Source organism: Flagellimonas amoyensis, from assembly GCF_003058265.1.
In the GTDB taxonomy this organism is placed as follows: domain Bacteria; phylum Bacteroidota; class Bacteroidia; order Flavobacteriales; family Flavobacteriaceae; genus Flagellimonas; species Flagellimonas amoyensis.
The window spans coordinates 115343-173013 of sequence record NZ_QBUK01000001.1 but is presented as its reverse complement, the minus strand read 5'-3'; the positions used below and the strand labels follow the sequence as shown (position 1 = coordinate 173013).

General features: G+C 46.6%; 59 protein-coding genes (1 of these 59 cut by a window edge). 43 read left to right on the top strand and 16 right to left on the bottom strand.

The annotated features are described in order from the left end of the window. From recO to DB398_RS00710, 3 genes are all read right to left on the bottom strand, one after another. On the bottom strand, window positions 1-600 hold the 5' portion of the coding sequence (recO, locus tag DB398_RS00720; protein ID WP_108422484.1) for a DNA repair protein RecO. Its footprint begins 120 nt before the window's first position; the window shows 600 of its 720 coding nt (coding positions 1-600); its start codon is at window positions 598-600; its stop codon lies off the left edge, out of view. An 88-nt stretch (window positions 601-688) separates the two neighbouring features. Continuing rightward, a complete protein-coding gene (gene gdhA / locus DB398_RS00715) occupies window positions 689-2032 on the bottom strand; it encodes an NADP-specific glutamate dehydrogenase (protein ID WP_108422483.1) in 1344 nt (447 codons plus the stop codon). A 128-nt stretch (window positions 2033-2160) separates the two neighbouring features. Next, a complete protein-coding gene (locus DB398_RS00710; RefSeq protein ID WP_108422482.1) occupies window positions 2161-3309 on the bottom strand; it encodes a cystathionine gamma-synthase in 1149 nt (382 codons plus the stop codon). Between the two features lie 85 nt (window positions 3310-3394). On the opposite strand from DB398_RS00710, the gene DB398_RS00705 reads away from it, so the two are divergent. Continuing rightward, on the top strand, window positions 3395-4138 hold the full coding sequence (locus DB398_RS00705; RefSeq protein WP_108422481.1) for a DUF3298 and DUF4163 domain-containing protein: 744 nt from the start codon (window positions 3395-3397) through the stop codon (window positions 4136-4138). Here DB398_RS00705 and DB398_RS00700 read toward each other — a convergent pair. Next, window positions 4135-4602: a DinB family protein gene (locus DB398_RS00700; protein WP_108422480.1), complete on the bottom strand. Its 468-nt coding sequence runs from the start codon at window positions 4600-4602 to the stop codon at window positions 4135-4137. The genes DB398_RS00705 and DB398_RS00700 overlap by 4 nt on opposite strands. Before the next feature lie 193 nt (window positions 4603-4795). Here DB398_RS00700 and DB398_RS00695 point away from each other — a divergent pair, with 193 nt between their 5' ends. The 3 genes from DB398_RS00695 to DB398_RS00685 all read left to right on the top strand — a co-directional run bounded on the left by DB398_RS00695 (window position 4796) and on the right by DB398_RS00685 (window position 6821). After that, a complete protein-coding gene (locus tag DB398_RS00695) occupies window positions 4796-5149 on the top strand; it encodes an arsenate reductase family protein (protein WP_108422810.1) in 354 nt (117 codons plus the stop codon). Continuing rightward, window positions 5146-6039: a DMT family transporter gene (locus DB398_RS00690; protein ID WP_108422479.1), complete on the top strand. Its 894-nt coding sequence runs from the start codon at window positions 5146-5148 to the stop codon at window positions 6037-6039. Before DB398_RS00695 ends, DB398_RS00690 begins: the two co-directional genes overlap by 4 nt. Window positions 6040-6152: 113 nt before the next feature. Continuing rightward, window positions 6153-6821, top strand: coding sequence for an SMI1/KNR4 family protein (locus tag DB398_RS00685; RefSeq protein WP_108422478.1), 669 nt, complete (start codon window positions 6153-6155; stop codon window positions 6819-6821). Window positions 6822-6837: 16 nt separating this feature from the next. Here DB398_RS00685 and DB398_RS00680 read toward each other — a convergent pair whose 3' ends face one another. Further along, window positions 6838-7314 (bottom strand): acyl-CoA thioesterase, encoded by a 477-nt coding sequence (locus DB398_RS00680; protein ID WP_108422477.1) that lies wholly within the window; start codon window positions 7312-7314, stop codon window positions 6838-6840. Between the two features lie 116 nt (window positions 7315-7430). Here DB398_RS00680 and DB398_RS00675 point away from each other — a divergent pair, with 116 nt between their 5' ends. The 8 genes from DB398_RS00675 to DB398_RS00640 all read left to right on the top strand — a co-directional run bounded on the left by DB398_RS00675 (window position 7431) and on the right by DB398_RS00640 (window position 13260). Next, window positions 7431-8408: an NAD(P)H-dependent flavin oxidoreductase gene (locus tag DB398_RS00675; protein ID WP_108422476.1), complete on the top strand. Its 978-nt coding sequence runs from the start codon at window positions 7431-7433 to the stop codon at window positions 8406-8408. A gap of 17 nt (window positions 8409-8425) precedes the next feature. Further along, on the top strand, window positions 8426-9400 hold the full coding sequence (locus DB398_RS00670) for a YheT family hydrolase (protein ID WP_108422475.1): 975 nt from the start codon (window positions 8426-8428) through the stop codon (window positions 9398-9400). Window positions 9401-9504: 104 nt separating this feature from the next. Then, window positions 9505-9984 (top strand): c-type cytochrome, encoded by a 480-nt coding sequence (locus DB398_RS00665; protein WP_108422474.1) that lies wholly within the window; start codon window positions 9505-9507, stop codon window positions 9982-9984. Window positions 9985-10065: 81 nt separating this feature from the next. After that, window positions 10066-10773, top strand: a complete 708-nt coding sequence (locus DB398_RS00660; protein WP_108422473.1) for a membrane or secreted protein — start codon at window positions 10066-10068, stop codon at window positions 10771-10773. 84 nt (window positions 10774-10857) lie between these two features. Next, window positions 10858-11280 (top strand): META domain-containing protein, encoded by a 423-nt coding sequence (locus DB398_RS00655; RefSeq protein ID WP_108422472.1) that lies wholly within the window; start codon window positions 10858-10860, stop codon window positions 11278-11280. Then, window positions 11277-12089 (top strand): META domain-containing protein, encoded by an 813-nt coding sequence (locus DB398_RS00650; RefSeq protein ID WP_108422471.1) that lies wholly within the window; start codon window positions 11277-11279, stop codon window positions 12087-12089. Before DB398_RS00655 ends, DB398_RS00650 begins: the two co-directional genes overlap by 4 nt. A gap of 2 nt (window positions 12090-12091) precedes the next feature. Next, window positions 12092-12568 carry a hypothetical protein gene (locus tag DB398_RS00645; protein ID WP_108422470.1) on the top strand — a complete coding sequence of 159 codons (477 nt, stop codon included), beginning with the start codon at window positions 12092-12094 and terminating at the stop codon, window positions 12566-12568. A 104-nt stretch (window positions 12569-12672) separates the two neighbouring features. After that, window positions 12673-13260, top strand: coding sequence for an SMI1/KNR4 family protein (locus DB398_RS00640; RefSeq protein WP_108422469.1), 588 nt, complete (start codon window positions 12673-12675; stop codon window positions 13258-13260). 53 nt (window positions 13261-13313) lie between these two features. Here the strand turns inward: DB398_RS00640 and DB398_RS00635 are convergent, their stop codons facing one another. Continuing rightward, on the bottom strand, window positions 13314-14279 hold the full coding sequence (locus tag DB398_RS00635) for an IS110 family RNA-guided transposase (RefSeq protein WP_108422468.1): 966 nt from the start codon (window positions 14277-14279) through the stop codon (window positions 13314-13316). 340 nt (window positions 14280-14619) lie between these two features. On the opposite strand from DB398_RS00635, the gene DB398_RS00630 reads away from it, so the two are divergent. From DB398_RS00630 to DB398_RS00610, 5 genes are all read left to right on the top strand, one after another. After that, window positions 14620-15285 (top strand): hypothetical protein, encoded by a 666-nt coding sequence (locus DB398_RS00630; protein WP_159076276.1) that lies wholly within the window; start codon window positions 14620-14622, stop codon window positions 15283-15285. Between the two features lie 175 nt (window positions 15286-15460). Beyond that, on the top strand, window positions 15461-16096 hold the full coding sequence (locus DB398_RS00625) for a hypothetical protein (RefSeq protein WP_159076275.1): 636 nt from the start codon (window positions 15461-15463) through the stop codon (window positions 16094-16096). 113 nt (window positions 16097-16209) lie between these two features. Continuing rightward, complete coding sequence (locus DB398_RS00620) at window positions 16210-17397, top strand: alpha/beta hydrolase-fold protein (RefSeq protein ID WP_234415971.1); 1188 nt, start codon at window positions 16210-16212, stop codon at window positions 17395-17397. Window positions 17398-17509: 112 nt separating this feature from the next. Continuing rightward, window positions 17510-18223, top strand: a complete 714-nt coding sequence (locus DB398_RS00615) for a class I SAM-dependent methyltransferase (RefSeq protein WP_108422465.1) — start codon at window positions 17510-17512, stop codon at window positions 18221-18223. A 63-nt stretch (window positions 18224-18286) separates the two neighbouring features. After that, window positions 18287-18889 (top strand): DinB family protein, encoded by a 603-nt coding sequence (locus DB398_RS00610; protein WP_108422464.1) that lies wholly within the window; start codon window positions 18287-18289, stop codon window positions 18887-18889. Window positions 18890-18893: 4 nt separating this feature from the next. On the opposite strand, the gene DB398_RS00605 is transcribed toward DB398_RS00610, so the two are convergent. After that, window positions 18894-20417: a SulP family inorganic anion transporter gene (locus DB398_RS00605; RefSeq protein ID WP_108422463.1), complete on the bottom strand. Its 1524-nt coding sequence runs from the start codon at window positions 20415-20417 to the stop codon at window positions 18894-18896. A 250-nt stretch (window positions 20418-20667) separates the two neighbouring features. Then, window positions 20668-21585 carry a nicotinic acid mononucleotide adenyltransferase gene (locus DB398_RS00600; RefSeq protein WP_108422462.1) on the bottom strand — a complete coding sequence of 306 codons (918 nt, stop codon included), beginning with the start codon at window positions 21583-21585 and terminating at the stop codon, window positions 20668-20670. 125 nt (window positions 21586-21710) lie between these two features. Here DB398_RS00600 and DB398_RS00595 point away from each other — a divergent pair, with 125 nt between their 5' ends. Further along, window positions 21711-22712: an NAD(P)H-dependent glycerol-3-phosphate dehydrogenase gene (locus DB398_RS00595; protein ID WP_108422461.1), complete on the top strand. Its 1002-nt coding sequence runs from the start codon at window positions 21711-21713 to the stop codon at window positions 22710-22712. Here the strand turns inward: DB398_RS00595 and DB398_RS00590 are convergent. Genes DB398_RS00590 through DB398_RS00580 form a run of 3 tightly spaced genes read right to left on the bottom strand, consistent with a single transcriptional unit; the run spans window position 22709 to window position 25050 of the window. Then, the gene (locus tag DB398_RS00590) at window positions 22709-24376 is read right to left on the bottom strand and encodes a glycerol-3-phosphate dehydrogenase/oxidase (RefSeq protein ID WP_108422460.1); all 1668 of its coding nucleotides are present in this window, start codon (window positions 24374-24376) and stop codon (window positions 22709-22711) included. The genes DB398_RS00595 and DB398_RS00590 overlap by 4 nt on opposite strands. Window positions 24377-24381: 5 nt before the next feature. Beyond that, window positions 24382-24690 carry an antibiotic biosynthesis monooxygenase family protein gene (locus DB398_RS00585; RefSeq protein WP_108422459.1) on the bottom strand — a complete coding sequence of 103 codons (309 nt, stop codon included), beginning with the start codon at window positions 24688-24690 and terminating at the stop codon, window positions 24382-24384. A gap of 3 nt (window positions 24691-24693) precedes the next feature. Further along, complete coding sequence (locus DB398_RS00580) at window positions 24694-25050, bottom strand: hypothetical protein (RefSeq protein WP_108422458.1); 357 nt, start codon at window positions 25048-25050, stop codon at window positions 24694-24696. Window positions 25051-25109: 59 nt separating this feature from the next. Between DB398_RS00580 and DB398_RS00575 the strand changes: the two genes are divergently transcribed. From DB398_RS00575 to DB398_RS00550, 6 genes are all read left to right on the top strand, one after another. Next, the gene (locus tag DB398_RS00575; RefSeq protein ID WP_108422808.1) at window positions 25110-25640 is read left to right on the top strand and encodes a CvpA family protein; all 531 of its coding nucleotides are present in this window, start codon (window positions 25110-25112) and stop codon (window positions 25638-25640) included. A 185-nt stretch (window positions 25641-25825) separates the two neighbouring features. Beyond that, window positions 25826-26335 carry a CAP domain-containing protein gene (locus DB398_RS00570; RefSeq protein WP_108422457.1) on the top strand — a complete coding sequence of 170 codons (510 nt, stop codon included), beginning with the start codon at window positions 25826-25828 and terminating at the stop codon, window positions 26333-26335. Window positions 26336-26441: 106 nt separating this feature from the next. Then, the gene (locus DB398_RS00565; RefSeq protein ID WP_108422456.1) at window positions 26442-26984 is read left to right on the top strand and encodes a 3-hydroxyanthranilate 3,4-dioxygenase; all 543 of its coding nucleotides are present in this window, start codon (window positions 26442-26444) and stop codon (window positions 26982-26984) included. Beyond that, the gene (locus tag DB398_RS00560; RefSeq protein ID WP_417935537.1) at window positions 26981-27355 is read left to right on the top strand and encodes a DUF1304 domain-containing protein; all 375 of its coding nucleotides are present in this window, start codon (window positions 26981-26983) and stop codon (window positions 27353-27355) included. The genes DB398_RS00565 and DB398_RS00560 overlap by 4 nt, the downstream gene beginning before the upstream one ends. Before the next feature lie 74 nt (window positions 27356-27429). Next, window positions 27430-28983: an L-piperidine-6-carboxylate dehydrogenase gene (gene amaB, locus DB398_RS00555; RefSeq protein ID WP_108422455.1), complete on the top strand. Its 1554-nt coding sequence runs from the start codon at window positions 27430-27432 to the stop codon at window positions 28981-28983. A gap of 355 nt (window positions 28984-29338) precedes the next feature. Further along, a complete protein-coding gene (locus DB398_RS00550; protein WP_199913335.1) occupies window positions 29339-29896 on the top strand; it encodes a hypothetical protein in 558 nt (185 codons plus the stop codon). Window positions 29897-29914: 18 nt separating this feature from the next. Here the strand turns inward: DB398_RS00550 and DB398_RS00545 are convergent, their stop codons facing one another. Both DB398_RS00545 and DB398_RS00540 read right to left on the bottom strand, forming a co-directional pair. Next, entirely contained in the window at window positions 29915-30910 is a 996-nt protein-coding gene (locus DB398_RS00545) for an acyl-ACP desaturase (protein WP_108422454.1), read from the bottom strand. A gap of 54 nt (window positions 30911-30964) precedes the next feature. Next, the gene (locus tag DB398_RS00540; protein ID WP_108422453.1) at window positions 30965-31690 is read right to left on the bottom strand and encodes a metallophosphoesterase; all 726 of its coding nucleotides are present in this window, start codon (window positions 31688-31690) and stop codon (window positions 30965-30967) included. A gap of 155 nt (window positions 31691-31845) precedes the next feature. Between DB398_RS00540 and DB398_RS00535 the strand changes: the two genes are divergently transcribed. Further along, complete coding sequence (locus tag DB398_RS00535; protein WP_108422452.1) at window positions 31846-32790, top strand: carbohydrate kinase family protein; 945 nt, start codon at window positions 31846-31848, stop codon at window positions 32788-32790. After that, on the top strand, window positions 32791-34719 hold the full coding sequence (locus tag DB398_RS00530; protein ID WP_108422451.1) for an alpha-amylase family protein: 1929 nt from the start codon (window positions 32791-32793) through the stop codon (window positions 34717-34719). It abuts the gene before it with no gap. Here the strand turns inward: DB398_RS00530 and DB398_RS00525 are convergent. From DB398_RS00525 to DB398_RS00515, 3 genes are read right to left on the bottom strand one after another with little or no spacing between them, the layout of a single operon-like run. After that, the gene (locus DB398_RS00525; RefSeq protein ID WP_108422450.1) at window positions 34716-35852 is read right to left on the bottom strand and encodes an ATP-binding protein; all 1137 of its coding nucleotides are present in this window, start codon (window positions 35850-35852) and stop codon (window positions 34716-34718) included. The genes DB398_RS00530 and DB398_RS00525 overlap by 4 nt on opposite strands. After that, the gene (locus tag DB398_RS00520; RefSeq protein WP_108422449.1) at window positions 35849-36604 is read right to left on the bottom strand and encodes an SDR family NAD(P)-dependent oxidoreductase; all 756 of its coding nucleotides are present in this window, start codon (window positions 36602-36604) and stop codon (window positions 35849-35851) included. Before DB398_RS00520 ends, DB398_RS00525 begins: the two co-directional genes overlap by 4 nt. A 12-nt stretch (window positions 36605-36616) precedes the next feature. Beyond that, entirely contained in the window at window positions 36617-37489 is an 873-nt protein-coding gene (locus DB398_RS00515) for an aldo/keto reductase (protein WP_108422448.1), read from the bottom strand. A gap of 158 nt (window positions 37490-37647) precedes the next feature. Here DB398_RS00515 and DB398_RS00510 point away from each other — a divergent pair, with 158 nt between their 5' ends. From DB398_RS00510 to DB398_RS00430, 17 genes are all read left to right on the top strand, one after another. Beyond that, window positions 37648-38649: an AAA family ATPase gene (locus tag DB398_RS00510; protein ID WP_108422447.1), complete on the top strand. Its 1002-nt coding sequence runs from the start codon at window positions 37648-37650 to the stop codon at window positions 38647-38649. Between the two features lie 70 nt (window positions 38650-38719). After that, complete coding sequence (locus tag DB398_RS00505; protein ID WP_108422446.1) at window positions 38720-39586, top strand: DUF58 domain-containing protein; 867 nt, start codon at window positions 38720-38722, stop codon at window positions 39584-39586. Beyond that, a complete protein-coding gene (locus DB398_RS00500) occupies window positions 39586-41247 on the top strand; it encodes a BatD family protein (protein WP_108422445.1) in 1662 nt (553 codons plus the stop codon). The genes DB398_RS00505 and DB398_RS00500 overlap by 1 nt, the downstream gene beginning before the upstream one ends. After that, window positions 41248-42246: a vWA domain-containing protein gene (locus DB398_RS00495; protein WP_108422444.1), complete on the top strand. Its 999-nt coding sequence runs from the start codon at window positions 41248-41250 to the stop codon at window positions 42244-42246. Between the two features lie 3 nt (window positions 42247-42249). Next, a complete protein-coding gene (locus tag DB398_RS00490; protein WP_108422443.1) occupies window positions 42250-43296 on the top strand; it encodes a VWA domain-containing protein in 1047 nt (348 codons plus the stop codon). Next, complete coding sequence (locus tag DB398_RS00485) at window positions 43289-44176, top strand: tetratricopeptide repeat protein (protein WP_108422442.1); 888 nt, start codon at window positions 43289-43291, stop codon at window positions 44174-44176. Before DB398_RS00490 ends, DB398_RS00485 begins: the two co-directional genes overlap by 8 nt. Then, window positions 44176-45963, top strand: a complete 1788-nt coding sequence (locus DB398_RS00480) for a BatD family protein (RefSeq protein WP_108422441.1) — start codon at window positions 44176-44178, stop codon at window positions 45961-45963. Before DB398_RS00485 ends, DB398_RS00480 begins: the two co-directional genes overlap by 1 nt. A gap of 2 nt (window positions 45964-45965) precedes the next feature. Then, the gene (locus DB398_RS00475) at window positions 45966-46724 is read left to right on the top strand and encodes a tetratricopeptide repeat protein (RefSeq protein ID WP_199913334.1); all 759 of its coding nucleotides are present in this window, start codon (window positions 45966-45968) and stop codon (window positions 46722-46724) included. A 57-nt stretch (window positions 46725-46781) separates the two neighbouring features. Next, a complete protein-coding gene (locus tag DB398_RS00470; RefSeq protein ID WP_159076274.1) occupies window positions 46782-47093 on the top strand; it encodes a hypothetical protein in 312 nt (103 codons plus the stop codon). A gap of 78 nt (window positions 47094-47171) precedes the next feature. Then, the gene (locus tag DB398_RS00465; protein ID WP_108422438.1) at window positions 47172-48755 is read left to right on the top strand and encodes a SulP family inorganic anion transporter; all 1584 of its coding nucleotides are present in this window, start codon (window positions 47172-47174) and stop codon (window positions 48753-48755) included. A gap of 9 nt (window positions 48756-48764) precedes the next feature. Beyond that, window positions 48765-49391, top strand: a complete 627-nt coding sequence (locus DB398_RS00460) for a carbonic anhydrase family protein (protein ID WP_108422437.1) — start codon at window positions 48765-48767, stop codon at window positions 49389-49391. 145 nt (window positions 49392-49536) lie between these two features. Next, window positions 49537-50556 carry a phenylalanine--tRNA ligase subunit alpha gene (pheS, locus tag DB398_RS00455; protein WP_108422436.1) on the top strand — a complete coding sequence of 340 codons (1020 nt, stop codon included), beginning with the start codon at window positions 49537-49539 and terminating at the stop codon, window positions 50554-50556. A 301-nt stretch (window positions 50557-50857) separates the two neighbouring features. Then, entirely contained in the window at window positions 50858-51334 is a 477-nt protein-coding gene (locus tag DB398_RS00450; protein ID WP_108422435.1) for a GbsR/MarR family transcriptional regulator, read from the top strand. A 46-nt stretch (window positions 51335-51380) separates the two neighbouring features. Next, window positions 51381-52445 carry an efflux RND transporter periplasmic adaptor subunit gene (locus tag DB398_RS00445; RefSeq protein ID WP_108422434.1) on the top strand — a complete coding sequence of 355 codons (1065 nt, stop codon included), beginning with the start codon at window positions 51381-51383 and terminating at the stop codon, window positions 52443-52445. A 33-nt stretch (window positions 52446-52478) separates the two neighbouring features. Continuing rightward, window positions 52479-55613: an efflux RND transporter permease subunit gene (locus DB398_RS00440; protein WP_108422433.1), complete on the top strand. Its 3135-nt coding sequence runs from the start codon at window positions 52479-52481 to the stop codon at window positions 55611-55613. Window positions 55614-55629: 16 nt separating this feature from the next. Next, a complete protein-coding gene (locus tag DB398_RS00435) occupies window positions 55630-57030 on the top strand; it encodes an efflux transporter outer membrane subunit (RefSeq protein WP_108422805.1) in 1401 nt (466 codons plus the stop codon). A gap of 12 nt (window positions 57031-57042) precedes the next feature. After that, on the top strand, window positions 57043-57648 hold the full coding sequence (locus DB398_RS00430; protein ID WP_108422432.1) for a TetR/AcrR family transcriptional regulator: 606 nt from the start codon (window positions 57043-57045) through the stop codon (window positions 57646-57648). Window positions 57649-57671: the final 23 nt, after the last annotated feature.

Genomic DNA, 57671 nt, shown 5'->3' with positions numbered 1-57671 from the left:
TATCGTCTGAAGTGCATCAAAATCCATGCCCAAAAATTTCTTAAAACTGACAATATTTTCACTCTGTATCAATGGATTAAGTGATGGTGATTCGCAAAATTCCCCTTCTTGAAGGTCAAAGAAAGGAGCTTCCTCTAGGAAAGTGTCCGGGTAGAAGCCCAAATATTTGGTAAGGTTCAATAAAAAGAGGATATGGAAATTGGGCGAAAGGGCGTTTTCATCCAACCATAGCAGGGCATGCTCCAAGTAGTTGAACAGTCCTTGATCCTGCTCTTGTTCATGGATGCTGCTTCCCAACATTTCCGCGAGGAAAAGCACCACACTGTTCTTTAGGATGTCCGTGTGGAGGGTACGGTAAGGTGTCGCCACCTTGACTTCCCGGATGCCTTCCAAAGTGCCCTTGTTCCTATGGCTGGCCACTACTTCCAATTGCATCAAAGGAAGAAAATAGGCAGGCTTCAGTTTCCCCTTTCCCGAGGAAAATACCCCTTTCAGCAAATAGGATTTCAAACCATCGGATTCGGTAAATGCCCTGACAATGAGACTGGTGTCTCCATATTTCAACGAGGAAAGAACGATTGCCTTTGTGGTGATTTGCATGGGCCAAAAAAGAAGCAGTTACCAGAAGTGTAAAAATAAGCACTCCTTCCGGTAACTGCCAACCAAAAACTATTTTCGATCAAAGGGCCTAAATGACCCCTTGGGCCAACATGGCATCTGCAACCTTTACGAAACCGGCAATATTGGCTCCTTTTACATAGTTGCAGTACCCGCCGTCTTCTTTTCCATATTCGATACAGGCATCGTGAATATCGGACATGATCCCTTTCAATCGTTGGTCCACCTCTTCACGCGTCCAACTGATTCTAAGTGAGTTCTGGGACATCTCCAGACCTGAAGTGGCCACACCTCCTGCATTGGAGGCCTTACCCGGTGCAAACAATATCTTGGCATCGTGGAACGCATGGATGGCTTCCGGGGTGGAAGGCATATTGGCTCCTTCGGCCACGGCGATACAGCCGTTTTTGATCAATTGGGCGGCATCGTCACCGTTCAACTCGTTCTGGGTGGCGCAGGGCAATGCAATATCACACGTCACTTTCCATGGGGTCTCCCCTTTGTGGAATTCTGCCGAAGGATACTTGGCAACATAGTCCGAGATTCTTCCCCGGCGATTGTTCTTCAAATCCATCACATAGGCGAGTTTTTCCTCGTTTATTCCGTCCTTGTCGTAGATGTACCCAGCTGAATCTGAAAGGGTCAACACTTTTCCTCCCATCTGAAGGACTTTTTCAGCAGCATATTGCGCCACGTTCCCTGAACCTGATATCACTACTTTCTTGCCTTCAAAAGATTTGCCTTGGGTCTTGAGCATGCTATCGGCAAAGTACACGGTACCATATCCGGTCGCTTCGGGACGGATCAGCGATCCTCCCCATGAAAGTCCCTTACCGGTCAACACGCCCGTAAACTCGTTGCGTATTTTTTTGTACATCCCAAAAAGGAACCCTATCTCGCGGGCACCCACCCCGATGTCTCCTGCGGGAACGTCCGTGTTGGGACCAATGTGTCGGCAAAGCTCTGTCATGAAGGCGTGGCAAAAGCGCATTACCTCATCGTCCGACTTACCTTTGGGGTCAAAATCGGAACCTCCCTTTCCTCCGCCCATGGGCAAAGTGGTAAGACTGTTTTTGAATACTTGTTCAAATGCCAAGAATTTCAGTACGCTGGCATTTACTGTGGGGTGAAATCGGAGTCCTCCTTTGTAGGGGCCTATGGCCGAGTTCATTTGAATGCGGTATCCGCGGTTCACATGGATCTCTCCTTCGTCATCGACCCATGCCACACGGAACGAGATCAATCGTTCTGGCTCGACCATTCTCAGGAGGATGTTCTTTCCATTATAGATGTCGTGCTTGGCAATATAGGGTATTACCGTTTCCGCCACCTCTTGTACCGCTTGTATGAATTCAGGTTCATGGCCGTTCCTGGCCTTGACCTCATCCATAAATGCTTTTATTTTTGCTTCCATAAACGGATTAAGATTAATTGTCCCCTCGACTTAGCTTAGGGTTATTTTTATTGAATTATGAATTTGAGGGCAAAATTATACTATTTCAATATTTCAAATGTCTGTTTTCTGTAAATTTTTCAAAAACATTATGATAAGGCCTGCTCCAAATCGGCTTTCAGATCTTCCACGTCCTCAATGCCCACACTGAGCCTGATCAGCGCATCGACCACCCCGCTTTTCTCCCTCTCTTCCTTGGGGATACTGGCATGGGTCATACTGGCAGGGTGTCCCGCCAAACTTTCCACTCCTCCCAGCGATTCAGCAAGGGTAAATAGGTTCAGTTTTTCCACAATTTTTATGGCATCGTCATAATTCCCTTTGGGCACAAAGGATATCATTCCTCCAAAACCCTTCATCTGCGCCTTGGCCACCTTGTGGTTGGGATGCGTCTCGAAACCAGGCCAATAGACCTTTTCAATCTTCGGATGGGCTTGTAGATATTTGGCGATGGCCTCCCCGTTTTCACAATGCCGTTGCATGCGCACATGCAATGTCTTTATGCCCCGAAGGGTCAAAAAACTGTCCATGGGGCCGCACACGGCTCCACTGGCATTCTGGATAAAATACAGCCGATCGGCAAGCGATTTGTCCTTGACCACCAATCCACCGACCACCACATCACTGTGGCCGCCCAGGTATTTTGTGGCCGAATGCATCACAATATCGGCCCCAAGATCCAACGGTTGTTGCAGATAGGGGGTGGCAAACGTATTATCGACCGCCAACAGAAGGCCATGCTTTTGGGTAAGCGCGGAAACTGCCTTGATGTCGATAATGTTCATCATGGGATTGGTAGGAGTTTCCACCCAGACCATTTTGGTGTTCGGGTTGATGTACGACTCTATTGCTTCCATATTGTCCATCCCTACAAAGTGGAAACGAATCCCATACTTTTCAAACACTTTTTTGAAAAGTCGGTAGCTGCCCCCATACAAATCGCTTGTGGAAATGACCTCGTCCCCGGGGCCCAATAGCTTGAGAACAGCATCGATGGCGGCCAATCCGCTGGCAAATGCCAGTCCATGGCTCCCATTCTCTATGCTGGCCAAGGCTTGTTCCAAGGCGGTTCTGGTCGGGTTGGCACTTCTGGAGTACTCATATCCCTTGTGCCCCCCTGGAGTGGTCTGGGCATAGGTGGAGGTTTGGTATATGGGAGGCATCACGGCACCGTAGGCCTTATCGGGATGTTGTCCTCCGTGGATGGTCTTACTGTTGAACTTTAGGTCTTTTTTCATCCTCTTCCAATCTACATACAAATGTATCGCTATCTTTCGGAGTAATCAATGAAGTCTTATTTTTGAAGACCCAAAAACCCCTTTTATGAAAAAAATCCTTGCCCCTGTCTTATTCCTATGGTTCATTGTGGGCTGTGAGAGCGAATCGCAATTGACCTTTGAGCCATTGTTGCTCAATGGTGAAACTTGTGCCACCTGCCCCAACGTGGAGATCAATGTGCCCAAAGCAATCGATGGGTCATCGGTGGCAACGGCCATCAACCGGTCATTGAATGAAGAGATCATCAGTCTTCTTTCCTTTAGTGAGGGACAGGGCGATATCGATACCGCCGAAAAGGCCATCGCCTCGTTTACCAACAGCTATAAGGAACTGAAGTCCAAATTTCCCGATGAATTGCCCTGGGAAGCAAAAATAACTGGGGACGTGGTGTATGAGGACGCCAATATGGTGACCGTTTCGGTCAATTCCTATTCCTTTACCGGTGGGGCCCATGGCTATGCTTCCACTTCCTTTTTGAACTTTGACAAGAAAAGAGGGGTGGAACTGGACACGCCTGACCTTTTTGATGATATGGGAAGATTTGAAGAATTTGCGGAGGCGCAATTCCGTGCCCAAGAAAAGGTGCCGGAAGGCCAAAACATCAATGCGACGGGCTTTATGTTTGAAGGGGACACTTTTCATCTGCCCTATAATGTAGGCTATACCCCGGATGGCATCCAGCTCATCTACAACCAATACGAAGTGGCTTCGTATGCCGACGGACCCATTGTACTGACCCTCCCCTATGCAGAGGCCAACAAATACCTCAAACTGAAAGTAGAACCCTAACGGTCCAACTCAAGGGCCTTTTTCAATGCCCCGATGGCACCTAGGTGGAGCCCTTCATGGAACACATTGAACGCGATGGCATCCTCAGCGCTGGCCAAGCCGATCTTAGGGGTCGTCATGTATTCTTTGAAGGTCTTGAACTTTCCGTGTGAATAGTCCAATTGGATCAGCTTTACGGTACTGAAAAGGTAGGCCGATATCTTTTCCATCTCTTGTTTGGAGGGCTCCCCCTCAGGAAAGGTCCCTTTACGGTACTTGTCGATCAATTCCTTTTCAATGGTAAAGTCCAGTCCGCTAAGTCCATAGAGCAACAATTGCGGTGTTACCACCACATGGGCTATGTTCCACCAAATATTGTTGTTGAATCCCTTTGGGATCCTGAAAAGATCCTCTTTTGGGGTGTTCTGCAAATGATCGTGCAGGATTTTTCTGTTCTTCAGCACTATATCAAACAACTTTTCCATAACCGTATATTCAAAGACAACCTATTTTCTGAAGTAAAACTAGTTTTAAAATATGAGACGGATCTATGAAAAATACATAAAATCGCTCCTTCTTTACAATTGGAACAACCTTTCAAAAAGCTGTTGAATTTACAGTTTCTTCATGTGTTTTGATTGATTTTTGCCTTCCTTTGCCAACACAGCACCATTTATCATGAAAAAAATTTACCATTTGGGCACCTGCTCCACTTGCCAGCGGATCTTAAAAGAATTGGCTCCATTGGACGGGGTCCAACTGCAAGAGATCAAATCGGAGCCCATTACCCCGGCACAATTGGAAGAAATGGCTTCCCTTTCCGGCGATTATGAGTCCCTTTTCAGCAAAAGGGCTATGCTGTTCCGCCAAAGGGGACTGCACGAAAAGGAACTCTCGGAGAGTGATTATAAAAATTTGATCCTGGAACAGTACACCTTCTTAAAAAGACCTGTGATCCTTGTGGATGGACAAGTGTTTGTCGGAAACTCCAAAAAAGTGGTCCAGGCCGCAAAAGAGGCCCTGCACAAATGAGCAAAAGAAGCTTGGCCATCCTGGCCGCCTTTTGCGCCGCTACTATTTACGGCATCAACCATACCGTTGCAAAAGGCGTCATGCCCACCTATGTGAAACCTTTTGGATTCATTATGTTGCGTGTTTCGGGGGCCGCCCTGCTTTTTTGGATCATATCCATATTCGGTCCCAAGGAAAAAATCGAGAAGAAGGATTGGTTGCGGATTTTGGTCTGTTCCATTTTGGGCATGGTCATCAACATGCTCTCCTTTTTTAAGGGACTGCAACTTTCCACTCCCATCAACAGTGCGGTCCTGGCCACCGTGACCCCCATCTTTGTGGTGATCATGTCCGCTTTTTTGTTGAGCGAACGGATTACCCTGAACAAGGGTCTTGGTGTTTTTTTGGGCTTCGCTGGGGCCATCGGGCTTATCTTTTTTGGAGCTGAAATCCGCCAAGACGCACCCAACATTCCTCTGGGCAATTTTTTATTTGTGCTGAACGCCACATCGTACGGCGCATACCTTATTGTGGTCAAAACCCTGATCGAGAAATACCACCCATTCACGCTGATGAAATGGCTTTTCACCGCCGCGGTTATCATCAACCTGCCCATCACCTTGCCCGAGGTTCTGGAGATTGAGTGGTCCACCATGCCGCTTTGGGCCTATGCCTCGGTCGCATTTGTGGTCATTGGCACCACCTTTCTGACCTATTTGTTCAATGTGTTTGCCCTCACGGAGCTCAAGGCTTCCACGGTTGGGGCCTTTGTGTATATGCAGCCCTTGGTGGGGATTGTCTATGCCCTTATCACAGGGAAGGACCATCTTACCTTGGTGAAGATTGTGGCCGCTTCCTTGGTTTTGGTGGGTGTTTATCTGGCCAGTAAGCGGGCGAAAGCTGCTTCATAATCGCCAATGATCTATACAAAACCCTCATCCGTCAATTGAAACCGGGCATCCGTCAATCCATCGCCCCAAATACAGATTGCCCTTCTATTTTTGTCCTTTAAAATGGATTGGGAATGACGGATTTTACTGAACAGATCCATCGCATCAAAGAAAAATTGGTTCTTGCCAAAAAGGTGGACAAGCATTTTAGTGCCTTTGGTGCCGCCAGTCACAAGTATGCACTGGACCCTCCTGCCTCCATTGCTGAAGTTGAAGCATTTGAAAAACGGTATGGAATCCGGCTTCCTGAGGGGTATCGCGCTTTTGTCCTTAACATAGGGAACGGGGGAGCATCCTTCCATAATTCCGGTGCCGGACCCTATTATGGCATATACCCTTTGGGCAACTATTTGGATGATCTTATCCTCAAGGACAAGGATGTTGAGCGACATCTTAAAAAGACATGTATGCTATTCCCTGGCTTAAGTGAAAAGCAATGGGACAAACTGACCGACCCTTTGTACAGTGAAGGGATCAGTGATGCTGATTTTGCAGAACTGAACGGCACCCTGTATGGCGGTATCCTGCCCCTTGGCACTCAAGGTTGTTCCTATATCCATGCCCTTGTGCTGAGTGGTCCCTATTGCGGAAGGATCGTCAACATGGCCAGGAGCGAACAAATGGAACCTCGTTTTTCAAGTGGCGAAAATTTTCTGGATTGGTACGAGCAGTGGTTGGACGAGATCATCTCGGGAAACCTGATCAGAAACTCCCCGAGTTGGTTCGGTTATCCCACCAATTGAAAGAGATAGGCCAAGCCTACTCCAAATCCTCCGGGACCTGCACAAACTTTCGGGTGTCGGCCTTGGTCAACGTCTTGAAATCCTTGGATTGTTCCATGGCCTGGAACGCTTCCAAAAATTCAGTGGGGAGACCGATCAATTTTCGTTCCTTCAGATCGATCCAAGCGCCCATCATCTCACAACGCGCAAAGTTCTTGCCCTTGATGTCATAAAAGTTGTGGCGGAACTCAAAGAACATCCCATCTTCGCTCATGCCCACCAGTTCCAAAGAAACTTTCACCGGTCTGCCCGGAAAGGCCTCCTTAAAATAATAGACATGCTCATAAAATACCACTGGGCCGATATTGTGGATGGCCATGCTCACCTGATTGAACCCCAACTGTCCCAAATAAGCCATTCGGGTGTGGCTCATAAAATTGATATAGGCCGAGTTGGCCATGTGCCTATTGGCATCCAGATCGCTCCAACGGATCTCAAATTCCTTAAAAAACATAGTGGGTTATTTTGTTATGCATGCATAATAATTGTAAAAATACCATAGTTTTGAGAACTGACCCTATGGGTCAACAGAATTAATCCTATTTTTAAACATAGTTTAACACCCATCTTATGAGCCAAAAAGCCGAATTCGCCAAAAACCTTTCCCTACCTGTCATTGCAGCTCCCATGTTCTTGATCTCCGGACCCAAATTGGTCATTGAGTGCTGCAAGAACGGCATTGTTGGAACGTTTCCTGCATTGAACCAACGCACCAGTGAGGGTTTTGAGGAATGGCTCATCCAAATCAAGTCGGAACTGGAACAGTTTGAAAAGGAAACGGGCAGAAAGCCTGCTCCCTTCGGGGTCAACCTTGTGGTGCACCCCACCAATCCGCGGTTGGAGGCGGACGTGAAGCTCTGCATGAAGCACAAAGTGCCCTTGGTGATCACCTCTCTGGGTGCCGTGAGCATGGTGGTGGACGCCATTCACAGCTATGGCGGGATGGTGTTCCACGACATCATCAAAAAACGCCATGCGGAAAAGGCTGCCGAGGCAGGTGTGGACGGACTCATCCTCGTATCTGCGGGGGCTGGTGGACACGGCGGCACCATCAACCCGATGAGCCTCATCACAGAGGTCAAAAAATTCTTTGACAAGACCATTATCCTTTCGGGCTGTATCAGTACGGGAAGGGATATCGCGGCTGCCCTGCAAATGGGTGCCGACCTTGCCTATATGGGTACCCGTTTCATCAATACGGAAGAAAGTCAGGCCACTGACGAATACCGAAAAATGATCATTGATGCCGGGGCCAGTGATGTGGTCTATACGGCTTCCATTTCGGGGGTACATGCCAATTTCCTGGCTGCCAGCCTTAAGGCTGCCGGAATCACGGAAGAAGACCTGAAAAAGGACACGAAGATCGATTTTGGGAAAGAGCTGAACACTGAGGCCAAGGCCTGGAAGACCATTTGGTCGGCAGGGCAGGGAGTGACTTCCATTGACAATGTGCTCCCGGTTTCCGAATTGGTACAGACCTTAAAAAATGAATTTAGATCCGCCATTGAGGAACAGGCCAAACTTTTGGCGGTTTTCCCCAAGGATTGACATCAACCTCAAGACCCATGCCCCAAGTTGCATCCAATTATAGTCCTCCACTGTTCTTCAAGAGCGGCCATTTGTCCACCATTTACTCGGGCATTATCCGTTCGGTAAATGGGGTGGTCCAAAAGAGGGAGCGCATTGCACTTTTGGATGGCGATTTTTTGGATCTGGACTGGAGCGAGGCCAATTCCGCGACCCAAAAACTGGTCGTGTTGCTCCACGGTCTGGAAGGGGATGCCCAACGCCCCTATATTACCGGTAGTGCCAAGATCCTGAACCAAAATGGCTATGATACCTGCGCCATAAATTTCAGAAGTTGCAGCGGAGAGCCCAACAAACTTTACCGCTCCTATCATTCCGGGGCCACGGAGGACCTCATCGAACTCATGGACCATATCCTCAACACAAGGGACTATGCCGAAATCTACCTGAAAGGGTTCAGTCTGGGAGGCAACCTCTTGCTGAAATACCTCGGGGAGGGAAATGCGGTTCCAAAGGAAATCAAAGGTGCGGTGGCCGTATCGGTGCCCTGCGACCTCCACAGTTCGTGCAGACAACTGCTCAGCCCGAAGAACATCCTCTATGCCCAACGTTTTAAAAAGAACCTGTTGGACAAACTGCGGCAGAAACAGCTCCTCTTTCCCGACCTCATCTCAGACACCGACATCAAGCGCATCAAAACATTAAAGGATTTTGACGATATCTATACGAGTCGGGCACACCATTTTGCGGATGCCGAGGACTATTATGCCAAATGCAGTTCCCTTCAGTTCTTGCCCAATATCGCTGTGCCGAGCCTCATCATCAACGCCAAAAACGATTCATTCCTAGGGCCCGAATGCTATCCTTTTGCAGAAACGGAAAGGAACCCCCACCTTTTTCTGGAAACCCCCGACCATGGTGGACATGTCGGCTTTTGGGGCAAAAACAACATCACCTATACGGAAAACAGGGCCTTGCATTTCTTTAATTCATGGCCAAAGAAAACGTTGTAGTGGGTTTTATGGCTTTGGAAAACAAAAATCCGCTGAATTTTCGTCCCTAATTGCCTATCTTAGTAGCTCTATTTGCACAAACAAACTTCAATAGAACGTAAACAATGAAAAAAGCAATCCTGTTCTTGGCCTTGGGAGCCTTTATGGCAAGTTGTGGCGGGAAGAAAGAAGAGAAAAAGGACGGTTTTGAAGTAAGCCGTACGAAAACAGAAGAGAAAAAAGCCGAAACCGGCGGGGGAGTTCCCGTGGATTTGGACAATAAAGGTGTGGGGCCCATCAAAAACCTGGATTTCCCAGATGCGATCGACCAAGAGATGGCCGCTCGCGGACAAGCCAAATTTGATGCCGTTTGTGTGGCTTGCCACATGGTGGACCAGCGTATGATAGGACCAGCCATGAAAGGTGTCTATGACAGAAGGAGTCCGGAATGGGTGATGAACATGATCCTGAACCCTGATGGGATGCTCAAGGAAGACCCTATCGCCAAAGCTTTGTTGAAAGAATACAACAACGCCATCATGCTGAACCAGAACCTGACCGAGGAAGAGGCCAGGGACTTGGCGGAATACCTCAGGACACTGTAAAAGTCCCGCCCATAAATTCTTTGAAATGCTGTTGTTTTTAAGTAAAGCAACAGCATTTTGCGTTCTATAAACTAAACAAACATGAGACAATTTCTTTTTTCCTTACTGGGTTGCCTATGCGCGACCGCAACGACCGCACAAGACCTGCAAGGGGCTTGGGAAATGACCCAGACCGATGAGCAGGGGACCGAAGTACAGCATATCGCCATCATAGCCGGGGATCATATCTCCAAGGCCTTTTTTGAGAAGGAGACCGGAAAGTTCATCGGCACCAAAGGTGGGAGCTACAAAGCGGATGGCCAAAGTTTCACCTATCTGTTCGAATATGCCTCATTGGACCCCGAACTGGTGGGCACCCAAAAAAGCGTCCCCTACGAATTTGCAGATGGCAAACTCCATTTGGGCGATGTGGCCTGGACCAAAATCGATGACGGCACACCCGGAGACCTGTCCGGCGCTTGGCTCATATCCGGCAGAAAACAGGATGGTGAGGTCGTAAAACGAAATACCTCGGGCCCACGCAAGACCATGAAAATCTTGTCCGGCACCCGCTTCCAGTGGATTGCCTACAACACGGAGACCAAGGAGTTCATGGGCACGGGCGGGGGAACCTATACCACCGTGGACGGAAAATACACGGAGAACATCGGCTTCTTTTCCCGGGACGATTCCAGGGTGGGTGCCAGTTTGCAATTTGATTACCGCTTGGAAGATGGGGATTGGCACCATTCCGGGCTGAGCAGTAAAGGACAGCCCATATACGAGGTCTGGAGCAAGCGAGCGGAGTAAAAGTCGTTTGAAGGTGCAGAAGCTGTGTTAAATTTTATTTTTTTAGTATTTTTCCTAAACATTAACCATTAATTTCTGTACAAAATGAAAACCTCTATCCTATTGTTTTTCTTTGCCATAGCCCTGGCCGATTCCTGCAGTAATTCCAAATCCGCAGATGAGGAACTCTATGGCTCCACTTGGGAACTGGACTATATCTCTGGACCCAGGATCGCCTTTGAAGGGCTGTTCCCCGAAAAAAAACCACAGATCTCTTTTGACCAGGAATCCTCCAAGGTTTCCGGGACGGATAGCTGCAATGGCTATTCCGCTGACTATGTTTTGGAAGGGAGCTCCATTTCCTTTGGTGAGCCCGGCCCCACGACCATGATGTTCTGTGGTGGCAGCGAACGCCAATTCTTGGAAATGATGAAAAAAATCGACGGTTTTTTCTTTGATGAAGATGGAAAACTCAACCTGCTGATGGGCGAAGTCCCCATGATGCGCTTCAAAAAAGTAGGACCATGAAAAAGAATGTTATGGCCGTCTGTTTCCTAGTGCTCCTTTCCAACTGTGTGGAAATGAAAAAACAAAATAGCGAACAGAAAGAAGCCACCGAAGAACCGACGGACACCATCGACACCGAAGAAAACACAAAGGCCCTTGCCGTAGCGCACGCCGAGAACTATTTCAAGGCTACGGGGACCGAGCCGTTCTGGGGACTGAAGATCTATGGGGACAAGGTGGAACTGAACATGATGGAGGACACCATTGTTGTGCCGCACACGGAACCCATCAGGGTGCAGGATGCGAACATCAAGATGTACCGCATACAGACCGAGGCCACCACCATGGATGTGATCATCTCCCAAAAAGAATGCACCAACGCCATGTCCGGCGAAGTATCGCCCTACTCCGTGACCATTTCCTATAAAAAGACGGGGGACGAAGAAACCCAGGCTTTGGAGGGTTGCGGTTCCTACGTGACCGATTACAGGCTCAATGACATTTGGGTGTTGGAGGAAATGATGTCCCAAAAGGCCTCCAAAGAGGATTTTAACGGGAAGGATGTGCCCTATATGGAAATCTACACCAACGACAACCGCTTTTCGGGCTTTTCGGGCTGCAACCGGATGACCGGTAGCCTGTTCTATGAAAAAGACCTGCTGCGTTTTGCCCAGATTGCCTCCACTCAAATGGCCTGCCCTAAAATGGACAGGGAATCGGAATTTTTGAAGGCCCTGCAAAGCGGCACCACCTACAAAATCGAAAACAACAGGCTCTACCTTTCCAATGGAAGCGAAGAAAATCTGCTCATATTCAAAAAAATAGACTGATCATGAAAAAACTACTTTTTGCGTGCTTCGCCCTCTCCATAGTGGCCAGTTGCAAGACCAAGGAATCCAAAGAGGTGGACAGCGTCCCCCAAGAACCCGTAACCGTGGCCCCGCCCCAGCCTGTTCCTGCTTTGGGGGAAGGTTGCTACACCTATGATGCCAACGGCAACCATATTGTATTGGAAATCACCGAGATCAACAGTGCCGTATTGGGCAACCTGGACTATGCGCTCAAGGAAAAGGATGCCAACAAGGGAACTTTTGCCGGAGTCTTAAAGGACAGTGTGCTCCTCGGCAGTTACACCTTTATGTCCGAAGGCATGGAAAGCACCCGAGAGGTGGCCTTTTTGTTGAAGGGGGGCCAGTTGATCGAAGGGTTTGGTGCACTGGACGAGACCGGCACCGCCTTTCAGGATCCAGCTACCCTCAGTTTTAGTTCGTCCATGCCGTTGTCCAAAACGGATTGTGAACATGACTAAACTGTAATACGAGTTAGAAAAGGATCAAATACATCGATTTTATACCATATTGGGTGTATATGGATGTATTTTACATCTATATAAACAAGTTACCTGCAAGCTGAATGAACAACATCGCTAACTTCATGATTTCGGAATTAAAACCATATGAGCTGTATGGTACAATAACCCAAGAAAACGGAACCAAATTAATTGGAAAAGCACCTCACATTGCGCCAATGGCTTGGTTGCATTCGATTTTTAAAGGTTTAGAAATTAATGACGTGAAAATAACTGAGTCAGAATTGAATACTGAAATCCCAGAGGACTACGCTGAATTTCTGACTTTCTCAAATGGACTTGACCTATTCACTGGGACTTTGAGCCTGTTTGGTAGAAGGACAAGTTTTAATAGAGTTGCAGAAATAAATGCTCGTCAACCTTTCGCTTTAAGTACAGCTAACATATACGAAAAACCATCAAACTCAAATAAAAACTATTTTTTTATTGGTAGTTATAATTGGGATGGTTCGTTAGTGTTTATAAATAAGCTCAATAATAAAGTTCATAGGTGCGACAGAGATGATGCGGAAATTTTGAATTCGTGGACTGATTTGACTGACTTTCTAAAAACAGAAATTGTACGACTGAAAGCATTGCATAACGAAAATGGAACTGAAAAAAATCCTGAAGAAAGTACAATACCGAATTAAAAATGGAATAAAGCCAGCAGGTAACAAAGAACTGAGTTAAAAAACAAGTCTTTTTAAGCCAATCTCGATACATAATTCTCATCGTAAGGTATTCCGGATTTTGCAATGGCAAATGCCTGTTTCAACAGTTTGTTCGATACCGCTATCAATGCCAGTTTCTTGCTTTTTCCCTTGGCCGTTATGCGTTCATACATTTCCCGGCACGCTTTGTTGTGCTTGCAGGCTGAAAAAGCGCATAAGAACAACAGATTTCTCAATTTTCTGTTACCGACCTTACTTATCCTGCTCTTTCCCCTTACGCTGCTGCCCGAACGCCTGGTCGTCGGAGTTATTCCCGCGTAATTACAGAGCTGCCCGGCATTCTCGAACTTGGTAAAGCCATCCGTCAATATGATCAGCAAGGCCACTGTTTTGTCCCCGAGTCCCGGTATGCTCTTCAAGTTCGTTAGCTGCCGTTGCTGCGTTTTCTTGACCAATCCGAGCAATCGTGATTGAAGGCCCTCCAGCTCCCTGTCCAAGCTTTTCAATGAACGGACCAAGGAGGAATACACCGCCCTTGAGGGTATGCCCAGAACCTTTTCACCGTGCAGCTTGTTCTTTACCTGTGTCCGCTGTTTGAGATAGATGTCCATCAGGGCCAACAATTGGAGGCTCTCCGCCTGGTCCTCGCCCTTGCCGTCGTACAGGGGAATATCGTTGACCCTGGCATACTCCGCTATGGCCTTGGCATCGCTCTTGTCCGTCTTGACCTTGGAAAGCTTCATCTGCACAAAACGTTTTACGGACAAAGGGTTCACAACCGATACGGCCATGCCCTGTTCAAAAACGAACTGGGCCAATAGATAATGGTAATAACCAGTGGCCTCCATTACCACCAGACTGTTGGGGTTTAAACACCTGAAATAATCCCTGAATCCCTTCAAGGTGTTCGGGTACTGATGGTGAACACCCTCATGGTCGAAAACATCAAATACATCCTTGCTGATGTCCACTCCGTGGATTTCTTTATCTTTATTCATAGGAAAATGTTTTGGAAAGGACGCTCCACTTAGGCTTCAACAACTTAAAATCGAGATCTAGGTCTCACAGAACTGAACGAATTCTTGAGTGGAAAAGAGAGGGGGTCATCAATGTTGACGGAATCGATACTTCCTATGGCTATATTGACCTTGTTCCTCTCTTTTGTTCTTTCTGATTTATGACTATAATTTAACCAGAATCAAACTTAAGATGGCTATAAGTAATTGCTTGTTCTCGACTACTTCTGAAAATCCTCGCGGATTTTCAGCTTGGTGTGTACTTGCAAAGTTATGTGCTAAACCACGCAACTACTCATAGCCTAGACCGTTACCTACAATTATGAAAAACATTCCATTACTGATTTTAACATTGATTTTAATTGCAAGTTGTAATTCAAAACAAACTTCATCGGAATTGGAAAAGCTGACTGAAAAACTGACCGAAAAAGAAAAGCAGATTTCGGATTTGCAAACACAAATTGAGAATCTAGCGAGCAAACAAACTTCTGATTATTATCGTTTCGTGGAAACTTCGGACTCTGAAATAAATGTTGCGGAAAAATTAAAAAGTGGAGAACGGAAATTAATTGACAAAAAGGATTTTAAAGATACTTTAGACATTTCAGACAATTTTTTCGTTTATAAGCACACATCTGAAATCGCTCAAACGTCTAAATCGGAATTTGAATCAGTTTTGCGTGATTTTGACCAAGTTGAATCGGAATATGGAAATGACTTTTTTGTAAGAGTAATGACCTTTTACAATGGACAAAGTTTACCTCTAGAAACCGAAAATTCAAAAACCGACATCCATATTTTAATTCAACCAACTGAATTAGGTTATGAAAATAAGACATTCGTGATTTCGGACTTTTATGATGTAGATTTAAAATCGCTTGAAAAAAAAGAAAATAATGTTGAACTAACTTTTGAACACGGAAAATTTCCGAGAAAAAAAGAATTGATAATAATAAAACCCGAATTAGTGAAGTTCGGAAAAAAATAACTGTAGGTAACAATGTATAACCGCAATTACGGCGGATTCGACTACCCTTCGACTGCGCTCGGGGCAGGCTAGAATCCACTCGGAATTACTGACGTCTGTACTAAACCGAATATTAACGCATTTTAACCCGTAACCGACGCTTATACGAGACCGTTGTTCATCATATTAAAAGACCGTGAATTTTATCAAAAGTCTGTTCCAAAAATCTAAAAAAGGTGCATTTTTTAATTCAAGCGATTACGAAATGAGAAACTTCTTTTGCGGAATTGGCGAATCGGAAATCAAGGCAAATGAAATCATAATCACCAAATATCCATTCAAACCCTCAATTGCTTACCCCAGCAAAACAATTGGTGCCGATGAAATCCATTTTATCCATGCCAAACACGGCCTTTGTAGATTATATGTTCAAAACGACATCATTTTTATCTCACAAGAACTTAAAGATGAGCTGATCGAATTTGCGAATACGAACCGTATTGACCTCATCGAGCATAGCTGGAATTGGGATTGGATTTTAGAACCGTATGTTGACACCGAATTCACCGATGAAACGGAAAAACGGATGAGCAAATGTCTGAGCGAAGTTGGAATTGACGAACTCGAAACTCAAAAAATACGAAATGAAGTTTCGACACAGATGTACAAATATAATTTCGATACCTTGCTTTGGGATTGGTGCAGTTTAGGCTTGCACGATGTGTTATGCGCAATGCGTGTAAAGTATGATGAAAAGGAATTTGCGGACTTTTATAAACGCGCCATCGAAATTGATAAACGTGGAAAAAACACCTTGCGCAACAATGGCTAGAAGCAATGGTGCCAATCTACCTTAACTAAATTCCCTACTTTTAATAAAAGGAATGGTTTCGTCCTACCAATCCTCAACGGCACGAAACCATAACCAAAACTGTTGCCAACCCTATGAAAATCAACCTTATCCGCAAACCTTTTTTGGCCATTCTGTTTTTGGTGATAGGGGTCTGTCCGATGCAATCACAAACTGGGGAACAAATTGTCCTCGGCACAAAACACACCCTTAGGTCCACCATTTTGGAGGAAGACAGGGACTATTGGATCAGCCTTCCCGAGTCCTATCATGATAAAGGACCGTCCTATAAAAGGTATCCCGTGCTCATCGTACTCGATGGAAATGTGCACTTCAAGCCCATAGCGGGAATGGTAAACTACATGAGCGCTGACACTTACCGAAACCAAAAAATCCCGGAGATGATCGTGGTCGCCATCCAAAATGTGGATCGGAGAAGGGACTATACCCCGGACAAAATCATTACCACAAGGGCGAACACTTCCGGCGGAGGGGACCGCTTTCTTCAATTTTTGGAAGACGAACTTTTGCCAGACTTGGACCAGAAGTATAGAACAGTGCCCTATCGAATCCTTTTTGGACATTCGTTAGGGGGTCTCTTGGCCGCCCATGCCTATATGAAAGAAAAAACACTTTTCAATGCATTCATTGCGGTCGACCCGAGTTTTGGAACTTGGGATTCAGAAACCATGGACCATAAACTGGATGCAATGACCGATGCATCCTTTAAAAGGTTCCTTTACATGGCCACCGCAAATTGGGGAAAAAGAAATATCCGGAACCGGGATCGCCATGTGAGGTTCTATGAAGCACTGAACAGCAAATACAGCGGTACGCTGCCCGCCCAATTGGAATACTTCGAGCATGAAAACCATAGCTCGGTCCCCATCATTGCCTTTCACAACGGAATCTCGGCAATTTTTGAAGGCTACGGAGTTTCCTATCGGGACATCGTTGCCAAAGAGCAGCTCATCAGGCATTTTCAGGAACTTTCGGAGCGGCTCTCCTGGGATTTTCCGCCCCCTGAACACCTAGTGAACCAATTGGGTTATGCCCTACTGCAAAGCAGAAATGCGGAGGACAGACCGAAAGCATTGGAGTTTTTCCTGTTGAATGTGGAAAACTTCCCCAAGTCGCCCAATGCATACGATAGCTTGGCAGAAGCCTATGAGACGTTGGGAAACACCCAAAAAGCAATCGAAAACTATACAAAGGTCCTTGGGCTGGACCCGGACAATGCCAACGCTTCACTAAAAATAAAGGAGTTGAACAAGAGCGAATGAACACAATCATCCACATGGAATCCAATCCATTTAGCCATATCTTTAAATCAATTTCCCTGTTGAACGAGATCCTTCACGAAACTATCGGCAATAATCAACCTCAACTTCCTTTATGAAAGAAATATATGAGCCAAAATTTGTTGAAAAACTATTTGACAACATGAGTCGCTCTTATTCAAAAATGAACTATTTGACTTCGTTTGGATTCAGCGAAAGATGGAGAAGACAATGTGTTGAGGAAATTCAAATCGAGAAAGGCAAAACAGTAGTTGATCTAATGACCGGAATGGGTGAATGTTGGAAACATATATTGAAATCGTCCGACAAAAACTCAAAGCTGATAGGGCTAGATTTCTCTTCTGAGATGGTCAATCGTGCCCAAAAAAACAAATTAAGGTTTAGAGATTCTAAAATTCAGGTTCTGAAGGAAAATGTCTTTGAGAACTCAATCCCAGAAGAAACAGCAGATTATATCATTTCTGGTTTTGGACTTAAGACTTTTAATGATGAACAGCTTGACAAATTGGCTCTGGAAATTAAACGGATATTGAAAGTCAATGGAAAATTCTCACTAATCGATGTGTCCGTTCCCAAAAACAAACTCTTAAAACCATTTTATATGTTTTACCTAAAAAGGATTGTTCCCATTTTGGGTAAGCTATTTCTTGGAAGCCCAGAAACTTATAAAATGTTGGGCGTTTATACCGAAGAATTCCAGAACTCAAAAAACGTATTTCGAATTTTTTCCAAGCAAGAGTTTAAAATTCAATATGTTGAATATTTCTATGGTTGCGCCACAGGAATTAAAGGGGTAAGAATAAAATAGTTGAACATGATGAATTGCTAACGTACTTCCAAAAAACCCCATTCTGCCATACCTTTACGGCCTATGAAAAAGACTTTTCTACCTCCCATTTCCCTTTTTTTTCTTTTGCTATCCGCAGTAACACTTCAAGCACAAAACATGGAACTCCCCTATAAAGAGATACCCGCCCATCCCGAAGCATATACTTCGGGAAACTTAGTGGCCCGAATGATTGACGGTCTAGGGTACCGGTTCTACTGGGCCACTGAGGGCCTAACGGAAAAAGACCTCACTTACCAACCTTCCGAAGACGGCAGGAGCATTTTGGAAACCATAGCGCATATCAATACCATGTCCAACAACATATTGTTGGCCCCAGATGCACAACCTTTTGAAAAGTCCCTCTACCCAACCCCTACTTCGTATGAGGAATTGCGGGCCAAGACCCTTCAAAATTTGAAAGCGGCCAGTGGTAAAGTCTTGGGAAAAAGTGCCGAGGAGATGGAAAAATTCAAGGTGATCTTTAAAAGCGGGGAGCAAGCATCGGAATTTGCCTTTTGGAACCTCATCAATGGTATGATCTCGGATTGCATCTACCACACCGGACAGATCACGCTCATGCGAAGGGCGAGTGGCAATCCGCAAAACCCCAACGTAAACCCGTTTTTGGGGCAGACCAAAGAGTAGCCTATTAGTCGACCACAACCTTATAGGTTGGATCTTCCAAAACGTTCACCTCGATAATGTCATCGGCATTGGCCAAAAGACGTTGGCAGTCTTGGCTCAAATGTTTCAAGTGAAGTTTTTTGCCCACTTTACGGTAGCGTTCCGTAATCTTGTTCACAGCTTCAATGGCGGACATATCCACCAATCGGCTTTCCTTAAAGTCGATGATGACCTCTTCGGGATCGTTCAGCACATCAAACTTTTCTGCAAAAAGTGTGGTGCTCCCAAAGAAGAGTGGACCGTAGATCTCGTAATGTTTTACACCTTCCTCATCCACATACTTTCTTGCCCTGATCCGCTTTGCATTGTCCCAAGCGAACACCAAGGCAGAAATGATCACCCCTACCAAAACGGCCAAGGCCAAATTGTGCAGGAACACGGTCACCAAGGTCACGAGTACCATCACCAATACATCCGATTTGGGCATACGGCGGAAGGTTTTTAAACTGGCCCACTCAAAGGTGCCCAATGCCACCATGATCATCAACCCGGTGAGGGCAGCCATGGGGACTTTTTCTATCAAACTGGAACCGAACATGATGAACACCAAGAGCATCAAGGCCGCAAAAATCCCTGAAAGTCTGGCCCTTGCCCCATTGGAAGTATTGATCAAACTTTGCCCGATCATGGCACAACCGCCCATCCCAGAGAAAAATCCGGATAAGATATTGGCCGTTCCTTGGGCCACGGCTTCCTTGTTGCCCCTACCTCGCGTTTCGGTAATTTCATCCACAATATTAAGCGTTAGCAAACTCTCGATCAAGCCAACCCCGGCCACTATTGCCGCAAAGGGAAAAATGATCTGCAACGTCTCCCAAGTAAAAGGAAGATCGGGAATATGAAATGGGGGGAATGTTCCTTGAATGGAGGCGATATCACCAATGGTTCGAGTGTCCAATCCCATAAAAAAAACAATTCCGAACACCACCAAAATAGCAGCCAAGGATGCGGGAAGCACTTTCGTCAATTTGGGCAATCCCCAAATGATCAACATCGTCAACAACACCAATCCCAGAAAAATGAACAATGTGCTACCGGTCAACCAATCCCCTTCCGGAGTTTTGAACTGTGTCAGCTGCGACATAAAAATGATGATGGCGAGGCCGTTCACAAATCCAAAAATTACGGGATGAGGTACCAAACGCATCAATTTACCCAACCGAAGAATGCCTGCCAATAGCTGCAAAACACCCGCCAGAACCACCGTGGCAAACACATATTCCACACCGTATTGCTGGGCCAAGTTTACGATCACTACCGCAACGGCTCCTGTGGCCCCAGAGATCATTCCCGGTCTTCCGCCCAAAATGGAGGTCACCAATCCCATCACAAAGGCGGCATACAATCCGGTCAATGGGGACAGACCTGCAATGAAGGCAAAAGCAATGGCTTCGGGCACGAGTGCCAAGGCTACGGTAAGGCCCGATAAGATCTCAGTTCGGTAGTTTACCTTTTGGGAAAAATCAAAAAGGTTGAGGTATTTTTTCATCTTTCGATTTTTAAGGGGGCAAAAGTACCACTTATTATGGGTTTGTCCCCATCCTGAAAAAGAATTGGGAATATGGCAATCACATGCTAAATCGTTGAAAATCTGTCAGTGTTTCGCCCAAATGGCCATAATAGATGGCAAAGGGCTGCCATCAAAAAAAAACCGCCCCGGACTTTATTGCCCAAGGCGGTTCTTAACTAAATAACCAACCAAAAAAACTATCAGTACAGTCGAACATTTCTGTTCTTCCTTACATATTTCGTTGTCGGGTCACGTTCATGGTCGGGTTGGTCACCTTGGAACGTTTTTTACCCGTATCTCCAGATTTCAAAAACTGCTTGTATCCTCTTCCTGTAAACTCATAGACCGTTCCGCTGGACACATGGTACAACTCTATTGTACTGTCATTGATAACGTACAATTCAAAATAATCATTGCCCAAGAAATCATAACCCAGTGTTAAAGTTTTCAAGGAGGCATCATTGGCCACATCATATACCTCATAATCACCTTCATAATCCCATTGAATGTTGGAAAACGGTATGCCCTGGCCATCAATAGAAGACCTGAAATAGCCACCGCCATCAGAAAAGAACTGAAGGTAATTTTCCTCATCAAAATCGTTCAGGGCCCCATACTCACTGGTATAGGTCTTTTCCCAAACCTGATATTCCTGCAGGAAATAGTGGATGTTGTCATAAAAGACCATATCATAATCGAAGGAACTCCTGTAATATCCCCTCAACACATAGGAGGTGTTGGAGCTGGGGTCGTAAAGTTCCAACGTATTGTTGTTGACGGCATATACCTCCAAAAGCCAAAGACCGTCCACATCGTGGTCCACTTCCACCGCTCCGCTATAGGTACCATAGGTGCCCACATCCACTCCCAATCCGTTGCCCGTTTTACCGATTCCCACCAAATTGTTGTTGGCATACACCACGCCACGGTCAAAAGATATGGTGAACGCACGTTGCAGAAACGGCACTTCGCCATTTCCCTGCGTTGCGTTGATATCCACATACCAGATATCGTAGTTTTCCAATACCAAGGCGGTGTTGATGGGCGATTCCTCAATGAAATCATCCTCCACGATAACCTCGGTGTAGCAAGAACTGGCCAAAAGGCCGATCATCAAAATTCCCAAGAGTAGTTTTCCATTTTTCATAATCGAGGATTTTAAGGTTCATTGATGGCAGACCAATCTCTATGCCAAATTTTTTAAACATTTGATAATCAGTGTTTAATAAACTGTTGATTTTATTATTCGGTTTTACGGCGTAATTTTGGCACATGGAAGAAAAATTGAGATTTGGAGTTTTTGGAGGGGGAAGCTGGGGAACCGCCATTGTGAAGATGTTGTTGGAAAATTTGGACAGTGTCGGGTGGTACATGCGGAGTGATTCGGCCATACGCTATATCAAAAAAGAGGGGCACAACCCCAACTATTTGGGCTCTGTTGAATTTGAGGTGGAACAATTGCACCTCAGCCACGACATCAATGAAATTGTGGAAGCTTCGGATGTGCTCATATTTGCCATTCCCTCTGCTTTTTTGGAGAGCGAGCTCAGCAAACTGACCCTCTCCTTGAAGGACAAGATCGTTTTTTCGGCCATCAAGGGCATTGTCCCTGAGACCGGACTCATCGTAGGGGAACATTTCCATGAACATTATGGCATTCCGTTCGAGAACATTGGTGTACTGACGGGGCCCTGCCATGCAGAAGAGGTTGCCCTGGAGCGCCTTTCCTACCTCACCATTGCCTGTGCGGATGCCAAAAAGGCGAAAATGGTGGCCGATCATGTAAAAAGCGAATACATCCGCACCAAGATCTCGGACGACATCATCGGCACGGAATATGCGGCCATGCTGAAGAACATCTATGCCATTGCCGCAGGGATTGCGCATGGTTTGGGATATGGCGACAATTTTCAGAGTGTGCTCATGAGCAATGCCATCCGGGAGATGAAACGGTTCATTGACCGGGTGTACAAAATGAAACGCAACATCAACGCTTCGGCCTATTTGGGTGATCTATTGGTCACAGGGTATTCGACCTTCAGTAGGAACCGAATGTTCGGCAACATGATCGGCAAGGGCTATACCGTAAAAAGTGCCATGATGGAAATGAACATGGTGGCCGAAGGATATTACGCTACCAAAAGTGCCCATTTGTTGATGGAAAAACGGGAAAAGAAATCCAAAACGCCCATCATCAATGCGGTGTACCAAATCCTGTACAAAAACAAAGATCCCAAAAAGGTTTTTGAAAAACTTACCGAGAAACTGGATTAATCTCTATCCAACGAAAAATTGGAATGGTTTTCCAACTCTTGTTCCAGTTCCTTTTGAAAAGCATCCACTTCCTCAGCGGAATGGCCGAATGCCTTTTGGAACTCTTCCAAAACAGGAGCCATATGATTACGGACACTGTCAATATCAAAATACAGCCGTCCCGTCCTTCGGATAAAAAAGTCCATTGGGGTCAACGCCATTTCGTTCGCTATGGTGAACTGGGCCTCGGCACGGAGCATTCTTTCCAAGGAATCCCCAGATTTGGTCTGGGCATATAGCTCCAAGATGGTCTCGGTCTGTTTGCCATAAGTGGTCACCAAATACCATGCATCGTACTCGGAAAAACCGCTGTCGTGCAGTCGGTCAAAGACCGTGGCAATGTATTTTTTGACGTGTTTGAATTTCTTGAAATCGTTTCCACAAAGTGGGATCTTATCCGTAGCGCAAGGTTTTAGGTGGATGTCATGGTCTTCCTCCATGGTTCTGGCAATGCGGTTCACTACCCGCTCCGCCATTTTTCTGTACCCCGTGAGCTTGCCCCCGGCAATGCTGACCAATCCCGTGTCCGAAGTAAAGATCTCGTCCTTTCGGGAAAGTTCCGATGCCGATTTTCCCTCTTCATGGATCAAGGGACGCAACCCGGCCCATGAGGAGATGATATCCGACAGTTCCAGATGGATGTCCGGGAACATGTGGTTCACTGCCGAAATCAGATAGATGGCATCGGCAATGTCCGTGGTGACATGGTCCTTGTCTGCATTGAAATTGGTGTCGGTGGTGCCTATGTAAGTGACCTTTCCGCGGGGAATGGCAAACATCATCCTCCCATCCGGAATATCAAAATACACCGACTGCTGCACCGGCAACTTTTCCCTTGGGAACACCAGATGTACGCCCTTTGTCAGATGCAGGCGTTTTCCCTTTTTCGATTGGTTCACGCTGCGAAGTTCATCTACCCAAGGCCCTGCGGCATTGATGACATATTTGGAGGAGATATGATATTCGTCCCCATATACCTCGTCACGGAATGTGACTCCGGCCACGCATTCATTTTCATACACAAAATCGATGACCTTGGCATAGTTAACCGCATTTGCCCCAAACTGTAGGCTGGTCTTTATGTTTTCCAGGGTAAGTCGGGCATCATCGGTACGGTATTCGGCATAATAGCCCGCTCCGTTCAATATCTTTTTGGGCAAAAGGGGCTCCAGTTTCAAGGCCTCCTTCTTTTCCAACATCTGCCTTTTGTCATCCCCTTCCACTTGGGCAAGGATGTCGTACACTTTTAGCCCGATGGAGGTCAACCATTTTCCGTAGGACCCCCCCTCGATCAAGGGGAGCAGCATTTTCTCGGGAATCACCAAGTGGGGTGCCAATTTGTGCACAATGGCCCTTTCAGAACCTACTTCTTTCACCAGCCAAAAATCGAACTGCTTCAAATAGCGGAGCCCACCATGGATGAGTTTGGTGGATTTGCTGCTGGTGCCCGATGCAAAATCGCCCTTTTCCAGCAATAGCACTTTCAACCCACGGGCAGATGCATCCAAGGCAATCCCCGCACCCGTAATGCCCCCACCAATTACCACAAGGTCGTAAGCCTCCTGTGCCAAGGTTTGAAATCTGTTTTTTCGGTCTGTGTTTGAAAAAGCAATAATCTCGCCCATAGTGTTTACTTGTTGAACTCGTATTCCCGTTCCACCCGACAAATCCTTGTTTTATACCAGGAATACCATTTTTTGATCCCGTTTCTTTGTGCCTGCCTGTGGTCCATGTTCGCCTTCCACTTGGCAATGGCCTCCAAGCTTTCCCAATAACTTATGGTAATGCCCAGACCGTCACGGGCACTTTCCAGTCCCAAGAACCCCGGCTGCTGTTGGGCCAATTCCTCCATTTCAAGGGCCATTTGGGCATAACCATCGTCCCCCTCTGTCCTTAGGTTGGTAAAAATTACAGCATAATACGGTTTTTCCAGTTCCATTTTCTAGGTGATATACTCTTTTTCCAAAAAATAATTGACCAGGGCTTCCTTCATCAAAACGGTTTGTTCTCCCGCCTTCAACGGTGGCAATTGTTCCTTTACCTTATAGTGTGGCCAACCTTCATCATCAAAAAAATCAAAATCATAATAGCCATAGGGTTCCAACAACCTGCAAATCGCAATATGCATCAGGTTTACCTTTTCGTCTTTCTTGAACTTTCGATGGTAATTGCCGAGCTCCTGTACGCCCACCAAATAGATGATACCGTCCAGTTCCAAGGGATCTCCGTCGGAAAACTGCCCCGACAGCTTATCCACTAAATGCTCCCATCGTTCCTTTAATTTTTCGTCTCTGGACATCTGTTCTAACTATGAATCCAAAGGTACAAATCAATATGCTATATTTGTTAAAATCGGATATGAGCTTTTTGGACATTATCATCGGGATTCTTTTGGTCTGGGGCCTTTACAAAGGCCTCAAAAATGGCCTTTTTGTGGAAGTGGCCTCATTGGTCGCTCTCATTGCCGGGATATACGGGGCCATCCATTTTTCCCATATCACCGGGGAATATCTTGCCCAACAATTCGATTGGAGTGAGCAGTACCTTAAACTGGCTGCATTCCTGATCACTTTTTTTGCCATCATCATTCTAGTGAACCTTGCAGGCAAATTCTTGACGAAGATTGCCGATTTTGCCATGTTGGGACTTCTCAACAAGATTGCCGGGGCCATCTTCGGCATGTTGAAGGTTGCCGTTATCCTTGGGGCCTTGTTGATTTTCTTTGAACGGTTTGCTGCCCCATTGGGACTAATCAATGAAGAGACCAAGCAAGAATCTATTTTCTACGACCCGATAAAGGAAATCGGCGCCCTTGTTTTCTCCTATGTGCTGGATGATGATGAAAAAGACCCGGAAGTGCCTGAGGAGCCACAGACGAATCCCATTTAAAAGGCATCTTTTTTCCGATTAAAGGCGCTTGGGCCATCGCCCAAAACACATCAAATCCCACTTTTTTGCCATTCAACGTAAGAATCTGCCCTCCTGTGGAAATTTTATGGCAAAGGACCTCTACTCCATTAGCTTAGCAAGCAGAACACTACGGAGCTTAGAACACTCCTGAAAACACCCCGAGAATGAAAAAATTATATGTCCCATTGATGGCCATGGCATTGCTATTTGTCTTTGGTCAATGCAGTACAACATCCCCCGAAGAAGAACAGGAATACACCGAGGCGCAACTCGGAAATGAAAAGGTGACCGTAGACCCCGTGGCTTTGGAAGATGAAATCGTGAACCTGGTGAACCAACACAGAAATTCCATTGGACTGAATGCGCTACAAGACAATCCTGTATCCTACAAATATGCCGAGGGACACAACGACTACATGATTTCCAAAAACAAACTGAGCCACGACAATTTCGAGTCCCGCGCATCCAAAATAGCCGAGGAATCACACGCGGTGAGCGTTTCCGAAAATGTGGCCAGATATTATACTTCAGCCGAGCTGACCTTGGATGCCTGGTTGAAGAGCGCTTCACACAAACAGGCTCTGGAAGGGGATTACTCCCACACCACGCTGAGCATACAGCTGGACAAGGAGGGAAGACCTTACTTTACCCAGATTTTTATAAAAGTGGAATAACGGACCATCCTTCTACATAAAAAAGACCTGCAATTCGTGCGGGTCTTTTTTGTTATTCCCTATGTTGCCACCTAGGTTTTTTTTACCTTTCGTAAAATCTTTGATTATGGCGATACAGGCCCCTTTTAACCTCAACAAATGGCTCGAGGAAAACCGAGACACCCTTAAACCCCCTGTGGGCAACAGAAATCTTTATAAAGAGTCCGGAGACTATATTGTCATGGTCGTTGCCGGGCCCAATGCCCGAAAAGACTATCATTATAATGAGACCGAGGAGCTGTTCTATCAGTTGGAAGGGACCATTGAGGTACACATCCAAGAAGATGGAAAGAAAAGGACGATGAAACTGGGTCCTGGCGATATGTACCTACATCCTGCCAAGGTGCCCCATTCCCCGGTACGCCACGAAGGTTCCATTGGGTTGGTGGTGGAACGGAAAAGAGCCGATATGAACGTGGATGATGGACTATTATGGTTTTGTGACGAATGCAACCACAAACTCTACGAAGCCTATTTTACCCTAAATGATATCGAGAAGGACTTCTTGGCCCACTTCAAGCACTTTTATGGTTCCGAAGAACTCCGTACCTGCGACAACTGCGGGACTGTTATGCCTGTTGACGAACGTTTTGTAGCCAAGGAACAATGATACTGCTCATCGCAAAAATTGTCATAGCCGTTGTGGCCTTGCTCCATTTCTACTTTTTATGGCTGGAGATGTTCGCATGGACCACCAAGGCAAAAAAGGTGTTCCGAAAATTTCCCGAAGACCTTTTTGAACCCACCAAGACCTTGGCGGCAAACCAAGGGCTGTACAATGGCTTCTTGGCCGCTGGGTTGGTATGGTCCATCATCATCCAGGACCCCAAGTGGCAGATATATGTCGCTTTGTTCTTTTTGGGCTGTGTGGCCGTTGCCGGAATATATGGGGCTCTGACCGCTTCCAAAAAAATCTTCACGGTCCAAGCCTTGCCTGCCCTCTTGGGGATTACATTGCTCTTGGCCCATCAAATGCTTTGAAAATCATCATTTTCTTGTGAAGTATTATTTGTATTTTCGTCAAAATATAACAATTCACAAGTAAAAAGTTATAAATGTCAAAAACAGCTACTGCTTTTGGAATGGACGAGGCCCTGAAACAACTTGGTCTTCAAGAAACCAACCACGGAACTTCAACAGGATCGGAAAATTTTGGTTCGGGGGATACCATCTCTTCCTTTTCCCCGGTCGACGGGGTACTTATCGGGAAAGTAAAGACCACCTCTGCTGCCGATTATGAAAAAGTGATGGCCTCCGCCACATCCGCTTTCAAGGAATGGCGCTTGGTCCCTGCTCCGCAACGCGGGGAAATCGTCAGGCAGTTTGGGGGTCGATTGCGCGAACTCAAGGAACCCTTGGGCAAATTGGTCTCCTACGAAATGGGAAAATCCTATCAAGAAGGTTTGGGCGAGGTCCAGGAAATGATAGACATCTGTGATTTCGCCGTGGGGCTGTCCCGACAATTGCACGGATTGACCATGCATTCGGAAAGGCCCGGGCACCGCATGTACGAGCAATACCATCCCCTTGGCGTAGTGGGCATCATATCCGCCTTTAACTTCCCTGTTGCCGTTTGGGCATGGAATACCGCCCTTGCATGGGTCTGTGGGGATGTCTGCGTTTGGAAACCTTCAGAAAAGACCCCGCTTTGTGGCATAGCTTGTCAAAATATCATAGCCGACGTCCTGAAGAAGAACAATCTGCCCGAAGGTATTTCCTGCCTCATCAATGGAGATCATAAGGTAGGTGAACTCATGACGCAGGACAAGCGCATTCCGTTGGTTTCCGCCACGGGATCCATTCGAATGGGAAAAATAGTGGCCCAGGCCGTAGCGGCCAGATTGGGCAAATCACTTTTGGAACTGGGGGGCAACAATGCCATCATCGTTTCGCCCGATGCGGACATTAAAATGACGGTGATCGGGGCCGTGTTCGGGGCCGTTGGCACTGCAGGTCAGCGCTGCACCTCAACCAGAAGACTCATCGTTCACGAGTCGGTTTACGACAAGGTGAAGGATGCCATCACCGAAGCCTATAAACAGCTCAAGATCGGTAACCCATTGGACCAGTCCAACCACGTTGGCCCCTTGATCGATACCGATGCCGTCAAAATGTACCTCGGCGCCTTGGAAAAGGCCAGAAAAGAGGGGGGAAAAATATTGGTCGAAGGTGGTGTGCTGGAAGGCGAGGGATATGCTAGCGGTTGCTATGTGAAACCAGCCATCGTGGAAGCGCAGAACAATTTCAAGATTGTTCAGGAAGAGACCTTTGCACCCATATTATATCTACTGAAATATTCCGGTGGGGTCGAAAATGCCATTGAACAACAGAACGGAGTGGTACAGGGGCTTTCCTCTGCCATAATGACGAACAGTTTACGGGAGGCTGAACACTTTTTATCAGCTGCCGGAAGCGATTGCGGAATCGCCAACGTGAACATTGGAACCTCTGGGGCCGAAATTGGAGGTGCCTTTGGTGGCGAAAAAGAAACCGGGGGTGGTCGTGAAAGTGGATCGGATGCCTGGAAAGTATATATGCGCCGACAAACCAACACCATCAACTACACCACGAAACTTCCTTTGGCGCAAGGCATAAAGTTTGATCTATAAAAAAAGCCGCCCATTTAGGATGAACACTAAATGGGCAGTCTTTAAAACCAACTTAACTAACTCAAACTTAATTTAAAACCCTACTCCAATGCCGGAACTTCGTCGGGAGAAATAGGGTTGTTTACCTAATATTCGACCTCAATTTCAGACTATTTTGACTGGTTTCCATGCGGTATCTTACAAGTGGTCCCAAAAAGTGTATGGTTGGTCCTTTTTTGCCTGTTTCCTGTCCTTGGTATTGGATCCACTCTTAAAACTGGTTCTAAATAGCTCAAATTCTATGGTTTATATGTAAAATTTTAAGGTTTTTTTAATATTTTGGATATACAATTCTGTCTTGCTAACCAACCTCAAAATGGACCTCGAAATTTCTACAATTTGGTTTTGGATTCTCTTGGGTGTCACCGGGATAATCTCTGGAGTGATCGGTTATCTCTTTGGAAAGGTCAACGTTGGTTCAGAAAATGACAATTCATTCCAAATCAATTTATTGGAAATCCAAAATGCCAAATTAAAAGCCGACCTGGACACTTGTAAAAAGAGATTGTCCACCACAAAACCGCCCAAACTAAATGTGGATTCACCTCCACTTCCGATTTCAAAACTGGCACCAAGATTCCATGCCGGTGAAGCCAAAATGGCCTTTGGGAAGAACATAAAAGAGGATGACCTCAAAATAGTGGAGGGCATTGGCCCAAAAATAGAGGAGCTTTTCCACAATTTTGACATCAAAACATGGAAAGCATTATCGGAAACCTCTGCGGACACCTGTCAGGAAGTACTCAATTCCGGAGGCAAAAGATACCGAATCCACGACCCGGCCTCATGGCCCATGCAGGCAAAAATGGCCTATGAGGGCCACTGGAAACAGTTGGCGGAATGGCAGGAAAAACACCGGGCAGGCAAATATTAAATGGACTGACCGGTCTTTCTATATCATTCCATTGGCCTCGACCCATTTGAAGGTCTGTTGTTTTTGGGAAAACTGCATCCGTTCGGCTATACGCTGCAACCTATCGGGGAGTTTCATCAGGTAGTCCCTGGCCTTTTCCGCTTGATCGGTGAGTCCGCCCAATTGCCCTATTTCCCAGTATTCGTTCAGCTTTTTCAAAATATCGATGTAATCTTGTGCGGTATAGACTCCCAATCGTTGTGCGCAGTTGGAGAACTGCTCGAACGCTTCCCCAATGGAGCCCCCAGATTCCCTCAAAAAATGTGCGGGCATGACGATTTTTTTCTTCATCATATCGGCGAAAGCCAGAACCATACCGTCGGGGTCCTGCCCCATTATGGTCTTAACAAATTCACGGTAGGCCAAATGGTGCCTCATTTCATCCCCTGCGATGATGGTGCACATTTTTGCCAACAATCCGTTGCCTTTCTGCTTCGCCATTTTACCGACCCGTTTGTGTGAAATATTAGTGGCCAGCTCCTGAAACGTGGTGTAGACAAAATTCTTATAGGGGTCCCTGTCCGTTCCAATATCAAAACCATCAGCGATCAAATGCTGGGTGGTGATCTCCACTTCGCGCATGTTCACACGGCCGGACAGGTAAAGGTACTTGTTCAGCACGTCCCCGTGCCTGTTCTCTTCGGCGGTCCATGCCCTTACCCATTTGCTCCATCCGTTGTCCTTTCCACTATGTTGGTCTATTCCTTCAACATCCATCAACCAGGATTCGTAGGTGGGAAGCGCTTCTTCCGTAATGGTATCCGCCACAAGGGTCACCCAAAAATCATAGCCAAGTTCCTTCGCTTCGCCGCGGATCTGCTCCACTTGATCAAAAAAATCATCACTTTGGGAATCCGGTAAAAAGTCGGTAGGCTGCCATATTTTTTCAATGGGCACCAAAAATTCTTCCATAAACCCCTCAACCTTAGGTTCTATGGCCTGCATCACCTCCAATCGTACATTTTTAATCGACATATAGCTGCTTTTTGCAAAGATCTCGATTAAAATTCTATTACGGATGGAATAATCCTAATTTCTTCCCCGTTCTCCGGGATAAAGGGTATGGACGGGATCGCTCTGCCAAAATTCCTTGGTATCCACATCCAGCATGGTCAGTTTCCCCTTAAATGCGGCGCCCGTATCCACGTTCCAGATATTGACAGCCTTTTGTGGCGGAACCTCTTTGAGTTTTGAAATCGGGGTGTGCCCAATGAAGACTTCCTTATAATGGGTCAATCGCTTTGGAAAATTAGGGTCTGCGGGTTTCAAATCGGGGCTCAGGGCGGTTGCCAATTCCCACAGGGTCCGGTCCCAATAGAAGGATTGTTCAAAATATTCAAAGTCGATGCCCTTGAGGTTGGTGTAGCCGGCATGAAGGTACAATCGGTTATCCTTGGCCAGATAATAGTTCTCCAAATCGGCATAAAAATTAAGGTGAAGCTCCCAATTCTCCCTGTTCGCTCCCAAATACGAATCCCTTGTGGCCGTTCCTCCATGTGCCAACCATTGTGGATTTTCCCGTTGGGTGAGGAGCCACTCCCGGCAAAGTTCATCGTGGTTGCCCCGTATGAACGTACAATGGTGTGTATCCTTGATCTGTATCAAAAAATCGATGGTCTCCACGGCCGTACTCCAACCGTCTACATAATCCCCCAAAAAAATGATGTGGTCCTCCGGTGAAACATTGGCCCTGTCCATAAGTTGCTCCAAGGCCCTGAGCCCGGAATGGACATCTCCCACAACCAGCGTGCGCATAGAAAAGTTTTCGCAAAAATACGTACAAATGACCGGGCACCTGTGAATTTAAGGGAAAGTTTATCAACCGGACCAAAGCCTTCAACCTAAAAAAGGAGTGCCCTTTTTTTGGTCGTGGTATATTTTTCTATGTACCTTAGGATATTTCGAAAACTATGAAAAAAGTATTCTGTGTCGGTGAACTGTTGATCGATTTTGTTGCAGAAAAACAGGGAAGCGATCTGGCCAAAGCCACAGATTTTACCAAGAAAGCGGGCGGCGCTCCTGCCAATGTGGCCTGTGCCATCGCCAAGTTGGGTGGCCGTGGCATCTTTATGGGCTGTGTGGGCAACGATCCCTTTGGAACGTTCCTCTTGGACACCCTCAAAAAAGAAGGGGTGGATATTTCCTTGGCCCAACGCTCCAAAACATTCACCACGCTTGCCTTTGTGTCTCTGGCCGAGGACGGGGAACGCGATTTTGTGTTCTGCCGTGGGGCCGACAAGGCCTTGGAATATGACCCCAACCTAAGAAAAATACTTCATGGCAACATCCTCCATCTTGGGGCCGCCACCGCACTGTTGGGCGGTTCGTTGGAAAAGGCCTATGGCAAGTACCTGTTCGATGCGCTCACCAAGGAGATGTTCATCAGCTTCGATCCCAATTTTAGGGGAGACCTCTGGAAAGATGATGAGGATACTTTTATAAAAAAATGTACCCCTTTCATTGAAAAATCGCATTTGTGCAAATTCAGTCTGGAGGAGGCACAACTGCTATCGGGAAAAACTGACCCAAGTGAAGCCTGCGACGTGCTCCATGATGTGGGCACCAAGATCATCACCGTGACCATGGGCGGCGAAGGGACCCTGCTGAGCATGGGCGGGACCAAAAAAATCATCCCGAGCATCGAGGTTTCCCCTGTTGATACCACTGGGGCCGGGGATGCCTTTATCGGTTGCCTACTGTACCAGATTTCGGGCCTTGGCAATTTTGAGCCCGTTTTTGAAGACTTTGCACTACTGGAAAAGATGGTCGCCAAAGCCAATGTGGCCGGGGCCATTACCACGACCAACTATGGCGCCATCGTCGCCCTTCCCACAAAAGACCAGATCGGAATCTAAATGAACCAGGCTCAGTTACATCGGCTCGTGGCCCAACAGGCAAAGGAAAAGGACAGCACTGCGCTTTTCGACCTCCGGTTGGCCACCAACCTGACCCTTATCCAACAATTATTTTTTTCGCTTTATCCTGAAAATCAACATGGGCCATATTTCAACAAACTATTGGACCTACTTCCCAAACTGTTTGCTTCCAGGCCTTCGGACCTAAAGGAACAGGACCTTCTCCGATTGGACGCCGGGAACTGGTACCAGTCCGAAAAAATGTTGGGGATGCAGATGTATGTGGAGCATTTCAACAAAGACCTGAACGGGCTGCGCCAAAAAATCCCTTATCTGAAAGAATTGGGGGTGAACTTTCTGCACCTGATGCCGATCACCTCCAGGCCCAAGGGCGAAAATGATGGGGGCTATGCCGTGAACAGCTATCTTCAGGTGGACAAAAGATATGGAACCAAGGAGGATCTACTCGCACTCACTTCCGAATTCAGAAAGGAGGGCATCTATTTAATGTTGGATTTTGTGGTGAACCACACTTCCGACGAATTCCCATGGGCCAAAAAGGCCATCAAGGGCGATAAAAAATACCAGGGATACTACTATACTTTTGATGACCGCACCATTCCGGATGAATTTGAAAAGACCCTCCCCGAGGTGTTCCCGGAAACCTCCCCTGGCAACTTTACCTACATTCCCGAAATGGAAAAATGGGTAATGACGGTATTCAACAGCTACCAATGGGACCTCAACTACACCAACCCGGAAGTGTTTTTGGAAATGCTCATCAACTTGGCAAAGTTGGCGGACATGGGTGTGGATGTAGTACGGTTTGATGCACTGGCCTTCCTTTGGAAGAAGATAGGCTCCATCTCCCAAAACCTTCCCGAGGCCCATGCCCTTGTTTCCTTGTTCCGGATGTGCCTCCAAGTGGTCGCCCCTGGGGTTATCCTTTTGGCCGAGGCCATTGTGGCCCCAACGGATATCGTAAAATATTTTGGACAGGAACAAACGTTGGGCAATGAATGTGAAGTGGCCTATAATGCATCCTTGATGGCCCTGCTCTGGAACTCCATCGCCACCAAAAAAACCAATCTGCTCTACAAAAGTCTGGCGCACGTCCCCGAAAAGCCAAAAGACTGCACCTGGATCAACTACATCCGCTGCCATGACGATATCGGGCTGGGCTATGAGAACCAGTTGATATGGGAACTGGGCTGGTCGCCCGAGCTCCACCGCAAGTTTTTGTTGGACTACTATTGCCAAAGACTGGACTGGTCGCCTGCCATGGGATTGCTTTTCATGTACAACCCAAAAACGGGCGATGGGCGCATCACGGGAAGTGCCGCATCACTTTTGGGGTTGGAAAAGGGTCTCTTGTTGAAGGATAAGGAGCTTATCGATCAATCTATTGCGAAAATCATTATGCTGCACGGTATCGTGTTTGCCTTTGGCGGTATTCCATTGATCTACGCCGGGGATGAGATCGGTACGCTCAACGATTATTCCTTCCGAAATGATGATGCCAAAAAAGGGGACAGCCGATGGGTGAACCGACCGCAACAGGATTGGGATGTCATTTCACGCCTAGGGAAAGAACCCTCACCCCAATCCCGGATTTTCCAGACGCTGCAAAAACTGATCCAGGTCCGGAAAGAAAATCCATTGTTCGCGGACAACAATAATCTGGAACTGTACCATACGGGCAACGACCATATCCTTGCTTTTGGACGGACCAATGGAAACAAGCAAGGGTTATTGGTCCTTTGCAATTTTGATGAAAAGCCACAAGTGATCGAAACGGGCTGGATCAAAAAAATGGGCTATTTCACCAAAGGTGAACCTCTAGATCTGGTGTTGGACCAGCAAATCTCTGTGAAAAGTGGACTATTGGAAATCCTGCCCTATCAAATGATCTGGTTAAAAAGGGGCTAGCTGTACCGAACTTTTCTCAGCACGCGTTGTGATTCTTTCAGGGATTGATAGATGCCACTATCATAAGTCTTTAGGATGGGCCTGGAACGGTCCATCTGCTCCTTGGCCTCTTCAAAACCATTCAGATAGCAGATGAGATAGGTGGCCGGAAGATGGGTCAGGTCCCTTTGTTCCGATTCGGTCAGGGGAATCCTGTTCTCCACTTTTTTCAGGAGCGCATTGTTGGTGTTGTAGACATGATAGAGTGTTTTTTTGTCGTACTGTGGCGGCTCAAACACCAGCTTGCTGTTGATGGTATATTTTCCGTTCTCCGAGAACGTGATCACCATTTCTTCCAAAGGATAATATTTCTGTTCGGAACCTAATCCCAATTGCACATATTCCAAGGTGGCAAAGGAATCATTGTCATAGTCGATGGTGATTTCATCCAAGGCGGAATAAAACAATTTCACCTGTTCGTTGATGAGTTCAATGTCCACCCGGGAATAATAGATTTTGTTCTTCACTTTCTTTTTGATACCTGCCCAGCAGACCACGAACTGCTCCTTGAACACCTTGTAATTGCTGGTTAGGTCGGGGTGGCGGGTGTTCATGAAATTGATCACGGCATCCAGGGTGAGCTCAATGTTGTTCCTTGCATGTTGCTCAATCGTGGCGACCTTTTCGGAGTTGATGTCCTTCAACTCTATGCCATATGCCTTGGGAAGACTGATGCTTCCTTCCCTGAAGAATACGGAACCACCATAGTATTTCCAGATGTTTTTCCGAAGGGCACAGACCTTCCCGTTGGAACGGATGGTGACCAACCCGACCACTTTCCCTTCGGGCAGGTGCGGAAACGGGATGTTCTCGTAGGAAATAATGGGAGGATTGTCCAGATAGGCATTGACCAGGTTTTGGATCTTGCTGTCATCAAAGAAATCGACCCCGACGATGTCATTGTCCGCATCCTCCACACCAATCACGATGAAGGAATTGTTCTTGGGATTGCTGTTGGCCAAGGCGCAGACATGCTTTAGAAATTTTGCCTTTCCCTCCTTTTCACCTATGGATATAAAACGCTTTTTGTCATAAAAACTGTTCTCATCATTATGCGCTAAAAGATTTTTTACCAGTAGGCGTTTGTTGATCATAGTTCCTTTTTCACAATTGTGCCGCTTGCCTGGGCCGTGGGAAAGACCGTCAGATCTGCAATGTTGACATGATAGGGCCGTGTCACCATAAAAAGAATGATGTCCGCAATGTCCTCCGGTTTCAGGGGTTGATACCCTTGGTACACACTTGAGGCACGTTCGGTGTCCCCTTTGAACCTTACATCACTGAACTCGGTCTCCACCAATCCTGGGTTTACAGCTCCCACACGGATACCATGTGCGTTAAGGTCTATGCGCATGCCTTGGTTGATGGCATCCACGGCGTGCTTACTGGCACAATACACATTCCCGTTCGGATAAACCTCCTTCCCCGCTATGGATCCAATGTTGATGATATGCCCTGATTTTCGTTCCACCATCTGTGGCAATATGGCCTTTGACATGTACAACAGACCTTTCACATTGATGTCCAACATGGCGTCCCAATCATCCGGGTTTCCCTTGTCAATGGGGTCCAATCCATGGGCATTTCCGGCATTGTTCACCAAAATATCGATTTGGGAATATCCCATGGGCAGTCCTTCAATAGCAGCAAAAACCGCTTTTCTGTCCCTCACATCAAAATGGAGAAGGTGTACCCCGGTCCATTTTTCCAAGTCTTTTTTGACCTCATCCAATCGTTCCTTTCTGCGGCCACACAGAACAAGGTTGAACCCTTGCTTTGCAAAAAGTTCGGCCGTTGCCTTTCCTATTCCACTGGTGGCCCCAGTGATCAATGCTGTTATTGCCATTTCTTTTATTCCTTAAGGAACATCATGTCCTTGGCTGGCCACTAAAAGGGCAAACCAATCCTGAAGTTCCAGTTCCATCTCCGCAGCTTTTGCCGAGAGTATTATCCTTTCTTTGCTCGTGGTCCCTATCACCGGATAGATGTTGGCCGGATGTTTTAAAATCCAGGCCAGTAGCAATTGGCTTTCATCGGCCCCATATTTTTCCATCAATGGCCCCATCACCTTTTTGATACGCTTCGTACGTTCATTCTTTTCACGGAAGAAATCTCCCAATGGACTCCACGCCATGGCCAATCTCTTGCCCACAATGCAATCGTCAAAAGTGCCATCGTACATGGGTTCATCATGGGTCAATGAAAACTCCACTTGGTTTGCGGAAACTGGTATCGCTTTTTCCAATAGAGCCACTTGCGAGGGTGTAAAATTGGAAACCCCAACGTGTTTTACCTTGCCACTATCGAGCAGTTGCTGTAGGGCTTCGGCCATTTCAAAAGGATCCATCAACGGACTTGGCCGGTGCATCAAGAGCAGATCCAAGTGGTCCGTACGGAGTTTTTTTAAGGATTGTTCCGCCGACCAGATGATGTAATCCTTATCGTATTGGTAATGGTTGATCCTATTGTCCCTACCACGGGTCAACTGGATCCCACACTTGGAGACCAATTGAATGTCTTCCCTTTTTATGCCACTATCAGCAAAGGCATTGCCAAAATCCGCCTCGGTGGAATAGCTTCCGTAAATGTCGGCGTGGTCAAAGGTGGTCAATCCGTTTTCGATACAATGGTGCATCAATTCCACCATTTCTTTTTTGGAAAGTTGCCTGCCCCAACTTCCCCACGTCATGGTTCCAGATACGATTCTGGAAAATTTGTCTATATTTCGCATATGGGATGAAAGTATAAAATTAAACCCTTAAATCCTTCATAAAACTAGGGGTTTGGCTTTTATTTTAACCATTAATTAACAGGTGGATTTTAAATAAATTTTCATTTTGCACACCCTAGCAAAATCACTGACAGTAATACCTAACAATAGAAGTTATAATGGAAGAAAACACTACTATCGATATTAGTGCTGTGAATGAGAAAATCGCCCAAGAGAGCGCTTTTATTGATCTTCTAAAGGTTGAGATGAACAAGGCCATTGTGGGCCAAAACCATATGGTGGAGCGTTTGCTCATCGGCCTGTTGGGAAAGGGCCATATCCTGCTCGAGGGGGTTCCCGGACTCGCAAAGACGTTGGCCATCAATACTTTGGCAAAAGCCGTCAAAGGAAGTTTCAGCCGGATACAGTTTACTCCCGATCTTTTGCCCGCCGATGTGGTCGGGACACTCATATACAACATCAAGGAAAACGATTTTTCCATCAAGAAAGGTCCCATTTTCGCCAATTTCGTATTGGCGGACGAAATCAACCGTGCGCCCGCCAAAGTTCAGTCCGCCCTACTTGAGGCCATGCAGGAAAAACAGGTCACCATTGGGGACGAGACCTTTAAACTGGCGCCTCCCTTCTTGGTGATGGCCACCCAAAACCCCGTGGAACAGGAAGGTACCTACCCACTTCCCGAAGCACAGGTGGACCGTTTCATGCTGAAAACTGTCATCGACTATCCAAAACTCAACGAGGAGCAGCTCATCATCAGACAAAACCTTAGGGGTGCCGTCGAAGAAGTAAAACCAGTGGTGTCCATCAACCAGATCTTGAGCGCCCAAGATGCGGTCCGCGAGGTCTATATGGACGAAAAAATAGAGAAATACATCCTGGATCTGATCTTTGCTACCAGATATCCTGAAAAATATAACTTGGGCGACCTCAAGCCCCTGATCAGTTTTGGTGCATCCCCCAGGGGAAGTATCAATTTGGCCAATGCCTCCAAATGCTATGCCTTCATCAAACGAAGGGGCTATGTGGTACCAGAGGATGTACGGGCCGTGGTGCACGACGTTCTCCGCCACAGGATCGGGATCACTTACGAGGCCGAAGCGGAAAACATCACTTCCGAAGAGATCATCAACAAGATTGTTAACGAGGTAGAAGTGCCGTAACGGTTCAATGTTTCTCGGTCAAAGTAGCAATACTTTTTAGCCAACCCGAAAACCTATCTCCTGAACCAAAATGGATACAAAAGAACTACTTAAAAAAGTACGTAAGATTGAAATAAAGACCCGGCGTCTTTCCGACCATATTTTTGGTGGGGAATACCATTCTACGTTCAAAGGTAGGGGTATGACCTTCAGCGAGGTACGGCAATACCAGTTCGGGGACGACGTACGGAGCATCGACTGGAACGTGACCGCCAGGTACAATGAGCCTTTTGTAAAGGTATTCGAGGAGGAACGGGAACTCACCATGATGCTGATGGTGGACGTGAGTGGGTCCGAGCTTTTTGGTACCGCCGATCAGTTCAAGAAAGAGGTCATCACGGAAATCTCGGCCACATTGGCCTTCTCGGCCTTGCAGAACAACGACAAAGTGGGCCTCATCCTTTTTTCCGATGAAGTGGAACTCTACATCCCTCCCAAAAAAGGAAAAAGCCACGTGCTGCGCATCATCCGGGAACTGTTGGAATTTACCCCAAAAAGCAGCAGGACCAACATTGCAGAGGCCTTAAAGTTCCTCACCAATGTGATGAAGAAAAAAGCCATCGTTTTTGTACTCTCGGATTTCATCGCCGATGACTATGACAACACGCTACGTATTGTGGGCAACAAGCATGACGTGACCGGCATCAGGATATTTGACGAAAAGGAAGAATCCATCCCCAATCTGGGCATGGTGCAAATGCAGGATGCGGAGACCGGTGCCTTGCAATTGGTGAACACCCAGTCCAAAAAAGTACGCTACGCCTATGGCGAGTTCCACAAACAAAAGGTGGCCTATTTCATGGATTCGTTCACCAAATCGGGCTGCGGGGTCATCAATTGCCGGGTGGATGAAAGCTACGTAAGAAAACTATTGGGATATTTTAAACGAAGGGGATAATGCACGTTGAAAATTCAAAATTGAAAATTCAAAATGTCCCAACACCATTTGTGTTGATGGTGCTGCTGTGCCTTTTTCTTTTGCCCAACATGGGCTTTTCCCAAACGGAACCCAAGATTTCCACGGAGGTGGACACGCTTTCCATCAAAATTGGGGAACAGATCCATTACACCATCACCGTTGAAACGGATTCCATCGATATGGTCCATTTCCCCGAAGGACAATCTTTCTCCCCCTTGGAAACCGTGGAAGCCATTATAGGCGATACCATCAAGAACAACAATAGGGTCACCTTGCAACGAATCTATGCACTGACCCAATTTGACAGCGGCGCCTACACCGTGCCCCCACAGATTGTCACGGTGAACGAGAAACAATTTTTCACAGATTCCTTCCGCATCAAAGTGGCCGATGTTGCCGTGGACACCACCAAGCAAAAGATGTACGACATCAAGCCGCTCATCCAAGTGGAACGCAGTCGTGCCAAACTCCTAAAAATAGTGCTCTGGGTGCTATTGGGCCTTGTTGTAGTTGGCGGACTGGTCTATTGGTTCTTCCTTAGGAAGAAACCCTTGACCGAGGAAGAAAAAGTGGCCTTGCTGCCCCCATATGACCGTGCGTTATTGGAGCTGAAAAATCTGGAAAACTCCAAATACCTCATCCAAGACCAATACAAGGAATATTACTCCGAGCTTACCGATATTGTGCGTTCGTACCTGGAAGATGAGGTGCATGTGACCGCCATGGAAAGTACCACAGGGCAGTTGATCGCCAAACTGGAACTGTTGAAAGACGCCGGTGAACTGAAACTGGAAGATGACACCATCAAACAGTTCCAACAGATTCTCGAAACGGCCGATTTGGTGAAGTTTGCCAAATCAAAACCGGCAACCTCCGTTGCGGAACAAGATAGAAAACTGGTGGAGCAGATCGTGGTAAAGACCCACGAGGCCATGCCAGAGCCAACCGAGGAGGAGCTTTTGCTGAACGAGGAATATCTGGAAGAACTTGCCAAGAAAAAACAACGGAAACGCATCTATTGGGCCGCCGCCATCTTCGCCGGGATATTGTTTCTCGGAGGTGTTTTCTCCGTGGTCTATTTTGGTTTCAAACAAGTGAAGGATACCGTTTTTGGCTATCCCACCAAAGAACTTTTGGAAAACGAATGGGTGTCCAGCACCTACGGTTTTCCTCCAATTCAACTGGAAACCCCAGATGTCTTGGTCCGACAGGAGGTGGAACTGCCCAAGGAGACCCAAGAACTCATCAAAGAGCTTCAGGCCTTTTCCTACGGCAGTTATGTGGGCATTTTTTCGGTAAGTGCCAGTTCCGTGACCTATAAAGAGCAGTCCGACCCCGATTTTGAGACTGCGGTAGGTTCCATTTTGGCCGGTTTTGAAAAATTGGGATTGAAGAACATCATTACCAAGCAGGAAGAGTTTGCGACCACCTCGGGCGTAAAGGGCATCAAGACTTTCGGAACGGGAACTTTTGAAAATCCGACCAGTGGGGATTCCAAAAGGGCCAAGTACAATATCCTATCCTTTGGAGGAAAAGGTTTCATGCAACAGGTCGTGATTACTTGGGAAGATGGGGATCAATATGCAGAACAGATCGTGGAACGTATATTGAACAGTTTGGACGTAAAAACACAGGCATAAATGTTTGAGAATATAGAATTTGCAAATCCTGAATTTTTCTGGCTGCTCCTTTTGCTGCCATTGGCTTTGCTATGGTATTTTTTCAAACGGAAAAAGGAAACCGCATCCCTTCGCATTTCAAGCATCAAGGGGTTCACCATTAGTAGTTGGGCCTCAAAGGCAAAGCCCTTGCTCTTTACGTTGCGTATCTTGACCTTGGCGGCCATCATCACTGCATTGGCACGTCCGCAGACCGAGGACATTTCCACCAGGACCAAGACCACAAAGGGCATTGACATTGTCATGGCCATCGACGTATCGTCAAGTATGTTGGCGCGTGACCTGAAACCCAACCGCCTTATCGCCCTAAAAGAAGTGGCGGCGGATTTTATAGAACAGCGCCCCAACGACCGTATCGGTATTGTGGGTTATGCCGGGGAAAGCTATACCAAGACCCCGATCACCAGCGATAAGGCCATCGTGTTGAACGCGCTCAACGAAATCACCTATGGTGAACTCGAAGATGGGACCGCCATCGGGATGGGGCTTGCCACAGCGGTCAACCGCCTGAAGGAAAGCAAGGCCATCAGTAAAATCATCATTTTATTGACGGACGGCGTGAACAACTCCGGGTTCATTGAACCCAAAACGGCAGCCGACCTCGCCGTGGAATTTGGCATAAAGACCTACACCATCGGACTGGGCACCAATGGAAATGCCCTCACGCCCATTACATACAATAGGGATGGTTCCTTCAGATATGGTATGAGACAAGTGGAAATAGATGAAAACCTTCTAAAGGAAATTGCAGAGGTCACTGGCGGAAAATACTTTCGGGCCACGAACAATGAATCCTTGGAGGAAATCTATGATGAGATCAATAAATTGGAAAAAACGGAGATCGAGGAATTCAAATATTACAAGTATGAAGAGAAGTTCCGCCCATTGATATTTTTGGCAGGGGCTTTGCTGTTGTTGGAGTGGGTATTGCGCAATTCCGTGTTTAAAAGTTTTATTTAGGAAATGATTCAGTTTGACCAGAAAATATATTTCTATCTGTTGGCCATTGTTCCCATAATGGTCCTGGCTTTCCTAATGCTCCAAATCTGGAAGAAAAAGACACAACGAAGGTTTGCAGACTCCAAACTGTTGAAACGCTTGGCACCGGACAGGTCCAGTTTTAAATCTACCCTAAAGCTCATCTTTCTTTTGCTCGGACTTTCGTTCCTCGTGCTCGGACTCGTCAATCCCAAGATCGGCACCAAACTGGAGACGGTGAAACGGGAAGGTGTGGACATTGTATTTGCCCTAGACGTTTCCAAAAGTATGTTGGCCGAAGATATTGCCCCCAACCGGTTGGAAAAAGGCAAACGTATCGTATCGGAAATCATCAACCAATTGGCCAGTGACCGTATCGGCATCATCGCCTATGCAGGCCAGGCCTATCCACAACTTCCGATCACCACGGACTACGGTGCGGCAAAAATGTTCCTACAGAGCATGAACACCGATATGCTCTCTTCCCAAGGAACCGCCATAGACGCCGCCATAGATCTGGCCAGCACCTATTATGATGATACCCAACAGACCAACAGGATCCTTTTTATCGTTTCCGACGGGGAAGACCATTCCGAAAGTTCCACGGCAGCAGCAGTGGAGAAGGCCACACAAAATGGCATACGCATCTTTACCATTGGTGTAGGGAAGGAAAAAGGAGCCCCGATTCCCATCAAAAGGAACGGGATTGTGGAAAGCCTGAAAAAGGACAACGAAGGGGAGGTGGTCATCACCAAACTGAACGAACCCATACTCACCGAAATTGCCGAAAGGGGCAATGGGGAGTATATTGACGGCTCCAGTACCGAAAAAGCTGTGGAATACATCAAGGGACAGTTGGACCGGATGGATAAGACCGAGTTTGAAGCCAAGCAATTTGCGGAATACAAGGACCAGTTCCAATGGTTTCTTGCTGCTGGCTTTTTATTTTTATTTTTGGACATCTTCGTTTTGGACAGAAAAACACAATGGCTGAAAAAACTGAATCTTTTTAATGAACATGACGATGAATAAGATAAGATTGCTGTTTGCCCTGCTGCTTTGTTTTGGTTTTGCAAAGGCTCAGGACGAGACAACGGAAAAAGAGCACAAGGAAGCTGAAAAAGCACTCCGGTCATCCACCAACATTACGTGGGAGGCCAACAACGAACTTACTGCCAACGATTTTGTCAACTCGGAGGCCAAGTACAGAAAGGCCATATCCAAAAGCAAACAGAACGTAGCGGCACCCTTTAATCTGGGCAATGCCTACTATAATCGTGAAAGTTACGGGGAAGCCTTTGGCCGTTTCAAGCAGGCAGGTGAAGCGGCAACCGAAAAACCCGAAAAACACAAAGCCTACCATAATATGGGCAATGTGTTCATGAAGAACAAGGAATATGAAAAGGCCGTTGAGGCCTACAAACAGGCCCTTCGTAGCAATCCGGATGACGACGAGACCCGTTATAACCTTGCCTTGGCAAAAAAAATGCTTGAAAAACAACAGGACGAGCAGAAGAACGACCAGAACAAGGACAACGAGGACAAACAGGACCAGAAAGATCAAGAACAGGATCAGAACAAGGACCAGAACAACGAAGGGGGCGACAACGAGAAAAACGACGAAGGAAAACAGGACGAGAACAAGGACAAAGGCGACGAAGGGGATAAGGGAGAGAACAAACCCGAGGAGAACCAAGAAGGGGACGGGGACAAGAAAAAGGAGCAGGACAAAAAGCCCAACGAGGGAGACCAGCCCAATGACCAAAAGCAACAGCCCCGACCCAACCAACTCTCCGAACAACAGATCCAGAACCTCTTGGAGGCTATGGAAAACGAAGAGAAAAAAGTACAGGAAAAAATGGAGGCCAGAAAGGTCCGAGGTAAAAAAATCAGGAACGAAAAGGATTGGTGATGAAGGCGTTGAGGGGCAATATTGTGTTTTTATGGATCACAGTCCTTTTTTGGGGCCACTTTGTCCATGCCCAAGAAGAGGAAGGGGTCACTTTCGATATGGCACTCAGCAAGGAAAAACTGGGGATCAACGAACGGCTCAGGGTAGATTTTACCATGAACAAGGATGGCGACAATTTTACACCTCCTCCCTTTGAAGGTTTCAATGTGGTCATGGGGCCCTCACAGTCCATCAGTTCTTCCTGGATAAACGGAAAACGGAGCTTTTCCAAAACCTATACCTATATATTGATGCCCACAGGGCGGGGCGACTTTACCATTGGACAGGCAACCATAGAGATTGGTGGGCAAACCTACAAAACCTTGCCCAAGGAAGTTGAGGTGACCGCCGCTGTGGACAAGCCCAATGACCAAAAGACCGTGGACGACGTCGCAGACGAAAGTCTTCACCTGGTAGCGGAAGTCTCCAAGGGCAACCCATACTTGAACGAGGCCGTAACCGTGGTCTACAAACTATATGTTAGCCCAAATATCAGTGTGACCAACTATCGCCCGTTGGACAACCCCACATACAACAATTTCTGGAGCCAGGACATTCCCGTTACCAAGCACACGGCCCAAAACGGCACCTATGAGGGCAAACCTTATAGGTTTGTTGTACTGAAAAGAGTAGTGCTCTACCCACAAAGATCGGGAGAATTGGAAATAGAGCCCCTGTCCTTGGAAATTTTTGTGGATGTGCCCACCAACAAACGTGATTTCTTTGGAGGCAGGATATATACCCAGACCACCAAAACGGTTTCGGCCGGGAAAAGGACCTTGAATGTAAAGCCCCTCCCAGAAGCAGGAAAACCAGCAGACTTTGGTGGTGCCGTGGGCGATTTCGATTTTGCGGTGACCACCAGCAAAAAGGAATTGAATGCTTCCGAATCGCTTCAGGCAATCGTGGAGGTTTCTGGGAAGGGCAATCTCAAGTTGTTCCAATTGCCCGAGCCGGAACTGCCCAGTTCCTTGGAAGTCTATGACCCGGAACATGAAGAGAACATCCAGACCTATAGTTCGGGAATGGAGGGCAAAGTGTCCAACAACTACACCATAGTCCCTTCATTTAGGGGCAAGTACCCAATTCCAAGTATCTCTTTCAGTTATTTCAACCCCGAAACCGAAGAATATGTGACGCTGAATTCGGAAGAGATCAACATTGAGGTGTTGGAAGGTCCCATGGCTTCATCGGGCAATGCCGTTTCAGGGCCTTCCGTCAACAAACAAGCCGTGGTGGCCACGGGCAAACAGTTCCATTTTATAAAACTGGACGCTAATCTAGGGCCCAAGAAAGTCAGTTATTTTTTGGGCTCGCGAACTTTCTTTCTACTGCTTTTCATTCCTCTTTTGCTCATTCCCATGGCCATCTTCTTCTTCAAAAAAAGAGAGGCGATTGCCAGTGACGTAGTCGGCAATAAGATAAAACAGGCCAATAGGTTGGCCAAGAAATACCTGTCCACGGCCAAAAAGGAACTGGGCAACAAAGAAGCTTTCTACGTGGCCTTGGAAAAAGGGTTGCACAACTACTTGAAGGCCAAGCTGAAAATAGAGACCTCGGAGTTCAGCAAGGAAAAAATAACCGAAATCCTTACGAACAAAGGAGTTGCCGTGGAGGACATCAATGCCTTTATCGAGCTTTTGAAAAACTGTGAGATGGCCCGATACAGTCCGTTCTCCAATGTTCAGATGCAGAACGATTACGATAAGGCAAGTGAAGTGATTTCTAAATTGGACAAACAGCTATGAGCATGAAAAAGATCTTTTTTTTGATAGGCTTGTTATCCATATTCCTTGGATTCTCCCAAAATGAGACCTTGTTCTCTGAGGCAACAGAATTGTATAACAAGGGAGAATACACCAAGGCGATAGCAAATTATGAGCAGATTTTGGAGAGTGGCCAACATTCTGCGGCCATCTATTTCAATTTGGGGAATTGCTATTACAAGACCAATGCCATTGGTCCCAGCATCTACTATTATGAAAAGGCACTACTGCTATCGCCCAATGACAGTGAAATAAAGAACAATTTGACCTATGCCCAGAACATGAGACTGGATGCCATAGAAGAAGTCCCCAAGACCGAGATTGCCCAAGCCTATGACAACATCATCAATCTGTTCACTTCCGATCAATGGGCCTACATTGCCGTGACACTGGTGCTATTTTTTGTTCTGGCCTATCTGACCTATTATTTCCTTCGATCGGCCAACCAAAAGCGGATTGCCCTCATCACGGGAATTTTCTCATTGACACTTGGGCTGCTCAGTATTTTGATGTCCTATCTCCAACACGAACAGTACCGAAAAAACAATCCGGCCATTGTTTTTAGCAAGGAAGTACGGGTGTCTTCCGAACCCAATGGGAGCAGCGAGACCATCTTCACCCTACATGAAGGCACTAAGGTAAATGTATTGGAAGAGCTTGATGGTTGGGAGAAAATAAGGATTGCCGACGGGCAAACGGGTTGGCTTTTGGGCGAAAACATCAGACAAATCAAGGATTTTTAGACATTCTTTAACACAAAATCGACCTCTTCACCTTATTTTTGGGGAAAATCAAGTATAGTGCTAAAATTGTTGGCTTTTCCCTTTGTCTCGGTTATGCTCGTCACCATTTTGATGGCATCCCCGTTTGTCCCCCTCTTGGGGAGGGAATACAGCACTGCACTCATCCTTGGAGCCTCGGAAGAGGAAAACAACAGCAACGAAACAACGAGCAGCAAAAACTTTGAAAGCAAATTTTTGGTGTTCCGAAATTTCTTCCCTGTTGACCCATCCTTCAAACAAGAACATAATCTTACCTCTTTAAGGTATGTCTTCCAAGTCTTGGAACATACCATCGAGATTCTTGACCCCCCTCCCAGGGAGTTGGTTTGAAATACATCAAATCATATTCAAATCAATTTCTAACTGTCTTCAACATACCAAAAGTTTGAAGGCAAAACTGTTTAAACTATGTTCAAGTATCTCAAAAATGACTTGCCAGCCAGTGTTGTGGTCTTCTTTGTGGCACTGCCCCTTTGTTTGGGCATTGCATTGGCCAGCGGGGCCCCTCTTTTCTCCGGACTTATCGCCGGTATCATCGGGGGTGTTGTCGTAGGTGCGCTGAGCGGTTCCCAATTGGGGGTCAGTGGCCCTGCCGCTGGACTTGCCGCCATTGTGCTCACTGCCATTGGAACCTTGGGAGGCTTTGAAAACTTTTTGGTGGCGGTTGTCCTGGGCGGTGTCATACAGATCCTGTTCGGCGTCCTTAAAGGAGGCATCATTGCCTATTATTTTCCCTCATCCGTAATCAAAGGTATGCTTACCGGGATAGGGATTATCATTATTTTGAAGCAGATCCCCCACTTTTTTGGCTACGATGCCGACCCCGAAGGAGATCAGGCCTTTTTTCAGGTCGATGGGGAAAACACTTTTAGTGAAATCCTTGTTGCGCTCAACAATATAAGCCCTGGTGCGACCTTAATTGCCGTAATTGCCCTTGCCATTCTTATTCTATGGGACAAGGTCCTGACCAAAAAATCCAAAATATTCCAGTTGGTCCAAGGCCCTTTGGTGGCTGTGGTCCTGGGGATTCTTTACTTTACGTTTACCCAAGGCAAGGCTACTTGGGGCATTGCCGGTGAACATTTGGTGCAGGTCCCTGTACTGGATAGCTTTGCCAATTTTGGAAGCCTGTTCCAGTTTCCTAATTTTTCCGTTATCGGTAATACAGAAATTTGGATCACAGCTTTTACGATTGCATTGGTGGCCAGTTTGGAAACCTTGCTATGTGTTGAGGCCACGGACAAGCTTGATCCTTACAAGAGGACCACTCCGGCCAACAGGGAGCTTTTCGCCCAGGGCGTTGGAAATTCCATCTCTGGTCTGCTCGGCGGATTGCCCATAACACAGGTGATCGTGCGGAGTTCGGCCAACATCCAATCCGGTGGGCGCACCAAATTGTCGGCCATCATCCATGGTCTTCTTTTGTTCATTTCGGTCATGCTGATCCCCAAACTGCTCAACATGATTCCCCTTTCGGTACTTGCGGCCGTACTCTTTGTCGTTGGTTATAAGTTGGCCAAACCCACCTTGTTCAAGACCATGTACCAATTGGGATGGAAGCAATTTGTCCCCTTTATTGTAACGGTGGTGGGACTTGTCTTTACCGATCTGCTGATCGGCATTGCACTTGGACTGGCTGTAGGAATTGTGGTCATCTTGATCAAAAGTTACCAAAATTCGCATTTCCTTCATATCGAGGACCAAGGCAATGGTCAGAACATGATCAAAATGACCTTGGCTGAAGAAGTTACCTTTATCAACAAAGGGGCCATCCTGAAAGAATTGGATCGCCTTCCTGAAAATTCCTATCTAGAACTGGATGTGCGTAAGACCAGATATCTGGACAATGACATCGTAGAGATTTTGGAAGATTTCTCGGGCAAGGCCAAGGCCAAGAACATCAACATAAAACTGATTTCTGAAAGAGGCGTGGTCGAGAACCCTGAGAGTTACATCAAGTTTTTTAATCTAAGGCCGAATAAAACGGCATAACAATATCTTATGAAAGCACACACCAAAGAAACACAGGCCACCATGACGCCGGAAAAGGCGCTCCAATTTTTGAAAGAGGGCAATGAGCGTTTCCAAAATAACCTAAAAGCCAATAGAAACCTGTTGCAACAGGTCAACGAAACCAAAGATGGACAGTTCCCCTTTGCCACCATACTCAGCTGTATCGATTCGCGCGTATCCGCAGAATTGGTCTTTGATCAAGGCCTGGGGGACATCTTCAGTGTAAGGATCGCGGGCAACTTTGTGAACGAGGACATATTGGGAAGCATGGAGTTTGCCTGTAAACTCGCCGGGACCAAACTGGTCGTGGTGTTGGGGCATACCAGTTGTGGGGCCGTAAAAGGGGCCTGTGACCATGCCCGCCTTGGCAACCTCACCGCGCTCATCAACAAGATAGAGCCTGCAGTCGAGGCTGTTAAAGAGCCGAAGGATGAATCGTTGAGGAACTCCAAAAACCTTGACTTTGTGGACGCAGTGGCCGTAAAGAACGTGGAGATTGCCCTGAACAACATCAGAAAGCAAAGCCCAATCCTCAAGGAAATGGAAGACGATGGACAGATAGCCATTGTCGGGGCCATGTATGACCTCTCCGATGGAAAAGTGGTCTTTTTATAAATAGGGCACACATTTCATATGGACTACAAAAAGGTCGATGGGCAGGACGTCCATCGGCCTTTTGTGTTCCAGAACTTCTTTACATTTTTAATTGTCGCATAATTCTTGTACAATTTGCTAAATTTGTCCGCGAATAGTGCTGAACATGATCGAGACCATAAAGGAACACTTGTCCGAAGTAGAAAAATTCTCTTCAACCTCAAAAGAAGAAATTGAAACTTTCCGAATCAAATATTTGGGAAAAAAGGGGTTGTTGAACACCTTCTTTGCCGAGTTCAAGAATGTGCCCAATGGGGAAAAGAAAGAATTTGGCCAGATCATCAACCAACTGAAAACTGCTGCGACCGAAAAGGTGAACAGCCTTAAGGAAGCCTTGGAAAACCAAGTTGAGCCCGAAGGGAAATTTGGAGACCTCACCCGACCCGGTGAACCCATTGAAATTGGGGCAAGACATCCTATTTCCATTGTAAAGAACCAGATCATTGACATCTTTTCAAGAATTGGGTTCAATGTTTCCGAAGGACCAGAGATAGAGGACGATTGGCACAATTTTACCGCATTGAACCTTCCGGAATACCACCCGGCCCGCGATATGCAGGACACGTTCTTCATTCAGACCGATCCAGATATCCTCTTGCGTACCCATACTTCTTCCGTTCAGGTAAGGTATATGGAGAGCCACAAACCGCCCATCCGCACCATTTCCCCAGGAAGGGTGTACAGGAACGAGGCCATTTCGGCACGTTCCCACTGTTTTTTCCATCAAGTGGAGGGGCTATATGTGGACAAGAACGTCTCCTTCGCCGATTTGAAGCAGACCCTACAGTACTTTACTTCGGAAATGTTCGGGAAATCCAAGATCAGATTGCGCCCATCCTATTTTCCGTTCACGGAGCCCAGTGCCGAAGTGGACGTGTATTGGGGTTTGGAGACCGAAACGGACTACCGGATGACCAAAGGAACCGGTTGGTTGGAAATCATGGGTTGTGGTATGGTGGACCCCAATGTGCTCAAAAATTGCGGTATAGACCCTGAAGTCTATTCTGGATTTGCCTTTGGTATGGGTATAGACCGAATAGCGTTGCTCCTCCACCAAATCTCTGATATCAGGCTGTTGAGCGAAAATGACATCCGCTTTTTGGAGCAGTTCAAGAGCGCTCTTTAGTCGCGAAATACCTGTTTAAATAAGCTGCCAGCAAATCGCGGGCCAAGGATTGGGAATCCGCTTTTTAGTATGCAGGGCTGTTTGCAGTTGTCCAAATCCATACATTAAATCAATGAAAATTGATAAAGTAATCGAAAAACCGCAGTCCGAAACATCTCTTTTCTATTTTCCATTGTCCCGTTTCTAGCATCTAACATTTGGCTATTGGCAACATGTATTCACTTTTAACACAACTTTAAGTTCGTTTAGTTTTGTTTGTTCCGAACCAATATTAATTTTGCGCCTTCAAATTCCAGATTTCATGGCAAATACGAAGGAAGAATTAATAGAAACCTTGGGGCTTCACTTAGAAGGAGAGCACAATCTTCCCCCTTTGGCCGCCCGCATCTATGCCATTTTGGTCATGACCAATGAGGATGGCCTGACCTTTGAAGATTGTCTCGAAAAACGTGGGGCGAGCAAAAGTTCCACCTCCACCTCGCTCAATCTTTTGCTCAACATGGGCATCGTTACTTATTTTACCAAACCTGGTGATCGGAAAAGATACTTTGCACTTGCCAAGAAAAAGACATTCTTCCTAACCAAGTTACAGGAAAACCTGAAACGTCTCGAAACCGAAAAAAGCATTCTTACCTCGGTAATGGAATATCATGAAAAGAACAGTCCAAAAAAATTCGAGGAGGGCAGGGCCAGAACAAGCATTTACCTAGACTACGTCAACAAGAACGAAACCCTTTTAAAAGAATCCATCAAAAAACTAGAAATCATACTGGATTAAGAAATCGAAATCCAACTGTCTAAACCTTAACACCATACGTTCGTAAATGAAAACAATCAACATACCCTTTGTATTGGCAGGAATATTCCTTTTAGTGTCCTGTGGAGGCAAAAACCAACAACAACAAGCCGCCCCACCACCGCCAGCATTAAAGACAACAGCTTTGACAAGGCAGGATATCACGGTTTACAATACTTACTCCACTTCGATGGAGGGAATCCAAAACGTGCAAATTTGGCCAAAGGTTTCTGGTTTTGTCCAAAACATTTATGTGGAAGAAGGGCAGAAAGTCAAAAAAGGACAGTTACTTTTCAAATTGGAGACCCAGACCCTTTCCCAAGACGCCAATGCCGCCAAAGCTTCGGTGAACGTTGCACAGGTGGAAGTGGACAAATTGGTTCCCTTGGTGGAGAAAGGCATTATCAGCAACGTACAGCTTGAAACCGCCAAAGCTCAATTGGAACAGGCCAAGAGCAACTACAATAGCATCACCGCGAACATTGGTTACTCCAACATCGTCAGCCCCGTGAACGGGTATATCGGAGTAATTCCCTATAAAGTTGGGGCCCTTGTGAGCAGTACCATGACCCAACCTTTGACCGTGGTATCGGACATTAGTGGTATCAGGGCCTATTTTTCCATGAACGAGAAAGAGCTGCTTCAGATGAAGGCACAAATGGCCGCCAATACGGGTGATGGAGCAACGGCCCCAGAAGTGGAACTGGTCATGATAAATGGCAAAACATACCCCCATAAAGGAAAAATTGCCATGATCAACAATATCATCAATCCAAGCACGGGTAGTGTTTCCCTTCGGGCCGATTTTGACAATCCAGATCTTTTGTTGAGCTCTGGAAGCACTGGAACGATAAAAGTTCCTTCCACCTACAAAAATGTATGGGTGATCCCCCAATTTGCCACAGTAGATCTTCAAGGCACCAAAATGGTCTATGTGCTGAACGGCGAGACCGTAAGCTCTAAACCGATCACGATCGTAGCACAGACAGATACTGAATTCATTGTATCCGAAGGCCTTGATGAGGGAACTACCATTGTGACCGAAGGTGTATCCAAGTTGAGGGATGGACAGACCATCAACCCTATCAAATAATTGTATCGTCAACCCTATTAGAACAAACAATCCATGTTCCAAAAATTTATAGACCGTCCCGTACTGTCCACAGTAATATCCGTCATCATTTTGATCTTGGGTGTTCTGGGACTCAGTGCTCTCCCCGTAGAACAATATCCCGAAATAGCACCACCCACCGTCCAAGTTACCGCCAATTATACCGGTGCAAGTGCCGAGACCGTGTTAAAGAGTGTGGTCATCCCACTCGAAGAACAGATCAACGGTGTAGAGGGCATGACCTATATGACCTCATCCGCCAGTAACGACGGCGCGGCCAACATCAGCGTATATTTCGAATTGGGCGTCGATCCCGACATTGCAGCCGTAAACGTACAGAACAGGGTGTCCCGGGCGAACAGCCTATTGCCCCAAGAAGTGATACAAACGGGTGTGAACACACAAAAAGCACAGAACAGTGCCCTGCTCTTTTTCTCCATTTATTCCGAAAATGAAAACTATGATGGAACTTTTGTGGAGAACTACGCAAAAATCAATCTGGTACCCAAGCTCCAAAGGATCAAAGGAGTCGGTAATGTACAAGTGTTCGGGGCCAAGGACTATTCCATGCGGATTTGGATCTCTCCGGACAAAATGGCTGCCTACAATCTCGTGCCTGCTGATATCCAAGCTGCCCTCAGGGAGCAGAACCGTGAGGCCGCCACGGGTAAAATCGGCGAAAATGCCGATGGTATCTTCGAATATGTGATGAAGTACAAAGGCCGTCTTTCAGAGGTAGAGGAATACCAGAACATTATTCTAAAAACCACTGAAGATGGAGGCTTTCTTCGTTTAAAAGATGTTGCCGAGGTTGAGCTCGGGGCATTCAGCTACGTCAGGAAAAATTCAGGGATGGGTAATCCCGGTGTTGCCGTCGGTGTATATCAGACCTCGGGGTCCAATGCCAAAGAGATCATTGACCAGATAGAACTTATTTTGGAAGAGAGCAAGGCCGAATTTCCAAAAGGCTTCGACTATGTGATCCCTTTCAACTCCAAGGATTTCTTGGATGCTTCGATAGACCACGTGGTCCAGACCTTGATCGAGGCCTTTATTTTGGTGTTCATCGTGGTGTTCCTGTTCCTTCAGGATTTCCGATCCACATTGATCCCGGCCATTGCCGTACCCGTCGCGATTGTGGGAACCTTTTTCTTCCTCCAGTTGTTCGGGTACTCCATCAACATGCTCACCCTTTTTGCCATGATCTTGGCCATTGGTATTGTGGTGGATGATGCCATTGTAGTGGTAGAGGCCGTCCACGCCAAGCTGGAAGAAGGTGCTCCTTCTGCGAAATCCGCATCGAAAAAGGCCATGGGTGAAATCTCCGGGGCCATTATCTCGATTACTTTGGTGATGTCCGCCGTGTTTATCCCCGTATCCTTTATCCAAGGGTCATCAGGGGTGTTTTATCAGCAATTCGGTATCACATTGGCCGTGGCCATCCTTATTTCGGCCATTAACGCATTGACGCTCAGTCCAGCATTGGCCGCACTGTTCCTCAAGCCGCACGACCCAGAGAAAGGCCATAAGACCAATTTCACAACACGCTTTTTCAAAGCTTTCAACGTTGGTTTCAATGCCATTACGAATAAATACACCAATACTGTTGGCCGTATGGTCAAGAGAAAATGGATCACTGTTGCCCTTTTGTTGGCCTTTACCGGACTTGCCATCTTTCTGTTCAAATCCACCCCATCTGGCTTTGTTCCCGACGAGGACAGGGGCATCATTTTTGCCAACGTGAGCATGCCTCCCGGAACGACGATAGAGAAAACGGAGGAGACCATCATGAAACTGGATTCCATCTATGAATCCATGGATATCATTGATGCTCGGATGAGTGTTGCAGGATTTAGCTTGCTAAGCCGTGTGAGTGCCGGTTCCTATGCCTTTTCCATCATGAAACTGAAGGATTGGAGCGAAAGAAAGGCAGATTCCCTTTCGGTGGAGGCCACTTTGCAAAAACTATACGGTATGTCGGCTCAGTTCAAAGATGCCCAAATCATCTATTTTACCCCGCCCAGCATACAAGGTTTTGGTACCAGTTCCGGTTTTGAGGTACAGTTGCAAAGCAAAGGCGGTGATGATTGGCTTTCCATCAACGATGTGAAGAACCAATTTTTGGGAGCCCTTAATGCAAGACCTGAAATACAGTACGCCATTTCCCAGTTCGATCCAGGATTTCCCCAATATGATCTGGACATTGATATCGAAAAGGCAAAAATGTCAGGATTCACCGCAACAGATATCTTTAATGCACTACAAGGATACTATGGTGGGATCTATGCCACGGATTTCAACAAGTTTGGAAAACAATACCGTGTCATGATCCAGGCCAAGCCCGAAGATCGTGCCAACGAAAACTCATTGAACCATGTTTTTGTGAGAAACGCCAATGGCGAATCCGTAGCGGTAAGTCAGTTTGTGGATCTCAAGAAAATTTATGGCCCAGAAGTGGTGGAACGGTTCAACTTGTTGAGTTCCGTGAAGATCACCGGGGTGCCCAATGCAGGCTACAGTACCGGTGATGCCATCAATGCGATAGAGGAAGTGGCCGCACAAGTTTTGCCCAACTCCTATACCTATGACTACTCCGGGCTTACCCGTGAAGAGACCAATGCAGGGTCGCAGACCATCATTATCTTCATTTTGAGTTTGGTGTTCGTCTATTTCTTGTTGAGCGCACAGTACGAAAGTTACATATTGCCACTTTCCATTTTGCTGTCGCTTCCCGTGGGAATCGCAGGGGCCATTCTCTTTATCAACCTGGCCGGGCTTCAGAACAACATCTATTTCCAGATTGCGCTGATCATGCTGATAGGTCTCTTGGCCAAGAACGCCATTTTGATCGTGGAGTTTGCCCTTCAGCGTAGAAGGGCCGGACTATCCCTGTTCGATGCTGCAGCCGATGGTGCACGGGCAAGGTTACGGCCTATTTTGATGACCTCTTTCGCCTTCATATTTGGTCTGTTGCCCTTGGCACTTTCATCGGGCATCGGGGCCATCGGAAACCAATCCATAGGATTGAGTGCCGTGGGCGGAATGCTCATTGGGACCATTTTGGGTGTCTTTGTCGTACCGGTACTCTTTGTCGTGTTCCAGGCATTGCAGGAACGCATCTCTGGCAAACCCTCAGAAATAAATGCATAACCACAACTTAGTACTCATGAAAATAAAACCCACATATAAACTGTTCCTCATACTTTCAGCTCCTTTGCTCTTGCAGTCCTGTTTTGTGGCAAAAAATTATTCCCGCCCCGAATTGGAGACCGAAAGTTTGTACCGAACGGACAATTTGCCCCAAGACAGCATCTCCATGGCCAGCGTGTCGTGGAGGGAACTGTTCAATGATGAGCAATTGAAATCCTATATCGCACAAGGGCTGGAAAACAATTTGGACATACGGATTGCCCTTCAAAACGTAGTTGCTGCAGAGGCTTACCTCAAACAAGGAAAGGCAGGCTATTATCCAACGCTTTCCGGAACGGCCAGTTTCACCAGGACCAAAAACTCGGGCAATAGCCAGTTTGGAAGTTTCTTTACGCGCCCCTTGGAGCAATATGAGCTTTCCGGGTCGCTTTCTTGGGAAGCCGATATTTGGGGGAAAATCCGAAGCAACAAAAGAGCCTTTGGCGCTTCCTATTTGCAGAGTGTTTCGGCCCACCAAGCGGTAAAGACCAATTTGGTGGCCTCCATTGCAAGTACCTATTACCAGCTTATGGCCTTGGACAAACAACGCCAGATAGCCGAGCAGACCTTTGAGGCCCGAAAAAGCAGTCTGGAAACCACTTTGGCCCTGAAAGATGCCGGGCAGGTCACCGAAGTGGCCGTGAAACAGACCGAGGCCCAAGTGCATACCACAGAGATCATTCTCATTGACTTGGAAAACAATATCAAGTTGTTGGAAAACGCCTTCTGTATCTTGATGGGTGAACCTTCCCACAAAGTGGAAAGGGGCAGTCTGGACAACCAGGCCATTGGGACCGACCTGAAAACAGGTGTCCCTTACCTGCTACTGACCAACCGTCCCGATGTCATGCAGGCGGAGTACGGCCTCATCAACGCCTTTGAGCTCACCAATGTGGCCAAAAGCAGCCTATACCCATCCCTAAGCCTTTCAGCAAATGGAGGATTCCAAAGTCTAGAGTTTGAAAATTGGTTGGACGCCAGCTCGCTGTTCTCGCAATTGGTCGGTTCTTTGACACAACCTATTCTCAACGGAAGAAGGCTACGCACCCAAATGGAAGTGGCCAAGGCTCAACAGGAACAAGCACTGCTCTCCTACAAGAAAACATTGTTGACCGCTGGTAGGGAAGTGAGCGATGCTCTCTATACCTATAATGCCGAAACGGAAAAATTGGAGGCCCGTTCCAAAGAACTTGAGGCTTATTCAACAGCAGAGGATTACTCAGAGGAGCTGTTGAACAACGGCCTTGCCAATTATCTGGAAGTATTGACCGCAAGGCAAAATGCACTGAACTCGGAGCTCAGCTACGTGGACTCCCAATATGGACAATTGAGTGCCATGATCGAGCTATACAGGGCCCTTGGAGGCGGATGGAGATAAAACTGTTGTGCTGTGGATTCTAGGAAAGAATTATTGGAATATGCCATAGAAAACTTCACCAAATTTGGGAGCAAGCGTTTTTCCATGGATGAACTGGCCCACAGCTTGGGCATTTCCAAAAAGACCATCTACAAGCATTTCAACAGCAAGGAAGAATTGGTCACCGAAAGCCTTCGGTTGTTCCTGGAAAAAATAAAGGGCAATGTAGACCACTACATGCTCCAAAACCCCAATGAGGACCAGCCGCTGTCCACTATCATTTTTATCTATAAGCAAGGGTTGATGTTCTTGCAGGAAATCAACCCTTCCTTTCTATACGGATTGGACAAATATTATCCAAAGGCATTCGAGCTCTACTCAGCTTTTAAAAAAGACATTGTTTGGAATATTGTCTGTCCCCTACTTCACAAGGCCCAAAAAATAGGACAGGTCCGGCCGGATGTCAAAGTTGAGCTGGTCTGCATGCTCTTTCTCTCCCGGATGGAGGACACTGTGTATTCCAACAGTAATCTGTTTAATGAATATAGTATCCAAGAACTCTTGGAACATATCATTATCAACAACTTAAGGGGAATCCTGAGTTTGGACTATCTCAAAAGTTGCCCCTTGGAAAAATAGCCCCTGTACAGTCTCCGTGTTGG

Coding starts and splice junctions, on each gene's coding strand:
- gdhA (WP_108422483.1), bottom strand. CDS start 2,032: ATGGAAGCAAAAATAAAAGCATTTATGGATGAGGTCAAGGCCAGGAAC.
- DB398_RS00710 (WP_108422482.1), bottom strand. CDS start 3,309: ATGAAAAAAGACCTAAAGTTCAACAGTAAGACCATCCACGGAGGACAA.
- DB398_RS00705 (WP_108422481.1), top strand. CDS start 3,395: ATGAAAAAAATCCTTGCCCCTGTCTTATTCCTATGGTTCATTGTGGGC.
- DB398_RS00700 (WP_108422480.1), bottom strand. CDS start 4,602: ATGGAAAAGTTGTTTGATATAGTGCTGAAGAACAGAAAAATCCTGCAC.
- DB398_RS00695 (WP_108422810.1), top strand. CDS start 4,796: ATGAAAAAAATTTACCATTTGGGCACCTGCTCCACTTGCCAGCGGATC.
- DB398_RS00690 (WP_108422479.1), top strand. CDS start 5,146: ATGAGCAAAAGAAGCTTGGCCATCCTGGCCGCCTTTTGCGCCGCTACT.
- DB398_RS00685 (WP_108422478.1), top strand. CDS start 6,153: ATGACGGATTTTACTGAACAGATCCATCGCATCAAAGAAAAATTGGTT.
- DB398_RS00680 (WP_108422477.1), bottom strand. CDS start 7,314: ATGTTTTTTAAGGAATTTGAGATCCGTTGGAGCGATCTGGATGCCAAT.
- DB398_RS00675 (WP_108422476.1), top strand. CDS start 7,431: ATGAGCCAAAAAGCCGAATTCGCCAAAAACCTTTCCCTACCTGTCATT.
- DB398_RS00670 (WP_108422475.1), top strand. CDS start 8,426: ATGCCCCAAGTTGCATCCAATTATAGTCCTCCACTGTTCTTCAAGAGC.
- DB398_RS00665 (WP_108422474.1), top strand. CDS start 9,505: ATGAAAAAAGCAATCCTGTTCTTGGCCTTGGGAGCCTTTATGGCAAGT.
- DB398_RS00660 (WP_108422473.1), top strand. CDS start 10,066: ATGAGACAATTTCTTTTTTCCTTACTGGGTTGCCTATGCGCGACCGCA.
- DB398_RS00655 (WP_108422472.1), top strand. CDS start 10,858: ATGAAAACCTCTATCCTATTGTTTTTCTTTGCCATAGCCCTGGCCGAT.
- DB398_RS00650 (WP_108422471.1), top strand. CDS start 11,277: ATGAAAAAGAATGTTATGGCCGTCTGTTTCCTAGTGCTCCTTTCCAAC.
- DB398_RS00645 (WP_108422470.1), top strand. CDS start 12,092: ATGAAAAAACTACTTTTTGCGTGCTTCGCCCTCTCCATAGTGGCCAGT.
- DB398_RS00640 (WP_108422469.1), top strand. CDS start 12,673: ATGAACAACATCGCTAACTTCATGATTTCGGAATTAAAACCATATGAG.
- DB398_RS00635 (WP_108422468.1), bottom strand. CDS start 14,279: ATGAATAAAGATAAAGAAATCCACGGAGTGGACATCAGCAAGGATGTA.
- DB398_RS00630 (WP_159076276.1), top strand. CDS start 14,620: ATGAAAAACATTCCATTACTGATTTTAACATTGATTTTAATTGCAAGT.
- DB398_RS00620 (WP_234415971.1), top strand. CDS start 16,210: ATGAAAATCAACCTTATCCGCAAACCTTTTTTGGCCATTCTGTTTTTG.
- DB398_RS00615 (WP_108422465.1), top strand. CDS start 17,510: ATGAAAGAAATATATGAGCCAAAATTTGTTGAAAAACTATTTGACAAC.
- DB398_RS00610 (WP_108422464.1), top strand. CDS start 18,287: ATGAAAAAGACTTTTCTACCTCCCATTTCCCTTTTTTTTCTTTTGCTA.
- DB398_RS00605 (WP_108422463.1), bottom strand. CDS start 20,417: ATGAAAAAATACCTCAACCTTTTTGATTTTTCCCAAAAGGTAAACTAC.
- DB398_RS00600 (WP_108422462.1), bottom strand. CDS start 21,585: ATGAAAAATGGAAAACTACTCTTGGGAATTTTGATGATCGGCCTTTTG.
- DB398_RS00595 (WP_108422461.1), top strand. CDS start 21,711: ATGGAAGAAAAATTGAGATTTGGAGTTTTTGGAGGGGGAAGCTGGGGA.
- DB398_RS00590 (WP_108422460.1), bottom strand. CDS start 24,376: ATGGGCGAGATTATTGCTTTTTCAAACACAGACCGAAAAAACAGATTT.
- DB398_RS00585 (WP_108422459.1), bottom strand. CDS start 24,690: ATGGAACTGGAAAAACCGTATTATGCTGTAATTTTTACCAACCTAAGG.
- DB398_RS00580 (WP_108422458.1), bottom strand. CDS start 25,050: ATGTCCAGAGACGAAAAATTAAAGGAACGATGGGAGCATTTAGTGGAT.
- DB398_RS00575 (WP_108422808.1), top strand. CDS start 25,110: ATGAGCTTTTTGGACATTATCATCGGGATTCTTTTGGTCTGGGGCCTT.
- DB398_RS00570 (WP_108422457.1), top strand. CDS start 25,826: ATGAAAAAATTATATGTCCCATTGATGGCCATGGCATTGCTATTTGTC.
- DB398_RS00565 (WP_108422456.1), top strand. CDS start 26,442: ATGGCGATACAGGCCCCTTTTAACCTCAACAAATGGCTCGAGGAAAAC.
- DB398_RS00560 (WP_417935537.1), top strand. CDS start 26,981: ATGATACTGCTCATCGCAAAAATTGTCATAGCCGTTGTGGCCTTGCTC.
- amaB (WP_108422455.1), top strand. CDS start 27,430: ATGTCAAAAACAGCTACTGCTTTTGGAATGGACGAGGCCCTGAAACAA.
- DB398_RS00550 (WP_199913335.1), top strand. CDS start 29,339: ATGGACCTCGAAATTTCTACAATTTGGTTTTGGATTCTCTTGGGTGTC.
- DB398_RS00545 (WP_108422454.1), bottom strand. CDS start 30,910: ATGTCGATTAAAAATGTACGATTGGAGGTGATGCAGGCCATAGAACCT.
- DB398_RS00540 (WP_108422453.1), bottom strand. CDS start 31,690: ATGCGCACGCTGGTTGTGGGAGATGTCCATTCCGGGCTCAGGGCCTTG.
- DB398_RS00535 (WP_108422452.1), top strand. CDS start 31,846: ATGAAAAAAGTATTCTGTGTCGGTGAACTGTTGATCGATTTTGTTGCA.
- DB398_RS00530 (WP_108422451.1), top strand. CDS start 32,791: ATGAACCAGGCTCAGTTACATCGGCTCGTGGCCCAACAGGCAAAGGAA.
- DB398_RS00525 (WP_108422450.1), bottom strand. CDS start 35,852: ATGATCAACAAACGCCTACTGGTAAAAAATCTTTTAGCGCATAATGAT.
- DB398_RS00520 (WP_108422449.1), bottom strand. CDS start 36,604: ATGGCAATAACAGCATTGATCACTGGGGCCACCAGTGGAATAGGAAAG.
- DB398_RS00515 (WP_108422448.1), bottom strand. CDS start 37,489: ATGCGAAATATAGACAAATTTTCCAGAATCGTATCTGGAACCATGACG.
- DB398_RS00510 (WP_108422447.1), top strand. CDS start 37,648: ATGGAAGAAAACACTACTATCGATATTAGTGCTGTGAATGAGAAAATC.
- DB398_RS00505 (WP_108422446.1), top strand. CDS start 38,720: ATGGATACAAAAGAACTACTTAAAAAAGTACGTAAGATTGAAATAAAG.
- DB398_RS00500 (WP_108422445.1), top strand. CDS start 39,586: ATGCACGTTGAAAATTCAAAATTGAAAATTCAAAATGTCCCAACACCA.
- DB398_RS00495 (WP_108422444.1), top strand. CDS start 41,248: ATGTTTGAGAATATAGAATTTGCAAATCCTGAATTTTTCTGGCTGCTC.
- DB398_RS00490 (WP_108422443.1), top strand. CDS start 42,250: ATGATTCAGTTTGACCAGAAAATATATTTCTATCTGTTGGCCATTGTT.
- DB398_RS00485 (WP_108422442.1), top strand. CDS start 43,289: ATGAATAAGATAAGATTGCTGTTTGCCCTGCTGCTTTGTTTTGGTTTT.
- DB398_RS00480 (WP_108422441.1), top strand. CDS start 44,176: ATGAAGGCGTTGAGGGGCAATATTGTGTTTTTATGGATCACAGTCCTT.
- DB398_RS00475 (WP_199913334.1), top strand. CDS start 45,966: ATGAAAAAGATCTTTTTTTTGATAGGCTTGTTATCCATATTCCTTGGA.
- DB398_RS00465 (WP_108422438.1), top strand. CDS start 47,172: ATGTTCAAGTATCTCAAAAATGACTTGCCAGCCAGTGTTGTGGTCTTC.
- DB398_RS00460 (WP_108422437.1), top strand. CDS start 48,765: ATGAAAGCACACACCAAAGAAACACAGGCCACCATGACGCCGGAAAAG.
- pheS (WP_108422436.1), top strand. CDS start 49,537: ATGATCGAGACCATAAAGGAACACTTGTCCGAAGTAGAAAAATTCTCT.
- DB398_RS00450 (WP_108422435.1), top strand. CDS start 50,858: ATGGCAAATACGAAGGAAGAATTAATAGAAACCTTGGGGCTTCACTTA.
- DB398_RS00445 (WP_108422434.1), top strand. CDS start 51,381: ATGAAAACAATCAACATACCCTTTGTATTGGCAGGAATATTCCTTTTA.
- DB398_RS00440 (WP_108422433.1), top strand. CDS start 52,479: ATGTTCCAAAAATTTATAGACCGTCCCGTACTGTCCACAGTAATATCC.
- DB398_RS00435 (WP_108422805.1), top strand. CDS start 55,630: ATGAAAATAAAACCCACATATAAACTGTTCCTCATACTTTCAGCTCCT.